Annotated in this window: 62 protein-coding genes and 1 tRNA gene (1 of these 63 running past the window's edge); 12 read left to right on the top strand and 51 right to left on the bottom strand. The window is 66.0% G+C overall.

What is annotated here, in order from left to right:
• Positions 1–37: 37 nt before the first annotated feature.
• Complete coding sequence (locus FFS09_RS02750) at positions 38–742, top strand: glutathione binding-like protein (protein ID WP_137917331.1); 705 nt, start codon at positions 38–40, stop codon at positions 740–742.
• 2 nt (positions 743–744) lie between these two features.
• Here FFS09_RS02750 and FFS09_RS02745 read toward each other — a convergent pair whose 3' ends face one another.
• The 8 genes from FFS09_RS02745 to FFS09_RS02710 form a co-directional block, all read right to left on the bottom strand.
• Positions 745–2205, bottom strand: a complete 1461-nt coding sequence (locus FFS09_RS02745; protein WP_171019842.1) for a TrkH family potassium uptake protein — start codon at positions 2203–2205, stop codon at positions 745–747.
• A 4-nt stretch (positions 2206–2209) separates the two neighbouring features.
• Positions 2210–3601, bottom strand: coding sequence for a Trk system potassium transporter TrkA (trkA, locus tag FFS09_RS02740; RefSeq protein ID WP_137917329.1), 1392 nt, complete (start codon positions 3599–3601; stop codon positions 2210–2212).
• Positions 3602–3737: 136 nt separating this feature from the next.
• Positions 3738–4868 carry an acyl-CoA dehydrogenase family protein gene (locus tag FFS09_RS02735; protein WP_137917328.1) on the bottom strand — a complete coding sequence of 377 codons (1131 nt, stop codon included), beginning with the start codon at positions 4866–4868 and terminating at the stop codon, positions 3738–3740.
• A 30-nt stretch (positions 4869–4898) separates the two neighbouring features.
• A complete protein-coding gene (locus FFS09_RS02730; RefSeq protein WP_137917327.1) occupies positions 4899–5567 on the bottom strand; it encodes an SDR family oxidoreductase in 669 nt (222 codons plus the stop codon).
• 16 nt (positions 5568–5583) lie between these two features.
• Positions 5584–6771, bottom strand: coding sequence for an acetyl-CoA C-acyltransferase (locus FFS09_RS02725; protein ID WP_137917326.1), 1188 nt, complete (start codon positions 6769–6771; stop codon positions 5584–5586).
• A gap of 28 nt (positions 6772–6799) precedes the next feature.
• Entirely contained in the window at positions 6800–7459 is a 660-nt protein-coding gene (gene can, locus FFS09_RS02720) for a carbonate dehydratase (protein ID WP_137917325.1), read from the bottom strand.
• 50 nt (positions 7460–7509) lie between these two features.
• Positions 7510–8691, bottom strand: coding sequence for an isovaleryl-CoA dehydrogenase (locus FFS09_RS02715; protein ID WP_137917324.1), 1182 nt, complete (start codon positions 8689–8691; stop codon positions 7510–7512).
• A 31-nt stretch (positions 8692–8722) separates the two neighbouring features.
• Positions 8723–9106, bottom strand: coding sequence for a PaaI family thioesterase (locus FFS09_RS02710; protein ID WP_502703712.1), 384 nt, complete (start codon positions 9104–9106; stop codon positions 8723–8725).
• Positions 9107–9291: 185 nt separating this feature from the next.
• On the opposite strand from FFS09_RS02710, the gene FFS09_RS02705 reads away from it, so the two are divergent.
• Positions 9292–9906: an IMPACT family protein gene (locus FFS09_RS02705; RefSeq protein ID WP_137917322.1), complete on the top strand. Its 615-nt coding sequence runs from the start codon at positions 9292–9294 to the stop codon at positions 9904–9906.
• Here the strand turns inward: FFS09_RS02705 and FFS09_RS31375 are convergent.
• Positions 9886–10482, bottom strand: a complete 597-nt coding sequence (locus tag FFS09_RS31375; protein WP_137917321.1) for a TetR/AcrR family transcriptional regulator — start codon at positions 10480–10482, stop codon at positions 9886–9888. The two genes, FFS09_RS02705 and FFS09_RS31375, sit on opposite strands and share 21 nt — an antisense overlap.
• Positions 10483–10550: 68 nt before the next feature.
• Between FFS09_RS31375 and FFS09_RS02695 the strand changes: the two genes are divergently transcribed.
• Positions 10551–10976: a VOC family protein gene (locus tag FFS09_RS02695; RefSeq protein WP_137917320.1), complete on the top strand. Its 426-nt coding sequence runs from the start codon at positions 10551–10553 to the stop codon at positions 10974–10976.
• A gap of 3 nt (positions 10977–10979) precedes the next feature.
• Here the strand turns inward: FFS09_RS02695 and FFS09_RS02690 are convergent, their stop codons facing one another.
• Together FFS09_RS02690 and FFS09_RS02685 are read right to left on the bottom strand one after the other, a co-directional pair.
• A complete protein-coding gene (locus FFS09_RS02690) occupies positions 10980–11351 on the bottom strand; it encodes a DUF1304 domain-containing protein (RefSeq protein WP_137917319.1) in 372 nt (123 codons plus the stop codon).
• Between the two features lie 51 nt (positions 11352–11402).
• The gene (locus FFS09_RS02685; protein ID WP_137917318.1) at positions 11403–11822 is read right to left on the bottom strand and encodes a MerR family transcriptional regulator; all 420 of its coding nucleotides are present in this window, start codon (positions 11820–11822) and stop codon (positions 11403–11405) included.
• 168 nt (positions 11823–11990) lie between these two features.
• Between FFS09_RS02685 and FFS09_RS02680 the strand changes: the two genes are divergently transcribed.
• Positions 11991–12929, top strand: coding sequence for a LysR family transcriptional regulator (locus FFS09_RS02680; protein ID WP_137917317.1), 939 nt, complete (start codon positions 11991–11993; stop codon positions 12927–12929).
• 10 nt (positions 12930–12939) lie between these two features.
• Here FFS09_RS02680 and FFS09_RS02675 read toward each other — a convergent pair whose 3' ends face one another.
• The 7 genes from FFS09_RS02675 to FFS09_RS02645 all read right to left on the bottom strand — a co-directional run bounded on the left by FFS09_RS02675 (position 12940) and on the right by FFS09_RS02645 (position 19609).
• Positions 12940–13602 carry an RraA family protein gene (locus FFS09_RS02675; protein ID WP_137917316.1) on the bottom strand — a complete coding sequence of 221 codons (663 nt, stop codon included), beginning with the start codon at positions 13600–13602 and terminating at the stop codon, positions 12940–12942.
• Positions 13603–13620: 18 nt separating this feature from the next.
• On the bottom strand, positions 13621–14457 hold the full coding sequence (locus tag FFS09_RS02670; RefSeq protein ID WP_137917315.1) for a carbon-nitrogen hydrolase family protein: 837 nt from the start codon (positions 14455–14457) through the stop codon (positions 13621–13623).
• Positions 14458–14479: 22 nt separating this feature from the next.
• The gene (locus FFS09_RS02665; protein ID WP_137917314.1) at positions 14480–15217 is read right to left on the bottom strand and encodes an HpcH/HpaI aldolase family protein; all 738 of its coding nucleotides are present in this window, start codon (positions 15215–15217) and stop codon (positions 14480–14482) included.
• Positions 15218–15264: 47 nt separating this feature from the next.
• On the bottom strand, positions 15265–16239 hold the full coding sequence (locus FFS09_RS02660) for a Bug family tripartite tricarboxylate transporter substrate binding protein (protein ID WP_137917313.1): 975 nt from the start codon (positions 16237–16239) through the stop codon (positions 15265–15267).
• A 141-nt stretch (positions 16240–16380) separates the two neighbouring features.
• Complete coding sequence (locus tag FFS09_RS02655; protein WP_137917312.1) at positions 16381–16833, bottom strand: GNAT family N-acetyltransferase; 453 nt, start codon at positions 16831–16833, stop codon at positions 16381–16383.
• Complete coding sequence (locus FFS09_RS02650) at positions 16830–18308, bottom strand: NAD-dependent succinate-semialdehyde dehydrogenase (protein ID WP_137917311.1); 1479 nt, start codon at positions 18306–18308, stop codon at positions 16830–16832. Before FFS09_RS02650 ends, FFS09_RS02655 begins: the two co-directional genes overlap by 4 nt.
• A gap of 11 nt (positions 18309–18319) precedes the next feature.
• The gene (locus tag FFS09_RS02645; RefSeq protein WP_137917310.1) at positions 18320–19609 is read right to left on the bottom strand and encodes a 4-aminobutyrate--2-oxoglutarate transaminase; all 1290 of its coding nucleotides are present in this window, start codon (positions 19607–19609) and stop codon (positions 18320–18322) included.
• A 91-nt stretch (positions 19610–19700) separates the two neighbouring features.
• Here FFS09_RS02645 and pdxR point away from each other — a divergent pair, with 91 nt between their 5' ends.
• Positions 19701–21227 (top strand): MocR-like pyridoxine biosynthesis transcription factor PdxR, encoded by a 1527-nt coding sequence (pdxR, locus tag FFS09_RS02640; protein ID WP_137917309.1) that lies wholly within the window; start codon positions 19701–19703, stop codon positions 21225–21227.
• Here pdxR and FFS09_RS02635 read toward each other — a convergent pair.
• The 9 genes from FFS09_RS02635 to FFS09_RS02595 form a co-directional block, all read right to left on the bottom strand.
• Positions 21224–22138 carry a M48 family metallopeptidase gene (locus FFS09_RS02635; RefSeq protein WP_137917308.1) on the bottom strand — a complete coding sequence of 305 codons (915 nt, stop codon included), beginning with the start codon at positions 22136–22138 and terminating at the stop codon, positions 21224–21226. The two genes, pdxR and FFS09_RS02635, sit on opposite strands and share 4 nt — an antisense overlap.
• Before the next feature lie 8 nt (positions 22139–22146).
• Positions 22147–22896 (bottom strand): lysophospholipid acyltransferase family protein, encoded by a 750-nt coding sequence (locus FFS09_RS02630; RefSeq protein ID WP_502703708.1) that lies wholly within the window; start codon positions 22894–22896, stop codon positions 22147–22149.
• A gap of 19 nt (positions 22897–22915) precedes the next feature.
• Positions 22916–23503: a D-glycero-beta-D-manno-heptose 1,7-bisphosphate 7-phosphatase gene (gmhB, locus tag FFS09_RS02625; RefSeq protein ID WP_137917307.1), complete on the bottom strand. Its 588-nt coding sequence runs from the start codon at positions 23501–23503 to the stop codon at positions 22916–22918.
• Between the two features lie 10 nt (positions 23504–23513).
• Positions 23514–25634 (bottom strand): glycine--tRNA ligase subunit beta, encoded by a 2121-nt coding sequence (gene glyS, locus FFS09_RS02620; protein ID WP_137917306.1) that lies wholly within the window; start codon positions 25632–25634, stop codon positions 23514–23516.
• Between the two features lie 22 nt (positions 25635–25656).
• Positions 25657–26562 carry a glycine--tRNA ligase subunit alpha gene (gene glyQ, locus FFS09_RS02615; protein ID WP_137917305.1) on the bottom strand — a complete coding sequence of 302 codons (906 nt, stop codon included), beginning with the start codon at positions 26560–26562 and terminating at the stop codon, positions 25657–25659.
• 130 nt (positions 26563–26692) lie between these two features.
• Positions 26693–28531 carry an apolipoprotein N-acyltransferase gene (gene lnt, locus FFS09_RS02610; protein ID WP_137917304.1) on the bottom strand — a complete coding sequence of 613 codons (1839 nt, stop codon included), beginning with the start codon at positions 28529–28531 and terminating at the stop codon, positions 26693–26695.
• Between the two features lie 55 nt (positions 28532–28586).
• Positions 28587–29453, bottom strand: a complete 867-nt coding sequence (locus tag FFS09_RS02605; RefSeq protein ID WP_171019841.1) for a CorC family transporter — start codon at positions 29451–29453, stop codon at positions 28587–28589.
• Positions 29454–29534: 81 nt separating this feature from the next.
• Entirely contained in the window at positions 29535–30263 is a 729-nt protein-coding gene (locus FFS09_RS02600; RefSeq protein ID WP_137917303.1) for a GNAT family N-acetyltransferase, read from the bottom strand.
• Between the two features lie 81 nt (positions 30264–30344).
• Entirely contained in the window at positions 30345–30818 is a 474-nt protein-coding gene (locus FFS09_RS02595) for an Lrp/AsnC family transcriptional regulator (protein WP_137917425.1), read from the bottom strand.
• A gap of 117 nt (positions 30819–30935) precedes the next feature.
• Between FFS09_RS02595 and hppD the strand changes: the two genes are divergently transcribed.
• Together hppD and phhA are read left to right on the top strand one after the other, a co-directional pair.
• Complete coding sequence (gene hppD / locus FFS09_RS02590) at positions 30936–32057, top strand: 4-hydroxyphenylpyruvate dioxygenase (protein WP_137917302.1); 1122 nt, start codon at positions 30936–30938, stop codon at positions 32055–32057.
• Between the two features lie 12 nt (positions 32058–32069).
• Positions 32070–32924 (top strand): phenylalanine 4-monooxygenase, encoded by an 855-nt coding sequence (gene phhA / locus FFS09_RS02585; RefSeq protein WP_137917301.1) that lies wholly within the window; start codon positions 32070–32072, stop codon positions 32922–32924.
• On the opposite strand, the gene FFS09_RS02580 is transcribed toward phhA, so the two are convergent.
• Positions 32846–33832, bottom strand: a complete 987-nt coding sequence (locus tag FFS09_RS02580; protein WP_137917300.1) for an alpha/beta hydrolase — start codon at positions 33830–33832, stop codon at positions 32846–32848. The two genes, phhA and FFS09_RS02580, sit on opposite strands and share 79 nt — an antisense overlap.
• A 68-nt stretch (positions 33833–33900) precedes the next feature.
• Here FFS09_RS02580 and FFS09_RS02575 point away from each other — a divergent pair, with 68 nt between their 5' ends.
• The 3 genes from FFS09_RS02575 (at position 33901) to FFS09_RS02565 (ending at position 37408) form a co-directional block, all read left to right on the top strand.
• Positions 33901–34647 carry an FFLEELY motif protein gene (locus FFS09_RS02575; protein ID WP_252374199.1) on the top strand — a complete coding sequence of 249 codons (747 nt, stop codon included), beginning with the start codon at positions 33901–33903 and terminating at the stop codon, positions 34645–34647.
• A gap of 101 nt (positions 34648–34748) precedes the next feature.
• The gene (locus tag FFS09_RS02570) at positions 34749–36446 is read left to right on the top strand and encodes an AMP-binding protein (RefSeq protein ID WP_137917299.1); all 1698 of its coding nucleotides are present in this window, start codon (positions 34749–34751) and stop codon (positions 36444–36446) included.
• Positions 36443–37408 carry an MBL fold metallo-hydrolase gene (locus FFS09_RS02565; RefSeq protein ID WP_137917298.1) on the top strand — a complete coding sequence of 322 codons (966 nt, stop codon included), beginning with the start codon at positions 36443–36445 and terminating at the stop codon, positions 37406–37408. The genes FFS09_RS02570 and FFS09_RS02565 overlap by 4 nt, the downstream gene beginning before the upstream one ends.
• 138 nt (positions 37409–37546) lie before the next feature.
• Here FFS09_RS02565 and FFS09_RS02560 read toward each other — a convergent pair.
• The 20 genes from FFS09_RS02560 to FFS09_RS02465 all read right to left on the bottom strand — a co-directional run bounded on the left by FFS09_RS02560 (position 37547) and on the right by FFS09_RS02465 (position 48353).
• Positions 37547–37623, bottom strand: a tRNA-Met gene (locus FFS09_RS02560).
• Positions 37624–37640: 17 nt separating this feature from the next.
• Positions 37641–38036, bottom strand: coding sequence for a 50S ribosomal protein L17 (rplQ, locus tag FFS09_RS02555; protein WP_137917297.1), 396 nt, complete (start codon positions 38034–38036; stop codon positions 37641–37643).
• An 87-nt stretch (positions 38037–38123) separates the two neighbouring features.
• Positions 38124–39110, bottom strand: a complete 987-nt coding sequence (locus FFS09_RS02550) for a DNA-directed RNA polymerase subunit alpha (protein WP_137917296.1) — start codon at positions 39108–39110, stop codon at positions 38124–38126.
• A 92-nt stretch (positions 39111–39202) separates the two neighbouring features.
• On the bottom strand, positions 39203–39826 hold the full coding sequence (rpsD, locus tag FFS09_RS02545; protein WP_137917295.1) for a 30S ribosomal protein S4: 624 nt from the start codon (positions 39824–39826) through the stop codon (positions 39203–39205).
• A gap of 148 nt (positions 39827–39974) precedes the next feature.
• The gene (gene rpsK / locus FFS09_RS02540; RefSeq protein ID WP_066267872.1) at positions 39975–40379 is read right to left on the bottom strand and encodes a 30S ribosomal protein S11; all 405 of its coding nucleotides are present in this window, start codon (positions 40377–40379) and stop codon (positions 39975–39977) included.
• 18 nt (positions 40380–40397) lie between these two features.
• Positions 40398–40763 carry a 30S ribosomal protein S13 gene (gene rpsM, locus FFS09_RS02535; protein ID WP_137917294.1) on the bottom strand — a complete coding sequence of 122 codons (366 nt, stop codon included), beginning with the start codon at positions 40761–40763 and terminating at the stop codon, positions 40398–40400.
• 23 nt (positions 40764–40786) lie between these two features.
• Entirely contained in the window at positions 40787–40900 is a 114-nt protein-coding gene (gene rpmJ / locus FFS09_RS02530; protein ID WP_137917293.1) for a 50S ribosomal protein L36, read from the bottom strand.
• A gap of 44 nt (positions 40901–40944) precedes the next feature.
• Positions 40945–41163, bottom strand: coding sequence for a translation initiation factor IF-1 (gene infA / locus FFS09_RS02525; protein ID WP_066267877.1), 219 nt, complete (start codon positions 41161–41163; stop codon positions 40945–40947).
• 9 nt (positions 41164–41172) lie between these two features.
• Positions 41173–42486, bottom strand: a complete 1314-nt coding sequence (secY, locus tag FFS09_RS02520; protein WP_137917292.1) for a preprotein translocase subunit SecY — start codon at positions 42484–42486, stop codon at positions 41173–41175.
• Between the two features lie 23 nt (positions 42487–42509).
• Positions 42510–42944: a 50S ribosomal protein L15 gene (gene rplO, locus FFS09_RS02515; RefSeq protein ID WP_137917291.1), complete on the bottom strand. Its 435-nt coding sequence runs from the start codon at positions 42942–42944 to the stop codon at positions 42510–42512.
• 14 nt (positions 42945–42958) lie between these two features.
• Positions 42959–43141, bottom strand: a complete 183-nt coding sequence (rpmD, locus tag FFS09_RS02510; RefSeq protein ID WP_086122376.1) for a 50S ribosomal protein L30 — start codon at positions 43139–43141, stop codon at positions 42959–42961.
• A gap of 11 nt (positions 43142–43152) precedes the next feature.
• Positions 43153–43671, bottom strand: a complete 519-nt coding sequence (gene rpsE, locus FFS09_RS02505) for a 30S ribosomal protein S5 (protein ID WP_137917290.1) — start codon at positions 43669–43671, stop codon at positions 43153–43155.
• An 18-nt stretch (positions 43672–43689) separates the two neighbouring features.
• The gene (gene rplR / locus FFS09_RS02500; protein WP_137917289.1) at positions 43690–44055 is read right to left on the bottom strand and encodes a 50S ribosomal protein L18; all 366 of its coding nucleotides are present in this window, start codon (positions 44053–44055) and stop codon (positions 43690–43692) included.
• Between the two features lie 11 nt (positions 44056–44066).
• Positions 44067–44600 carry a 50S ribosomal protein L6 gene (gene rplF / locus FFS09_RS02495; RefSeq protein WP_137917288.1) on the bottom strand — a complete coding sequence of 178 codons (534 nt, stop codon included), beginning with the start codon at positions 44598–44600 and terminating at the stop codon, positions 44067–44069.
• A gap of 22 nt (positions 44601–44622) precedes the next feature.
• The gene (rpsH, locus tag FFS09_RS02490; protein WP_137917287.1) at positions 44623–45018 is read right to left on the bottom strand and encodes a 30S ribosomal protein S8; all 396 of its coding nucleotides are present in this window, start codon (positions 45016–45018) and stop codon (positions 44623–44625) included.
• Positions 45019–45036: 18 nt separating this feature from the next.
• Positions 45037–45342 carry a 30S ribosomal protein S14 gene (rpsN, locus tag FFS09_RS02485; protein ID WP_137917286.1) on the bottom strand — a complete coding sequence of 102 codons (306 nt, stop codon included), beginning with the start codon at positions 45340–45342 and terminating at the stop codon, positions 45037–45039.
• Between the two features lie 8 nt (positions 45343–45350).
• Positions 45351–45890, bottom strand: a complete 540-nt coding sequence (rplE, locus tag FFS09_RS02480) for a 50S ribosomal protein L5 (protein ID WP_137917285.1) — start codon at positions 45888–45890, stop codon at positions 45351–45353.
• 2 nt (positions 45891–45892) lie between these two features.
• Positions 45893–46213, bottom strand: a complete 321-nt coding sequence (rplX, locus tag FFS09_RS02475; protein ID WP_137917284.1) for a 50S ribosomal protein L24 — start codon at positions 46211–46213, stop codon at positions 45893–45895.
• Positions 46214–46222: 9 nt separating this feature from the next.
• The gene (gene rplN / locus FFS09_RS02470; RefSeq protein WP_056268999.1) at positions 46223–46591 is read right to left on the bottom strand and encodes a 50S ribosomal protein L14; all 369 of its coding nucleotides are present in this window, start codon (positions 46589–46591) and stop codon (positions 46223–46225) included.
• Between the two features lie 175 nt (positions 46592–46766).
• Positions 46767–48353 (bottom strand): glycerol-3-phosphate dehydrogenase/oxidase, encoded by a 1587-nt coding sequence (locus FFS09_RS02465; RefSeq protein ID WP_252374198.1) that lies wholly within the window; start codon positions 48351–48353, stop codon positions 46767–46769.
• 125 nt (positions 48354–48478) lie between these two features.
• Between FFS09_RS02465 and glpK the strand changes: the two genes are divergently transcribed.
• Both glpK and proC read left to right on the top strand, forming a co-directional pair.
• The gene (gene glpK / locus FFS09_RS02460) at positions 48479–49972 is read left to right on the top strand and encodes a glycerol kinase GlpK (protein WP_137917282.1); all 1494 of its coding nucleotides are present in this window, start codon (positions 48479–48481) and stop codon (positions 49970–49972) included.
• A 22-nt stretch (positions 49973–49994) separates the two neighbouring features.
• The gene (gene proC, locus FFS09_RS02455) at positions 49995–50825 is read left to right on the top strand and encodes a pyrroline-5-carboxylate reductase (protein ID WP_137917281.1); all 831 of its coding nucleotides are present in this window, start codon (positions 49995–49997) and stop codon (positions 50823–50825) included.
• A gap of 13 nt (positions 50826–50838) precedes the next feature.
• Here the strand turns inward: proC and FFS09_RS02450 are convergent, their stop codons facing one another.
• The 3 genes in view from FFS09_RS02450 to FFS09_RS02440 are tightly spaced (at most 23 nt apart) and all read right to left on the bottom strand, a layout consistent with a single transcriptional unit that may run on beyond the window.
• A complete protein-coding gene (locus FFS09_RS02450) occupies positions 50839–52050 on the bottom strand; it encodes an FAD-dependent oxidoreductase (RefSeq protein ID WP_137917280.1) in 1212 nt (403 codons plus the stop codon).
• The gene (locus FFS09_RS02445) at positions 52050–53246 is read right to left on the bottom strand and encodes an amidohydrolase family protein (protein WP_137917279.1); all 1197 of its coding nucleotides are present in this window, start codon (positions 53244–53246) and stop codon (positions 52050–52052) included. Before FFS09_RS02445 ends, FFS09_RS02450 begins: the two co-directional genes overlap by 1 nt.
• A gap of 23 nt (positions 53247–53269) precedes the next feature.
• On the bottom strand, positions 53270–53354 hold the end of the coding sequence (locus FFS09_RS02440; protein ID WP_171019840.1) for an amino acid synthesis family protein. Its footprint extends 497 nt past the window's final position; only the last 85 of its 582 coding nucleotides appear in the window; its start codon lies beyond the right edge, outside the window — the gene reads right to left on this strand; it ends in the stop codon at positions 53270–53272.

The raw sequence follows: 53354 nt of genomic DNA, 5'->3' as shown, positions 1-53354 counted from the left end.
GGGTCCGCCCCGTTGTCCAGGATTTCAAGGAACGCCCATGAGCAAGCTTGCCGACTTCCCCATCACGCAAAAATGGCCCGCATCCCACCCCGATCGCTTGCAGCTGTACTCGCTGCCCACACCGAATGGCGTGAAGGTATCGATCATGCTGGAGGAGACGGGCCTGCCCTACGAGCCGCACCTCGTGAGCTTCGGCACCAACGATCAGTTGTCGCCCGCGTTTCTGTCGCTCAACCCGAACAACAAGATCCCCGCCATCCTCGACCCGAACGGGCCCGACGGCCAGCCGCTGGCGCTGTGGGAATCGGGCGCCATCCTGGTCTACCTGGCCGGCAAGACCGGCAAGTTGCTGCCGAAGGACGTGGCGGCCAAGTACGAAACGCTGCAGTGGCTGATGTTCCAGATGGGGGGCGTGGGCCCGATGTTTGGCCAGGTCGGTTTCTTCCACAAATTCGCCGGCAAGGATTTTGAAGACAAGCGTCCGCGCGACCGTTATGTGGCCGAAAGCAGGCGCCTGCTCAACGTGCTCAACGAGCGCCTGGAAGGCCGCGCCTGGCTGATGGGCGACGAATACACGATTGCCGACATCGCCACCTGGCCCTGGGTGCGCAACCTGGTCGGCTTCTATGGTGCGGGCGAGATCGTGGGCTTTGCGGATTTCCCGAACCTCAAGCGCGTGCTGGAAGCGTTCGAGAAGCGTCCGGCCGTGCAACGTGGCCTGAACATCCCGGCGCGCGGCTGAATCTACTTGCGCCAGAAGTGGCTGGTGAACAGAACCAAAACGGTCAGTAGTTCCAGGCGGCCAAGCAACATGGCGGCGGTCAGCACCCAGATCTGGAAGTCGTTGAGCACGCCGAAGTTGCTCGCCGGCCCCACCTCACCCAGGCCGGGGCCGATGTTGTTCACGGTCGCGACCACGGCGGAGAACGCGGTGACGATGTCCAGCCCCGTGAACAGCAGCACCATGGTCAACCCCATGGTGACGGCGCCGTAGATCAGCATGTAGCCCAGCACCGCGTTCATGACCGATGCGGGCATGATTGCGCCGCCCAGCGTGACCGGGTTGACCACGCGTGGATGCACGATGCGCACCAGCTCGCGCCGTGCCTGCTTGATCAGCAGCACCATGCGCACCAGTTTGATACCGCCGCCAGTGGAGCCCGCGCACGAGACGAAGCAGCCCAGAAAGATGAGCAGCACCGGCGCGAACACTGGCCACTGCGCGTAATCGGTTGACGCATAGCCGGTGGTGGTGGCCGCCGAGACCACGTGGAAGGCGCTGGCGCGCAAGGCCTCGGGAAAGCTCGCGTACTCGCCATGCACCGTCAGCAGCACGGCCACCAGCAGGATGGACACCATCAACACCGCGACATAGGTGCGAATCTCGCGGTCGTTGGTGAGCGGCTTGAGTGTGCGGTGGCGCAGCACCATGAAATAGCGCATGAAGCTCACGCCGGCCAGCGCCATGAAGACCGTGGCCACGGCCTCGATCTTCGCCGAGTCCCAGTGGCCGAAGCTCGCGTCGTGCGACGAGAAACCGCCCAGGCCCATGGTGGTGCACATGTGCATGAAGGCGTCGGCCCAGTCCATACCCGCCCAGCGGTAGGCCAGCATGCAGGCCACCGAGAACAGCACGTACACGCCCCACAGGCCGCGCGCCGTTTCCGAGATGCGCGGCGTGAATTTGGTGTCCTTCATCGGTCCCGGCGTTTCGGCGCGGTAGAGCTGCACACCGCCCAGCCCCAACAGCGGCAGCACCGCGACCACCAGCAGCATGATGCCCAGCCCGCCGACGAGTTGCAGGAAGCAGCGCCAGACGTTGACCGACACCGGCAGCGCGTCCAGGCCCGAGATCGCGGTGGCGCCGGTGGCGGTGAGCGCGCTCATGGCTTCAAAATAGGCCTTGGCCCAGCCGATGTCGGGCACGGTGAAAAGCAGCGGTACTGCGGCGTAGGCCGGCAGCACCACCCAGACCAGATTGACCAGCAGAAAACCGTCGCGCGTCTGCAGCTCGCGGCGGTGTTGCTTGGTGTACTGCCACAACACCAGGCCGCTGAGCACGGTGATCAGGAAACCGACCGCCCAGACCGCCGCATGCCCCTGTGCATCGAGAAACAAGGCCCAGGCCAGCGGCACCAGAAAGGCCGGCGCGAACGCCAGCAGGACGCGTGAGAACACCGCGAGGACGGGCAGCAGGCTGTGCACGGGTTTACCCAAAAAAGGTGGCGCCCACCTGGAACAGCTTCTCGACCTCGCGCACCAGGCGCTTGTTCGGAAGGAACATGACGATGCGGTCATCGGCCTCGATCACCGTGTCATGGTGCGGCATCAGCACCTCGGATTTGCGGCCCTCGCCGCGCACGATGACACCGATGCGCGTGCCGTTGGGCAGTTTGATCTCTTCCACCTTGCGACCCACCAGCTTGCTGGTCTTCACGTCGCCGCGCGCAATGCCTTCGAGTGCCTCGGCAGCACCCCGGCGCAGGCTGTGCACCGCCGCCACGTCACCACGGCGCAGGTGTGTGAGCAGCTCGCCGATGACGGTTTGCGAAGGCGAGATCGCGATGTCGATCGTGCTGCCCTGCATCATGTCCGCATAGGCACGGCGGTTGATCAGCGACAGCACGCGCCCGGCGCCCAGGCGCTTGGCCAGCATGGCGGACATGATGTTGTCCTCGTCGTCGCTGGTGAGCGCGAGGAACATGTCCATCTCACCCACGTTCTCCTCAAGCAGCAGGTCTTCGTCGGCGCCATCGCCATTGAGGATCAACGTACTCGACGGCAACTGGCTGGCCAGGTACTCGCAGCGCGTCTTGTCGTGTTCGATGATCTTCACCTGGCACTGGCCTTCCAGCGTGCGCGCCAGCCGCAGCCCGACCTTGCCGCCGCCGGCGATCATGATGCTGCGCACCGGCTTGTCGATGTTGTGGACTGCGCTCAGCACGGAGCGGATCTTCTGGGTGTCGGCCAGCACGAAGACCTCGTCACCGGCCAGAATGCGCGTTTGCGGCGTGGCCTCCATCTCGGTATCGAGCCGGTAGAGCGCGACCACGCGCATCTCGGCATGGGGAAAGCGCTCGCGGATTTCGCCAATGGTGTGCCCGACCAGTGCGCCGCCGTGGGTGGCGCGCACCGCGATCAGGCTCGCGCGACCGTCGGCGAACTCCAGCACCTGCAGGGCCTCGGGGTAGCTGATGAGCTGGTGGATGTAGCGCGTGACCGACGCTTCGGGACAGATCACATGGTCCACCGCAAAGCCATTCTTGCCGAGCAGGCTGTCGCCCTCGCTGAACTCGGGTGAGCGCAGCCGCGCGATGGTGCTGGGCACATTGAAGATGTCGTGCGCCACCTTGCAGACCACCAGGTTGGTTTCGTCGTTGGCGGCACAGGCGATGACCATGTCGGCGTCCCTCGCGCCCGCGTCCAGCAGCACCGACGGCTGGATGCCATTGCCCACCACGCCGCGCAGGTCGATCCGCTCTTCCAGCTGGCGCAGGCGGGCCGGGTCCATGTCGATCACGGTGATGTCGTTCTGCTCCGAAACCAGGCTTTCGGCAACGCTTTCGCCCACACGGCCAGCGCCCAGGATGATGATGTTCATGGTGGGGGGATCATACGAGCGGCGTGCCCCTCGCGCGCCTTTCCGGCCAAGACCTCGCGGGCTCGCGGGTGCGAGGCGCTCTGCTCCGCGACTGTCCCCACTGCCGTTGACCGGGGCAGCCGGAGAAAACAAGCGTTCAGGCCAACGCGCGCTGGATCAGGATCTTCTGCACGTCCGACGTGCCTTCGTAAATCTGGCACACCCGCACATCCCGGTAGATGCGTTCAACAGGGAAGTCGCTCACATAGCCATACCCGCCGTGCACCTGGATCGCATCCGAGCACACCTTTTCGGCCATTTCGCTGGCGAACAGCTTGGCCATGGCGGCCTCTTTCAGACACGGCTCACCGGCATCGCGCAGCGCGGCGGCGTGGTGCACCATCGCGCGCGCCACCTCGATCTGCGTCGCCATCTCCGCCAGCTTGAAACCCACCGCCTGGTGGTTGAAGATGGGCTGGCCAAAACTCTCGCGCTGCTTCGAATAGGTGAGCGCGCACTCAAACGCGCTGCGTGCCATGCCCACGCTCTGCGCCGCGATGCCGATGCGCCCACCTTCAAGCGCCGACAGCGCGATCTTGTAGCCCTCGCCCTCGGCGCCGATCAGGTTCTCGGCCGGGATGCGGCAGTTTTCGAAGTTGATCTGCGCGGTGTCGCTGCTGTGCTGTCCGAGTTTTTCTTCCAGCCGCGCGACCACGTAACCCCGGGTGTCGGTGGGCACGACGAACGCGCTCATGCCCTTCTTGCCCGCGCCCTTGTCGGTCACCGCGATCACGATCGCCAGATGGCCATGCTTGCCGCTGGTGATGAACTGTTTGACGCCGTTGATGACGTACTCGTCGCCGTGCTTCACGGCAGTGGTGCGCAGGGCCGACGCGTCGCTGCCCACATGCGGCTCGGTCAGGCAGAACACGCCCAGCATCTGGCCCGAAGCCAAGGGGCGCAGCCACTGCTCCTTCTGTTGGGTGTTGCCATAGCGCATCAGGATGGCGTTGACCGGGCAGTTGGTGACCGAGATCGCGGTGCTGGTGCCGCCGTCGCCGGCCGCGATTTCTTCCAGCACCACCGCCAGCGTCACATAGTCCAGCCCCGCGCCACCCAGCGCCTCGGGCACGCAGATGCCGTAGGCGCCCAGCTCGGCCAGGCCCTTGTGCACGTCCTTGGGGAAATGGTGTTCCTTGTCCCACTTCGCTGCGTTCGGCCAGAGCTGGTCCTGGGCAAAGGCGCGCACCGCGTCGCGGATCATGAGTTGGTCTTGATTGAGAGGCATGGCGTTGTCTTCTGCGAAATCGGGATGAGGTCACCAGGTGGCGGCGCGCCGGCCATCACGGTGAATGAAGCGGCCGTTGTCTTCGGGCGTCACGGAGGCCAGTGCGCGGCGCAAGTCGGCCACGCTGTTCTCGGCGGTCAGGGGCGCGGAGGCACCACCCATGTCGGTCTGCACCCAGCCCGGGTCCAGCGCCACGCAGGTGGCGGCCGGGTAGCTGTGCCGGGCGCTGGCCACGGCCATGTTCAGCGCGGTCTTGCTCACGCGGTACAACCAGGCGCCGCTGCCGGACACCTCGCCGATCTGGCTCATGCCGCTGGAGATCACGCCGAACACACCGCGCGCCGCCTCGACCGCGGGCAGCACCTGCGGCATGGCCTGCATCGCACCCAGCACGTTGGTGTGCATCACGCGGTCAAAGGCCTCGCGCGTGGGCGGCGTCTTGGCGTCGCCGCGATCGATCACACCGGCCACGTACAACGCCACATCCAGTTCCTCGCCATCGAGCGACCAGGTCAGGCCGCTCACGCTGGCGGGGTCGGCCACGTCCACGCGCAGGGCTTCGGCCCCAAGTTCGCGCAGACGCGCCAGGCCGGCTTCGTCGCGCGCGGTGGCGATCACACGATCGCCCGCTTCCAGGTACTGGCGCACGAACTCCAGGCCAATGCCGCGAGACGCGCCGATCACGAGCACCGTGGCCATGGTGGCGTGCGCTGTGTCAGACCAGTTCGATGGCCATGGCCGTGGCTTCGCCGCCACCAATGCACAGCGTGGCCACGCCCTTCTTGCCGCCACGCGCCTGCAACGCATGCAACAAGGTCACCAGGATGCGCGCGCCGCTGGCGCCGATCGGGTGGCCCAGCGCGCAGGCGCCGCCGTTCACGTTGACTTTCTCGTGCGGAATCTTCAGTTCGGTCATCAGCGCCATCGGCACGACGGCGAAAGCCTCGTTGATTTCCCACAAGTCAACGTCGCCGACCTTCCAGCCCGTCTTTTCCAGCAGCTTCTGCGTGGCACCGACCGGCGCGGTGGCGAACCAGTTGGGCTCCTGCGCATGGGTGGCGTGGCCCACGATGCGCGCCAGCGGCTTGGCGCCCAGCTTCTTCGCGGTGGACTCGCGCATCAACACCAGCGCCGCCGCGCCGTCGTTGATGGACGAGCTGGAGGCGGCGGTGATGGTGCCGTCCTTCTTGAACGCGGGCTTGAGCGCGGGGATCTTGTCGAGCTTGACCTTGCCCGGACCTTCGTCGGTGGACACCACGCGCTCGCCGCTGCGGTCTTTCACCGTCACGGGCACGATCTCTTTCGCGAACGCGCCGTTCTCGGTAGCGGCCTTGGCACGCGTGACGGAGGCGATGGCGAACGCGTCTTGTTGCTCGCGCGTGAAGCTGTATTTGGCCGCGCAGTCTTCGCCGAAGGTGCCCATGGAGCGGCCGGGCTCGTACGCGTCTTCCAGGCCGTCGAGCATCATGTGGTCGTACACCTTGTCGTGGCCCATGCGGTAGCCGCCTCGGCCTTTCTGCAGCAGGTAGGGCGCGTTGGTCATGCTCTCCATGCCGCCGGCCACCACCACGTTGGCGCTGCCCGCGGCGAGCATGTCGTGCGCCAGCATGGTGGCCTTCATGCCGGAGCCGCACATCTTGGAGAGCGTGACCGCGCCGGCCGACTTCGGCAGGCCACCCTTGAACGCGGCCTGGCGTGCCGGGGCTTGGCCCTGGCCGGCCATCAGGCAGTTGCCGAACAACACCTCATCCACCTGGGCTGGGTCCACCCCCGCGCGCTCCATGGCGGCTTTGATGGCGGCGCCACCGAGGTCGTGCGCGGACAGGCTGGCGAAGTCACTCTGGAATGCGCCCATGGGGGTGCGCGCTGCACCGACGAGGACGATGGGATCTGTTGCGGACATAAGGTTCTCCTGAAAATGGGGGAAGGGATCAGCTCTGGCGCACGGCGCCCACACCGGCCACGGCCGTGCGGTAGACCGCGTCCATGCTTTCGTTGCCATCGACCGTCATGTGCATGTCGTGCAGATGGCCATCGCGCAGGCCATAGACCCAGCCGTGCAGCGTGAGCGACTGCCCACGCGCCCAGGCGTCCTGCACGACCGTGGTTTGCGCCACGTTCATCACTTGTTCGATCGCGTTGAGCTCGCACAGCACGTCGGCGCGGTGAATTTCGGGCGTGGCCTCGAGCCGGTCGGCATGGCGGTCGCGCACGTCCTTGACGTGGCGCAGCCAGTTGTCGGCCAGGCCCACGCGCACGCCGCGCAATGCCGCGGCCACACCACCGCAGCCGTAGTGCCCCACGACCATGATGTGCTCGACCTTGAGCATGTCCACCGCGTACTGAATGGTCGACAGGCAATTGAGGTCGGTGGGCACCACCACGTTGGCCACGTTGCGGTGCACGAACACCTCGCCTGGCTCCAGGCCGGTGATCTGGTTCGCGGGCACACGGCTGTCGGAGCACCCGATCCACATGTACAACGGGCTCTGCTGCTTGAGCAGGTCGGTAAAGAAAGTCGGCCGCGACGCAACCATGGAGGCGGCCCAGGCGCGGTTGTGTTCGAACAGGTCTTTGAGTTGAGAAGTCATGGGGCAATCTTAGGCGGTCAAGCTGACGCCAGCGCACGTCATGGTCAAGCTCAGCAGGTTTCTGCGAAGAGTTCGCGGCCGATGAGCATGCGGCGGATCTCGCTCGTGCCCGCGCCGATTTCATAGAGCTTGGCATCGCGCCACAGGCGGCCCAGCGGGTACTCGTTGATGTAGCCATTGCCACCGTAGATCTGGATGCCCTCGCCAGCCATCCAGGTCGCCTTCTCGGCACACCACAGGATCACCGAGGCGCAGTCCTTGCGCACCTGGCGCACGTGGTCGGTGCCCAGCAGGTCCAGGTTCTTGGCCACCGTGTAGGCGAACGAGCGCCCGGCCTGCAGCACGGTGTACATGTCGGCCACCTTGCCCTGGATCAGCTGGAACTCGCCGATGCTCTGGCCGAACTGCTTGCGGTCGTGGATGTAGGGCACCACGTTGTCCATGACCGCCTGCATGATGCCCAGCGGCCCGCCGGTGAGCACCGCTCGCTCGTAGTCCAGCCCGCTCATGAGCACCTTGGCGCCGTTGTTCAGTCCCCCCATGATGTTCTCGGCCGGCACCTCGACGTTGTTGAACACCATCTCGCCCGTGTGGCTGCCGCGCATGCCCAGCTTGTCAAGCTTCTGCGCCGTGCTGAAGCCCTTCATGCCCTTCTCGACGATGAAGGCGGTGACGCCGCGCGCGCCCATCTCGGGTTCGGTCTTGGCGTAGACCACCATGGTGTCGGCGTCGGGGCCGTTGGTGATCCACATCTTGCTGCCGTTGAGCAGGTAGTAGCCGCCCTTGTCCTCGGCCTTGAGCTTCATGCTGATGACGTCCGAGCCCGCGCCGGGTTCGCTCATGGCGAGCGCCCCCACGTGCTCGCCGCTGATCAGCCTGGGCAGGTACTTCTGGCGCTGCGCGTCGTTGCCGTTGCGCTTGATCTGGTTCACGCACAGGTTGCTGTGCGCGCCATACGACAGGCCCACGCTGGCCGAGGCGCGCGAGATTTCCTCCATCGCGATCATGTGGGCGAGGTAACCCATGTTCGCGCCGCCGTATTCCTCGCCCACGGTGATGCCGAGCACGCCCAGCTCGCCCATCTTGCGCCAGACATCCATGGGGAACTGGTCGGCGCGGTCGATCTCGGCCGCGCGCGGGGCGATCTCGGCTTGCGCGAAGTCGCGCACCGCGTCGCGCAGCGCGTCAATGTCTTCACCGAGTTGGAAGTTCAGGCCGGGCAGGTTCGTCATGGGTGTCTCTCTTTGAAATGGTGAGGGGGCGTCAGCCCTGGATGTTGTCCCGACCGATCACGGCCATCAGCGTGCAACCCATGGTGGCGATCAGCTTTTCGCGCCCGCCGTCAATGGCGTAGGCGTGGCCTTCGCACACCGTCACGGTGCGCCCGGGTTTGACCACCGTGCCCACCATGCGGAAGCGCTCGCCCTGCGCGGGGGCCAACAGGTTGATCTTGAACTCGATCGTCAGCACCGCGGCCTCCAGTGACATCAGCGTGAACCCGGCATAGCCGCAGGCGGAGTCGAGCGCGGTGGCCACCATGCCGGCGTGCAGAAAGTCGTGCTGTTGCGTCAGCGGTTCTGCCCAGGGCAGCGTGATTTCGACCCGGCCCGCCTCGACCACGGCCAGCGAGGCGCCGAGGGTGCGCATGGCGGCCTGGCGCGCGAAACTCTCGCGTGTGCGTTCGGCAAAGCCCGGGTTGCGCGGTTCGAAGGTGGGGAGGGACAAGGGGAAACCTCGGCTGCAAAGTGAACCGCGATTCTACGTTGACGTTTACGTAAACGTCAATTTCGACACGTTAAATCCCGGTGCAGGCAGGACTATGCTCGGCGCCCATGCCCTTCACCCTGTCCGCCCCGGCCCGCAGCGAAAGCGTGATCAAGAAAAGCCGCTTCATCGGTTGCGTGGAGCCGATGGCGGACCGCGCCACGGCGCTGCAACGCGTGGCCGCCTTGCGCACCGAACACCCCACCGCCACCCATGTGTGCTGGGCGCTCATGGCCGGCGGGCATTCCGCCGCGAACGACGATGGCGAGCCCGGCGGCACCGCGGGCCGGCCCATGCTGGAGGTGCTGCGCCACCACGATCTGGAAGGCGTGCTCGCCACCGTGGTGCGCTACTACGGCGGAACGCCGCTGGGCGCGGGCGGCCTGGTGCGCGCCTACACCGACAGCGTGGCCCAGGCGCTGATGCAGGCGGAGAAAGTGCCGGTGGTGCGCTGGCGCGGGTTGCGCTGCGTCCTGCCTTACGCGCTGGAAGGCTGGCTGCGGCGCGAACTCGATGCGCATGGCGCGCGTCTGGTCGACGTGCAGCATGGCGAGGGTGTGATGGTCTCGCTGCGCGTGCCCGAATCGGGCGAAAGCACGCTGATCGCTCGTCTCAACGACGCGGGCCAGGGGCGCGTGGTCTGGCTGAAGGACGAGGAAACCTCAGGCCGGCACGAGACGTGAGATCAGCAGGCGCACGGCCTGCTCATACGGCGCGGCCGGCTCGCCCCGCGCGATCGCCAGCGCCGCGCGGTCGAACGCCGCCGACAGCAATGCGCTGAGTTCGCGCAGCGGCGCCGCGGGCTTGCTGTCGCCCAACGCTGCCTGCAAGCCTTCCTGCAAGGCCTGGAAGCCGGCCAGGTCGCTCAGCTCCATCACCTGCTCGGCCGACAACACCACCGGCGCCTCCAGCAACAGCAGGCGCGCGCGGCCCTCGGCCGCCATCGCCGCGAAGTAGGCCTGCGCGCCCGCGAGCAGCGCGGCCGCCGGCTTCTTGTGGCGCCGCGCGCCTTGCGCGATCTCGTCCGCCACTTCCTGCGCCACCTGCCGAACCACGGCATGGAAGAGCTCGGTCTTGTCCGCGAAATGGTGGTAGAGCGCGCCGCGCGTGACGTTCGCGGCCGCCACGATCTCGGGCGTGCCGGTGGCGGCAAAGCCCCGGGTTTCGAACAACGCGCGCGCGGTGCTCATCAGCGCGGCGCGGGTCGCGTCGGTGCGCTCGCCCTGCGAGCGGCGTTGGGGTGTTCGGGGACTTTGCATACATGCAGCCTGTATGTTAAATTTAACTTGCGTACATATTGTATGCAAATTCAACCAGGAGCCGAACCATGAAATCCACCAGCTACTACCCCGTTCTCATGACCGACCGCGTGGCCGAGACCGCGCGCTTCTATGAACAGCACTTCCGCTTTGCGCGCCTGTTCGACAGCGACTGGTATGTGCACCTGCAATCGACCGAAGACGTCTCGGTCAATCTGGCCATTCTTGACGGCGACCACGCGACGATTCCCATGGCCGGGCGCGGCGCGCGCGCGAGCGGAGTGCTGTTGAACTTCGAGGTGGAGAACGTCGACGCGGAGTACGCGCGCGTGCAGGCGCAGGGTCTGCCCGTGCTGCTGGAATTGCGCGACGAGCCCTTCGGCCAGCGGCATTTCATCGTGCAGGGCCCCGATGGCGTGCTGATCGATGTGATCAAGCCGATCCCGCCGAGCGAGGAGTTCCTGCGGCAGTACGCGCCGGGCGTGGCGGTGTGAGGCTCAGGCCGCCATTGAGCGGCCGAGGAACAGCAGCACCAGGCCGATGGTGGCGGGCAGCACCTGCACGAAGAGGATCTTGCGGCTGGCGGTGGCCGCGCCGTAGAGGCCCGCCACGAACACGCAGAGCAGGAAGAACACCTTCACGCCAAAGCCCTCGGGCCCAAGCCACAAGCCCCAGAACAGGCCGGCAGCGAGGAAGCCGTTGTACAGACCCTGGTTGGCCGCCAGCACCTTGGTGGCCGCGGCCGACGCGGGCGTCTGGCCAAAGGCGCGCAGCCCGGCCGGCTTGTCCCACAGGAACATCTCGAGCACGAGGATGTAGACGTGGATCAGACCCACGAGACCGACGACGACATTGGCAATCAAGGACATGCTTCCTCCAGGGCAATGAACGCTGCGAACGCGGCAGCGGCGCCGTGCAGCTTAACCCGCGCGCTCGGTTTTGGCGCCCTGGTCGATCTTGGCCAGCAGCGCGCGCGCTTCCTTCTCGTGCGTTTTCACTTCGTCGAGGTTGGCCAGCAGGTCGGCCATCTGCTCCTCGAGCTGGCGGCGGTGGTCGGCCAGCACCTTGAGGAACTTGCGCAGTTGCGGCCCGGTGTCGCGCGGACTGTCGTAGGTGTCGATGATGTCCTTGGCCTCGGTCAGCGAGAGGCCCAGGCGCTTGGCGCGCAGCGTGAGTTTGAGGCGTGTGCGGTCGCGCGAGGTGTAGACACGGTTGCGCCCGCCCGGGCCTTCGCGCTGCGGTTGCAGCAGGCCCATGTCTTCGTAGAACCGGATGGCGCGCGTGGTCAGGTCGAACTCGCGCGCCAGGTCGCTGATGGTATAGGTCGGGTTCGTCGCCATGGCTTGCTCAGGGGGTGGCCCTGGTGGTTTGTTGACGTTTACGTCAACGTCAGGCCGCGATCTTAACGGAATCGACATTCGGCCGGGCACGTCTGTTGCTCGTCATCCGGTTGAGCACCTTGAGCCGGCGGGTGCTGCCCCTACAATGAATTTTCAGTTCCTCTCCCTATGAACATACGCTTCCTGGAAACCGTGATCTGGCTCGCTCACGACCGGAATTTCCGGGTCACGAGCGAGCGGCTGCACATGACGCAGCCGGCCATCTCCAGCCGCATCCAGATGATCGAGCAGGAGTTGGGCGTGCGCCTGTTCGAGCGGCAGGCGCGTGAGGTCACGGTGACGCCGGCCGGCGAGGCCTTTGTGGCCGAGGCGCGCGAGATCATCCGGCGCTACGACGCGATGATGAACCGCCATCGCCGATCGGCCGAACTCGGTGGGCAGGTGCGCATCGGTCTGCCATCGAGCATGGCCCACCTGCTGCTGCCGGAGATCACGCGCACGTTGCGCGAGAACCATCCCGGCGTGCGGCTGGAAGTGCTGACCGATGACACCGCCGACAAGCTCACGCGGCTGTTGCCCGAGAAGCGCATCGACATCTGCCTCACCGCGCACCCGCCGGCCAGCCACGCGAACTTCGAGGTTCTGCCGATCTGCACGCTGGCCATGGTGTGGGCCGCGTCGCCCGTGCTGGTGCCGCCCTCGTCCGACCACTACACACCGCGCGAGCTCAGCCGGCTGCCCATCATTTCCTATGCGCCGGGCACGCTCAACGCGAAGCGTGTCGCCGAGTTTTTCGGATCGGGCCACACCGACACGCCGCACCTGATCACGTCGAACTCGCTGGCCACGTCGATGCACATGGCGCAGAACGGCATCGGTGTGGCGATGCTGCCGCTGGCGCTGATCCAGAGCCCGTTGGCCGACGGCAGCCTGCACGTGCTGCACACGCACCCCTCGTTCCCGCCGACCGCCTACTCGGCCGTGTGGATCGCCGACAGCGAGGGCGAGACCCATGCGCGGGCCATCGCGGAATTGACGCGCCAGGCCGCGCGCAAGCTGAGCACGCAGTTCCCGGCCGACGTCGTGTTCATCGCCGACGCCGACTGATACGGCGCGTTCAGGCCTTCGCCAACACCTTGTCCGACGCGCCGGAGAGTTCGCCCAGCTTGGCGCCGCGCGCGATGGCCGCTTCGCGGTCGACGCTGCGCTGCTGAATGCCCAGAGCCTTCTCGGCGATGGCGAGGGCCTCTTCGCGTGGCAGCACCAGCACCCCACTGGCATCGGCCAGCACCACATCGCCGGGCATCACGGCCACACCACCGCAGGACACGGGCACATTCAAACCACCGCCCAGGTCGTGCAGCCGCGTGGTGATGGGCGAGACGCCGCGTGCCCACAGCGCGAACGACGAGGCTTCGATTTCTTCGGTGTCGGTGCAAGGCCCGTCCACCACCGCACCCACCACGCCCGCTGCCTTCGCGGCCACGGTGACGCCGCCGCCCCAGCAGGCGTGGCGATGATCGCCGAGGCGGTCGACCACCAGGAAGTCGCCCGGACGCACCAGGCCGACCGCGTGGTGCAGCAACGTGGAGTCCGAACTCGGGATCGCCACCGTGACGGCCGTGCCGACCACGCGCCGCGCGGGGCGCAGGATGGACTGGATGGTCGGGTCCACAAAGCCCATCAGGCGCCAGTGCCCGACGGTCGCGGTCTCGACCTGGCTGAGCGCCTCGACGATGCGAGGATCCAGCGGCGGCGGCATGTGATTGATCGTGTACATCGCTTGCTCGTCAGCGTTTCAGGCCGCGATGGGCTTGCGGCGCGCCTGCATCGGGATGAGCCCACGCGCGTTGTCGATTTCCGAGCGCTGCACCCGCGCCGACACAAAGCCCACGCCATTGGACGCGCGCCCCACCACCAGGCCCCACGGGTCGCAGACCAGCGAGTTGCCATAGGTCATGCGGGCCTGGCCGTTGGAGGTGTAGGTGCCGACCTGGGCCGGTGCGATCACGTAGGCCTGGGTCTCGATGGCGCGCGCGCGGCACAGCACGTCCCAGTGGTCCTTGCCGGTCTGCAGCGCGAAGGCCGACGGCAGCGAGACGATGTCCACACCGCGGCGCGCGAGCGCCGAGAACAGGTCGGAGAAGCGCATGTCGAAGCAGATCGCGCAACCCACGGTGAAGCCTTCGAGGTCGTAGGTGACCACGTTCTCGCCAGCCTTCACCGTCGACGATTCGTGGTACTTCGTGCCATCGGGTGCGGTGATGTCGAACAGGTGGATCTTGCGGTAGGTCGCGACTTCTTCACCCTGGCGGTTGAACACCACGCTGGTGTTGTAGACGCGCGTGTCGCCTTCGATGCGCTCGATGAGCGAGCCGGCGTGCACCCACACCTTGTGCTCGCGCGCGAAGTTGGCGAGGAAGGTGTACGAGCCGCCGCCGGGCACCGAGCCGGCCGCGGCGTGCTTGCCTTCTTTCTCGCCGCCGTAGAAGTCGAAGTACTCCGGCAGCATGATGAGATCGGGGTGGTCGGAGGCGATGGCGGCCTTCATCAGTGCGGCGGCGTCGGCCAGGTTCTTCTGCTGGTCCGCGCCCGAGTTCATCTGGATCGCGGTGACTTTGAGTTCGGTTTTCATGGTGTCTCGATGTGTGTGTGAATCAGAGGGAATAGCCCTCGTCGGCCAGACCCTTGAGGGCGCCCTGGATGCCGTTGCGGATGGCCGCGTATTGCGTGGAGATGCAGACTTCGGCCGCGCCGTTCTCGACCGCGAAGCGGCGCTCGGCCGCTGTCCAGGCGGGCATGACCCAGATCTTGCCGGCCGCGCGCGCGGCATCGGCGCAGCGTTGCAGGTCGGCGCGGCTCTGGTCGTCGAAGCTGTAGAAGCCCTGGCCCTTGGAGAGGGCGAGGTCGGTCGGGCCGGGGAACAGGCCATCGACCACATCGAGCGCGACGATCTTCTCGACCTCGTCCAGCGCGGTGCCGGCTTCGATCATCGGCAGGCACTTCACGCGACGGTTTTCGTCTTCGAAGTAGGTTGCGGCGGGTTTCATGAAATTGACCGGGCGGCCACCGTAGTAGCTGCGCGTGCCCAGCGGCGGGAACTTGGCGGTGGCGCAGATGTCGGCCGCGTGCTCGGCGCTCATGATGTGCGGCACGATCACGCCGTCGGAGCCGCAGTCGATCGCCTGCTGAATGGCCTCGGCGTGCGGGCCGGCCACTTTGGAGAGCACGTTCATGCCCTTGGCTTTGGCGAAGGCGATGAACTGGTCCAGCGAATGCAAGGGGAAGATGCCGTGCTCGATGTCGAGCACCAGGCGGCGCACACCGCAGGCATGCGCGATCTCGATGTAGGAGAACTGGGGTTCGGAAACCCAGATGGAGAATTGGGTGGTCAAGGGAAATTCCTGAGGGCGAGCGGCGAAGCCGCTCCGGTGGTGTTGCTTCAGTTTTGCGTGAGGTTCAGCGACTCGGCCAGCTTGCCCAGCGACGCGCTCTCGGCCTTCGTGCGGGCGGTGGCTTCGGCCGGTGTGCCGAACACAGGCGTCAGGCCGGCTTGCACCAGCTTGTCCTGCTGCGCCTTGTCCTCAAAGCCCTTGGCGACCATGTTGCGGATCTGCGCGATGACCTGCGGCGGCGTGTTGCGCGGTGCGGCCAGGCCGAACCAGGCCACGGAGTCGAACGGCACGCCCAGCTCGGTCGCGGTCGGCACCTGGGGCAGCGCGGGCGAGCGCGTCTTGCTGGTGACGAACAAGGCGGTGAGCTTGTCGGTGTCGATGTAAGGCTTGATCACGCCCACGTTGTCGATCGTGGCTTCGATGTGGCCGCCCAGCAGGTCGTTGAGCGAGGGCACGCTGCCTTTGTAGGGCACCGAAAGCAGCTGGACACCGGCGGCCTTGTCGAACAGCAACTGCGTGAGGTGGCCGTGGCTGCCCTTGCTCGCATTGCCGATGCGCACCTCGTCGGGCTTCTTCCTGGCATAGGCCACGAAGTCGCGCAGGTTTTGTGCGGCGAACTTCTTGTGCACCGACACCACAAAGGGCACGTCCACCAGCACCGACACCTGGGCCAGGCCTTCGAGCGCGTTGAAGTCCTTGTAGACCACCGGCGTCACCGAGTTGATGCCGCTGGAGGTCATGAGCAGCGTGTAGCCGTCGGGGTTGGCGTTGACCACCATCTTGCCCGCGATGGAGCCGCCCGCGCCGGGCTTGTTGTCGACGATGACGGTCTGGCCACCCTGGGCGCGCAGCACGTCGGCGACGGAGCGCGCCAGCAGATCGGTGGTGCCACCGGCCGTGTACGGCACGATGATGGTGATGGTCTTGTTGGGGAATGCAGCCTGGGCTTGCACACCCGCCGCGAAGCTCAACGCCAGGGCGCCCGCGACGCAGCCAGACAGAAGGCGGAGGACGGAGTTCATTGGAAAGGGCGATCAAAAAAATGCGCTGTCACGACCGTGTCGCGCGAACTGGTTAGGTCGTGAAAGGATTGTTCGGCAGCGAGGGGGTCGCTGTCCAAACACTTATTTTTTTGGCCCGATAAATTTTGCTCCGACGCCCCTTCAGCCTTGCTTCAGCGCGTGGCGGTACTGCAGGAACCCCGACCGCTCGGCGATGCGGTCGTACAGCTTCATCGCGTCGGTGTTGGTCTGGTGCGTGAGCCAGTGCACGCGCGAGCAGCCCGCCGTCTGGGCATCGGCGTACACGTGCTCGATGAGACGGCGCCCATGGCCGCCGCCGCGCACATCGGTGGCGACGAACAGGTCCTGCAGGTAGCAGTAGTGGCCGGTCGTCCAGGTGGAGCGGTGGAAGATCCAGTGCACCAGTCCCACGGGGCGCCCATCGGCGTCCAGGGCCAGTGCGCACTGCATGGGCTCGTTCGCGTCGTGCAGGCGCCGCCAGGTCTCTGCGGTCACGCTGTCGTCGATGTCGACCTTGTAGAACTGCTGGTAGCCCTTCCAGAGCGCCAGCCAGGCGCCGTGGTCGTCGGGGCGCGCAAGGCGGATCGCGCTCATTTGTGGATGTCTCCCAGGCACAGGTATTTCAGTTCGACGTAGTCGTCCATGCCATGGCGCGAGCCTTCGCGGCCCAGGCCCGATTGTTTGACGCCGCCGAAGGGCACGTGTTCGCTGGCGATGATGCCGGCGTTGATGCCGACCATGCCGTACTCCAGCGCCTCGGCGACGCGGTAGATGCGCCCCACGTCGCGGCTGTAGAAGTAGCTCGCGAGGCCGAACTCGGTGTCGTTGGCTGCGTCAATCGCTTCCTGCTCGGTGCTGAACCTGAACACCGGCGCGAAGGGGCCGAAGGTTTCCTCTTTCGCGCACAGCATGTCGGCCGTCGCGTCGGCCACCACCGTGGGTTCGAAGAACTGCCCGTCGAGCCGGTGGCCGCCAGCCACCACGCGGCCGCCCTTGGCGCGCGCGTCGTCCAGGTGGCGCTGCACCTTGTCGAGTGCGGCGGGCTCGATCAGCGGGCCTTGCGCCACGCCGTCGGCAAAGCCATTGCCCACCTTGAGCGCCGAAACGCGCGCGGCGAACTTTTGCACGAAGGCGTCGTACACGCCGCCCTGCACATAGAGGCGGTTGGCGCACACGCAGGTCTGGCCGGCGTTGCGGAACTTGCTGGCGAGCGCGCCTTCGACCGCGCTGTCGATGTCGGCGTCGTCAAACACGATGAAGGGCGCGTTGCCGCCGAGTTCGAGCGCCAGCTTCTTCACCGTCGGCGCGCACTGCGCCATGAGGATGCGGCCGACTTCGGTGGAGCCGGTGAAGCTCAGGTGGCGCACCACGTCGCTCGCGCACAGCGCCTTGCCCACGGCGATGCTGTTGTCGCTGTCGGCGGTGATGACGTTGAACACACCCGCCGGGATACCGGCGCGCACGGCCAGCTCGGCGGCGGCCAGCGCGGTCAACGGCGTGAGCTCGGCCGGCTTGATGATCACCGGGCAACCGGCCGCCAACGCGGGCGCAACCTTGCGCGTGATCATGGCCAACGGGAAGTTCCACGGCGTGATGGCGGCGCACACGCCGATGGGCTGGCGCACCACCATCAGACGGCGCGTCGGGTCGAAGGTGCTCAGGGTTTCGCCGTTCACGCGCTTGGCCTCTTCGGCGTACCACTCGACGAAGCTCGCGCCGTAGGCGACTTCGCCTTTGGCCTCGGCAAACGGCTTGCCCTGCTCGGCGGTCATGAGGCGACCCAGGTCGTCCTGGTTCGCCATCAGCAGGTCGTACCACTTGCGCAGGATGACGCTGCGCTCCTTGGCGGACTTCGCACGCCATGCGGGCCAGGCCGCGTTCGCGGCAGCGATGGCGGCTTCGGCATCGGCCGCGCCGAGGTTCGGCACTTCGGCTAGCAGCGCGCCGGTGGCCGGGTCGTGCACGGCGAAGCGGCTCGCGCCGCCCACCCAGCGGCCATCGATCAGGGCGTCGTTCTTCAGCAGGCTCGGGTCGGCCAGCAAGGCCAGCGGATTGGTTTTCATGTCCATGGTCGGGCTCCTCAGACGGCAGCGGTTTCGGTGGTGGCGGCTTGCAGCGATTCGCGCAGCGTGAGCAACGCGGCGTCGAACTGCGCATCGGGGATGGTCAGCGGGTAAAGGAAACGGATCACGTTGCCGTAGGTGCCGCAGGTCAGCAGCAGCAGGCCACGGGCGAGCGCTTCCTTCTGCACGCGCGCGGCCATGGTGGCGTCGGGCGCGCGGGTGGCGGGGTGGGCAAACTCCACCGCCACCATCGAACCCAGGCCACGGACGTCGGTGATGGCCGGGAAGCCGTCGCGCCATTCGTTGAGCGTGTCCTGCAGCTTCGCGCCCAGGCGAACGGAGCGCTCCAGCAGCTTCTCGGCGGCGATCGTGTCGAGCACGGCGTGCGCGGCGGCCACGGCCAGCGGGTTGGCGGCGTAGGTGCCCCCCAGACCACCGGGCGCTGGCGCGTCCATCACCTCGGCGCGGCCGCAGACGGCGGACAGCGGCATGCCACCGGCCAGGCTCTTGGCCATGGTGATCAGGTCGGGGTTCACGCCGTGGTGCTCCATCGCGAACAGCTTGCCGGTGCGGCCGAAGCCGGTCTGCACTTCGTCGGCGATCAGCAGGATGCCGTGGCGGTCGCACACGGTGCGCAATGCCTGCATGAGCGCAGTGGGCGCGATGTTGAAGCCGCCCTCGCCCTGCACCGGCTCCAGGATGATGGCCGCGACGCGCGCGGCTTCGATGTCGGACTTGAAGAGCTGTTCCAGCGCTTCGATGCTCTCTTCCACCGTGATGCCGCGCACGGCGTTGGGGAACGGCAGGTGGTAGACCTCGCCCGGGAACGGGCCGAAGCCGGTCTTGTAGGGCACGACCTTGCCGGTGAGCGCCAGTCCCATCATGGTGCGGCCGTGGAAGCCACCGCTGAAGGCCACGACGCCTGGACGCCCGGTGTGGTGGCGCGCGATCTTGATGGCGTTTTCCACGGCTTCAGCGCCGGTCGTGAAGAAGGCCGTCTTCGCCGGGCCGGCGATTGGCGCCAGCGCGTTGATGCGTTCGGCCAGGGACACGGCGCTCTCGTACGGCACGATCTGGTAGGCCGTGTGCGTGAAGCGGTCGAGCTGCGCGCGGATCGCGGCCACGATCGCCGGGTGGCGGTGGCCGGTGTTGAGCACCGCGATGCCGGCCGCGAAGTCGGTGAAGGCCCGGCCTTCCACGTCCCACAACGTGGCGTTCTCGGCGCGGTCGGCGTAGAAGTTGCACATCACGCCCACACCGCGCGGGGCGGCGGACTGGCGACGTTGGTCGAGTTGCTGGTTCAGCATGCTGGTGGTTCCCGGGATGAAAGAAAAAACGGATTACAGTCCGAATCGGACCCATACAAAAGAACCACATCCGAAAATCGGATAGAACCAATTGAAATCCCTCATCGGCGACCTTCTGCTGCAGCGCCTCGCGGCGGCGCGCGGTGCGGCATCCACCGCCGCCCCCACCAACCGCTTGCTGTACGACTGCCTGCGCGGCGCGATCCTGGACGGCACCCTGCCCGCGGCCACGCGCCTGCCCCCCTCGCGCGATCTCGCGCGCGAACTGGCCCTGTCGCGCAACACCGTCGTGTTCGCCTACGACCAGTTGCTGGCCGAGGGCTACGTGCGTTCGCGCGTGGGCAGCGGCACCTTCGTGGCCGAGGTGTTCCCGGACGCCTACACCAACGTCGCGCCACGGGCGTCGGCGGCGCGCGCCCCGCGCGCTGGCCAGGCCCCGTCGGCGGTCGCGATGCCTCCGCTGTCGCAGCGCGCCCGCGGCCTGCTCGGGCGCATCTCGGCCGCGTCCGTGCAATGGGGCGCATTCATGCCGGGCGTGCCCGACGTCACCGCGTTCCCGCACCGGCGTTTCGCGCAAATCCTCGCCCAGCACGCGCGCCGCGGTTCGCCGTCGCTGCGCAGCTACGCCACGGCGGGCGGGCACCCCGCCCTGCAACGCAGCCTGGCGAATTACCTGCGGCAGGCGCGCTCGGTGAATGGCGAGGCCGGGCAGATCCTGATCACCGAAGGCATCCACCAGGCGATCGATCTGGTCACGCGCCTGTTGGCCGACCCGGGGGATGCGGCCTGGGTGGAAGACCCGGGCTACTGGGGCACCCGCAGCATCCTGGGCGTGAACGGCATCGATGTGCGCGCGATGCCGGTCGATATCGAGGGCCTGCAGATCCCTGAGAACACGCCCGACGACCCGAAACTGCGCCTGGCCTTCGTGACGCCCTCGCACCAGTACCCGCTGGGTTCGGTGATGAGCCTCACGCGCCGGCTGGCCTTGCTGGAAGCCGCGCGCCGCCGCCGGCTGTGGGTGGTGGAAGACGACTACGACAGCGAGTTCCGCTTCGCCGGTCAACCCATCCCGTCATTGCAAGGCCTGGTCGACGACGCGCCGGTGATCTACGTCGGCACCTTCAGCAAGACGCTCTACCCGGGCCTGCGCACCGCCTACATGGTGTTGCCGCCGGCGTTGGCGGACACCTTCCGCTCGGCGCAGATGGAGCTGTACCGCGGCGGGCACCTGCTGGAGCAGGCCGCGTTGGCCGACTTCATGGACAGCGGCCAGTACGCCGCGCACATCCGCCGCATGCGCATCCTCTATGGGGCGCGCCGCGCGCGGCTGATCGCGCTGGTGGAAGAGCGGCTGGGCCCGGGCTGGATCCACCCGTTCGACAGCAATGCGGGACTGCACCTGGTGCTGTCGCTGCCGGCGGGCGTGTCGGACGTCGACATCACCGCCGAGGCCGGCCGTGCCGGGGTGCTGGTGCGGCCACTGTCGCGCTACTACGCGGCACCCGATGCACCGGCCGGGCTGCTGCTGGGTTTCGCGAGCGTGCCGGAGACGGCGATGGCCGCGCCGCTGGACATCCTGGCGCGCTGCATCGAGCGCGCGGTGAACAGGCCCTAGTCGTCCAGCGGCACTGCCGCCTCGCGCAGCGCGCGGCGGCGCTGTGCATGGTCGGGCAGCACGCGCGCGACCACGTCCCAGAACTGCGGGCTGTGGTCCATGTGGTGCAGGTGGCTGAGCTCGTGCACCACCACGTAGTCGATCATGTCCAGCTTGAGATGGATCAACCGCCAGTTCAGGCGGATCGAACCGTCGGCGCTCGCGCTGCCCCAGCGCGTGCCGGCGCTGGAGAGGCGCAGCTTGCTGTAGCGCACGCCGAGTTGCGGCGCGAAGTGGTCCAGCCGCTCGGTGAACAGGGCTTTGGCGCGCTTCATCAGCCAGGCCTGCGCCGCGTCGCGGATCTGCGTTTCCTGCGCGCTCTGCGACAGCCCGAGGCGCAAGGTCGCGATGCCGCCTGCTTCGGTGGCCGGCTCGACCACCGCACCCACCTGCGTGAAGGCGTGCGTGGGGTCGAGTGCCAGGCGCATGCGTTCGCCCAGGTAGTCGAACTCCACGCCATCGGCCCAGTGGATGCGCGCCTGCGCCATCTCGCCCGCGCGCTGGCGCGCCGACTGCAGCTTCTCCAGCACCCAGGCCGATTTGTCGTGCAGCAGCGCCTCGACCTCGCCCACCGGCGTCCAGCGCGGCGCGCTCACGCTCAAGCCATCGGTGCTGACCGACAGACCGATGGTGCGGCGCTTGCCGCGCTTGAATTCGTAGGCCACGTCGCAGGCGCCCAGGCGCAGGGTGCGGTTGGCGCGCGGGTGGTGCCAGGTGGCGGGCTCGAACACCTGGTTCATCGGCAGCGCGGGTGCTGCGTCCACCACACGCAGCGGCGGCAGTGGAGGCGGCGCTGTCGGCCGCGCAGGCGCGACGGGTTCGGGGGGGGAACCGCCGAGAAAATCAAGCGCCAGTTGCACGAAGCGCTGCATGGTCGGGCTCAAGCTTCGCGGTAGGCCTCGGGGTCGAGCCGGCGCATTTCGGCTTCGATCCACGTCTCGACCTCGCGCATCAACTCATCCGGTTGGCGGCCCGCGCTCGGAATCGGCTTGCCGATGGAGAACTCCACCGTGCCTGGCTTGCGGATGAAGGCCTTGCGTGGCCAGCACTTGGCCGAGGTGACGGCGATCGGGATCACGGGCGCGCCGGTTTCCACCGCCAGCCGCGTGCCGCCGTTCTTGTACTGGCCCTTCTGGCCGCGCGCGATGCGCGTGCCTTCGGGAAACATGATCACCCAGGTGCCCTGGTTGAGCAGGCGTTGGCCTTGCTCGACCACCTTGTTGAAGGCCTGCGCACGCTTGCTGCGGTCGATGTGGATCATGTCCATGCGGCCCATGGCCCAGCCGAAGAAGGGCACGTAGAGCAGTTCCTTCTTGAACACATAGGCCAGCGGATGCGGCATCAGCGCGGGCATGCAGAAGGTTTCCCAGGTCGACTGGTGCTTGAGCAGCAGGATCGCCGGCGCGGTGCTGCCCACGGGCAGGTTCTCGAAGCCGATCACGTGGTTGCGGATGCCCAGGATCAGCTTGCCGCTGTTCACCGCCAGCTTCAGCCAGCCCGCGCACATCCAGTAGATCTGCGTGCTGTTGAGAAAGGGCGCGGCCACCAGCACGGCGAGCGCCCAGGGCACCACGGTCACGGCCATGAACAGGGTGTGCAGGATCGAGCGCAGCAGGTGGATGAGGATCATGTGCGGGGATGGAAGAAATTCAGGTCGTGGGTGGCTGCGCCAGCAGCCAGTCGGCAAACGCGGCGATGTCGTCGTGCGCGCGCGTGCCAGGCGGCAGGTCGGGCGCGAGCGCGGCCAGGTCGGCGTTTGTGCGCTCGCCGAGGCGTCCGCGCAGGTGTTCGGACTGACCGGTCATCAACAGGTGGGTCTGACAACCGGCGACAGCGGCGGCGCGCACGTGGCGCATGGCGTTGCCGGCGGAATGCACCTGGGCCATCGGCACGCCAAAGCGCGCACCGATCTGCGTGAACAGACCCGGCGCGGGCTTGCGGCAGGCGCACGCGTCTTCGGGCGCATGCGGGCAGAAGAACACCGCCTCCAGGCGCCCGCCCACCGCCGCGAGCTGGCGGTGCATCTTGAGGTGGATGGCGTTGAGCGAGGCCATGTCGAACAGGCCGCGCCCGATGCCGGACTGGTTGGTCGCCAGCACCACCCGCCAGCCGCCGTGGTTGAGCCGCGCCACGGCCTCGAGCGCGCCGGGCAACGCCTCCCACTCGTCCGGCGAGGCGACGTAGTCGTCGCGGCCGCGGTTGAGCGTGCCATCGCGGTCGAGGATGAGGAGTTTCATGGCGGTGTTCTCAGGTCGCGAGGCGCGAGAGATCGGCGACGCGGTTCATGGCGTTGTGCAACTCGCGCAGCAGGCCCAGGCGGTTGGCCTTGAGCGCGGGGTCGTCGGCGTTGACCATCACGCCGTCAAAGAAGGCGTCGACCGGGGTGCGCAGCGCGGCAAGGGCTTGCAGCGAAGCGGTGTAATCGCCGGCGTCGAACTTCGCGTTGGCGGCGGGCACCGTCGATCGCATCGCGGCGAAGAGGTCTTTCTCCGCCGCTTCGACCAGCAGCGAATCCTTCACCTCGGCGACCTCGCCTTCGGACTTCTTGAGGATGTTGGCGATGCGCTTGTTGGCGGCGGCGAGGGCGGGGGCTTCGGGCAAGGCGGCGAAAGCGCGCACGGCAGCGAGGCGTTTTGCGACTTCGCCCAGGCGGGAAGGACGCAAGGCCAGCACAGCATCGACTTCCTGCGCGCTGTAGCCCTGCTCGCGCAAACCACCGGCCAGTCGATCGAAGATGAAGTCGGACAAGGCGGCGCTCGGATCGGTAATCAACGCGCCGAATGCCGGCACGGCCGACTTCAACAACGCGACCACGTCGAGCTGCAGATCCTTCTCCACCAGCATCCGCACAACCCCCAACGCGTGCCGGCGCAGCGCGAACGGGTCCTTGTCGCCGGTCGGCAGGTTGCCGATGCCGAACATGCCAACCAGCGTTTCCAGCTTGTCGGCCAGCGCCACGACCACGCCCGTCATGTTGCGCGGCAGCTCATCGCCCGCGAAACGCGGGCGGTAGTGGTCTTCAATGGCGAAGGCAATGTCTTCGCTCAGGCCGTCGTGGCGCGCGTAGTAGCCGCCCATGATGCCCTGCAGCTCGGGGAACTCGCCCACCATGTCGGTCAGCAAGTCGGTCTTGGCGAGTTGCGCGGCGGTGTCGGCCTGCTGCGCGAGCACATCGCCACCGAGTTGTTGGCCGATGGCGCGGGCGATCTTGCGCACGCGCTCCATGCGCTCGCCCTGCGTGCCGAGCTTGTTGTGATAGACCACCTTGCCCAGGCCGTCGACGCGCGACGCCAGCGACTTCTTGCGGTCCTGGTCGAAGAAGAATTTCGCGTCGGCCAGGCGCGGGCGCACCACGCGTTCGTTGCCGCCGACCACGGCGCTCGCGTCCGCCGGGCTGATGTTGCTCACGACCAGGAAACGGTTCGTCAGCTTGCCCTGCGCGTCGAGCAACGGGAAGTACTTCTGGTTGGCCTTCATCGTGAGGATCAGGCATTCCTGCGGCACGTCGAGGAACTGCGTTTCGAATTCACAGATGAGCACGTTGGGGCGCTCGACCAGCGCGGTCACTTCGTCGAGCAGCGCGTCGTCGTCGATCGGTTGGCAACCGCCACCCACTTTCGCGGCAGCCGCCGCGAGCTGGCGCGCGATCTCGGCCTTGCGCTCGGCGAAAGACGCGATCACCGCACCGTCTTTCGCCAAGGTCGCGGCGTAGCTGTCGGCGTCTTTCAGCACCACGGGCGACACAGCCGCTTCGAAGCGATGGCCTTGCGTGGTGTTGCGCGCGGTGAGGCCAAGGGTCTTGACCGGCACGACTTGAGCGCCATGCAAGGCCACCAGGCCGTGCGCCGGGCGCACGAAGTTCACGCTGCTCCAGCCGGGCAACTCGCAATCGGTCTCCAGCTGGTAGCTCATCACCTTCGGAATCGGCAGCTTGGCAATGGCTTCGTCGAGCGCCTTCTGCAGGCCGGCGGCCAACTCGGCCCCGGGCGCCACGCTGTCGTAGAACAGCGCTTCGGCCTTGCCATCGGGTGCGCGCTTGAGGCCCGCCACCGCCGACGCGTCGGCACCCAGCGCACCCAGGCGCTTGAGCAAGGCGGGCGTGGGCTGGCCATTCGCGTCCAGCCCCACGCTCACCGGCATGAGTTTTTGCGACACGGCCTTGTCGGCCGCGCGGGGCAACACGCCCGTGACGTGTGCGGCCAGGCGGCGCGGCGAGGCAAAGGCGGTGACGGCGGCATCGGCCGGCGCAAGGCCTTGGGCCTTGAGCTGATCGGCCAGCACGGTGGCGAAAGCATCGCCCAGCTTCTTCAGCGCCTTGGGCGGCAACTCTTCAACAAACAGCTCAACGAGAAGGTTCTGTGCACTCATTTTTTGTTCTTTCAACCGGCGATCACGCGGCCTTCTTCGCCATCTGTTCGACCCACTCGCGCGGTGCCATGGGAAAGCCCAGGCGTTCGCGGCTGTCGTAATAACTTTGCGCCACGGCGCGCGCGAGGTTGCGGATGCGGCCGATGTAGGCGGCGCGTTCGGTCACGCTGATGGCGCCGCGCGCGTCCAGCAAGTTGAAGCTGTGCGCGCACTTCAGCACCTGTTCGTAGGCCGGCAATGCGAGTTGCTGCTCCATCAGGTTTTTGGCTTGCTTCTCGTGCGCATTGAAGGCGGTGAAGAGGAAGTCGGCGTCGCTGTGTTCGAAGTTGTAGGCCGACTGTTCTTTTTCGTTCTGCAGGTAGACGTCGCCATAGCTCAGTGTGTCGGTCCACTTCAGGTTGTAGACGTTGTCCACGCCCTGCAGGTACATGGCCAGGCGCTCCAGGCCGTAGGTGATCTCGCCGGTGATGGGCTTGCAGTCGATGCCACCCACTTGCTGGAAGTAGGTGAACTGCGTGACTTCCATGCCGTTCAACCAGACCTCCCAGCCCAGGCCCCAGGCGCCGAGCGTGGGGTTTTCCCAGTCGTCCTCGACGAAGCGGATGTCGTTCTTCTTCAGATCGAAGCCCAGCGCTTCGAGGCTGCCCAGGTAGAGCTCCAGGATGTTGCTCGGCGCGGGCTTGAGCACCACCTGGTACTGGTAGTAGTGCTGCAGGCGGTTGGGGTTCTCGCCGTAGCGGCCGTCCTTGGGGCGGCGGCTGGGCTGCACGTAGGCGGCCTTCCAGGGCTCGGGGCCGAGCGCGCGCAGGAAGGTGGCGGTGTGGCTGGTGCCGGCGCCGACCTCCATGTCGTAGGGCTGCAGCAGCGCGCAGCCTTGCGCGTCCCAGTAGGACTGCAGTTTCAGAATGATGTGCTGGAAGGTCAACATGCAAATGGGGCCGGGAACGCTGCGCGGCCAGGAGAAGGGCGGGATGGGGTCGGAGGGCGAACGCGTGTTTGCGCGGCCCGACAAGCGCCTGATTTTACGGGTGCACGCCGCGCGCTACGGCGCGTGGTCTTCAGCGGCGGCGGGTGCGCCCACCGCGCCGCCCCAGGTTGCGGGCCGAGGCGATCAGCAGCGCCAGCGCGAGGCAGCCGACCCACAGGGGCGCGAGGCCCCAGCGCGCCGTCCACCCGGCGTACGGGGTGATGCCGCTGCGGCCTTGGACCGTCGCTTCCAGCCGCCCGCGCGTGAGGCGCTGCAGCTCGTGCGTCACCTTGCCCTGGTGGTCGATCACTGCCGTCGCGCCGGTGTTGGTGGCGCGCAGCATGGGCCGGCCCAGTTCGATCGCGCGCAAGCGCGAGATCTGCAGGTGCTGGTCGATGGCGATGCTGTCGCCGAACCAGGCGATGTTGCTCAGGTTGATCAGCACCGTGGGCGCGGCGGTGGGGTCGCGGAACGAGGCCGCGAGCTCTTCGCCAAACAGGTCTTCGTAGCAGATGTTGGGCGCGATGCGCTGCCCCGCCACCGCCCAGGCCGGCTGGCCGAGCGCACCGCGGTTGAAGTCGCCCAGCGGGATGTTCATGAGGTCGGTGAACCAGCGGAACAGGGGCGGAATGAACTCGCCAAACGGCACCAGGTGGTGCTTGTCGTAGCGGAACAGGCCGTTGTCGGCCGTGTCCAGCCGGGCCAGGCTTTGCAGGCGGTGGGCCGCACCGGGCGTGAGGCCCCAGACCGAGTTGGTGTAGCCCTGCTCCAGGCTGCCCAGGGGCAGGCCCAGCAGCGTGTTCACACCGGCGCCGGTCGGCTCCCGGGCCAGTTCGCCCAACAGGGGTTGCCAGAAGTTGGGGCCGAGTTGTCCAGGCAACAGGGGCACGGCGGTCTCCGGCGCCACCACCAGTTGCGGACCGGTCACCGAACTGCGCGCGGCATGCGCGGCTTCGGCCATCTGTTGCGGGTACCAGGACAGCGCCTGGGCAATGCCGGTGCCGGGTTGGAATTTCTGGTCTTGCGCGATGTTGCCTTGCAGCAGCCAGACCCGCAGGTCGCCCGTGGCCGCGGTCTCGCGCTGGCCCAGCCCGCGCCATGCGGCCCCGCCACCCACAAGGCTCCACAGCAAGGCGGCCACGACCAGCAGGAGCGCGAGGTTGCGCAGCGCGCCGGGCCATCCCTGGGCCAGGTCGGGCACCAGCCGGGCTTGCACCCGCGGCGCGGGGGCGGCGATGCGCACGCCCCCCGTGGTGCGAATCGTCTGGCGGCGGCCGGTGGGCGATGACAGCCAGTCACCCAGACGCCGCACCATGGCCGACACGACCGACGCCAGCGAATAGGCGAGCAGCGCTGCCAGGAATCCCATGCCGTAGACACCCACCAGCGGCGCCCAGGGCGCCATCAGGTCCACCTGCGCATAGCCGACCGCGCCCCAGGGGAATCCGGTGAACCAGTGTGCGCGCGCGAGTTCGGCGAGCGTCCAGAGCGAGGCGAACATCAGCCCCTGGGCGGTGCGCGAGAGCGGCGCCCAGGCGCACAGGAAGCCCATGCCCACCGCGTAGTAGATGGCGAGCAGACCCGCCAGCGCCAGCACGGACAGCACGGCCAGCCACGCGGGCAGGCCGCCATAGGTGTGCAGCGAAATGAACAACCACCAGAAGGTGCCGGCCAGCCACACCGTGGCGAACACCCAGCCGCGCCACACCGCCTGACCCACGCGCGTGGCGTACTGCAGCGCCAGCACGAGCATGGCCAGCGCGACGATCTGCCACCACCCGTTGGGTTGGCCCTGCACGGTGCCCGGCAGGCCCCAGCTCTGGAACGGCCAGGCGATGGATGCGGCCTGCAGCGCGCCACCGGCGAGGCACAGCAGCCACCACACAAAACCACTGCCGCGCGCGGCGCGCCCCGGAGGGCGGCGGCTCATCGGGTTGAAGCTCGATGGTGTGTGCAGTGACCCGAAGAGGCTGCGCATGGGCGTTTTAAGCCTCGCCCTGCACGGGCAGGACCTTGAACCACTTCACCGCGCCACCTTTGGTGTGTAGCGCGGTGAAGCGCAGGCCGTCGAGTTCGTGGACTTCGCCGCGCTTGGGCACGTGGCCCATGGCGTGGGCGATCATGCCGCCGATGGTGTCGAAATCTTCCTTGGGCAGCGCCAGCCCGAAGGACTCGTTGATGCGCTCGATCGGCGTGTCGCCGCTCACGCGCCAGGTGCTGTCGGCCAGGGCGAAGATGTCGCCGTCGTCCTGGACCACGTCGAACTCGTCCTCGATCTCGCCGACGATTTCTTCGAGCACGTCTTCGATGGTGATGAGGCCGGCCACGCGGCCGAACTCGTCGATCACGATGGCCAGGTGGTTGCGGTTGCCGCGGAATTCGCGCAGCAGGTCGTTGAGGCCTTTGCTCTCGGGCACGAAAGTGGCCGGGCGCAACAGGGCGCGGATGTTGAGCTCGGGCGCGCGCTGCAGCTTGAGCAGGTCTTTGGCCAGCAGGATGCCGATGATGTTTTCCCGTTCGTCTTCGAACACGGGAAAGCGCGAGTGGGCGGTGTTGATGACGAGGTGCAGCAGCTCGTCGTAGGGGGCCTCGATGTCCAGCACGTCCATGCGCGGCGCGGCCACCATCACGTCGCCAGCGGTCATGTCGGCGATGCGGATCACGCCTTCGAGCATGACGCGCGATTCGGCGTTGATGATGTCGTTGTCCTCGGCCTCGGCGAGGGTTTCGATCAGCTCGTCCTTGGAATCCGGCCCGGGGTGGATGAATTCCGCGAGCTTTTGCAGGAAACCACGTTTGTCGGCATGCCGCAGGCTGCGCTGCGGCCCGCTACTGGGAGGGGATTCGGCCACTGAAGGAAAGGGGAGGTTGTAACAGGGCGAAAGGATACCCCATGCAGGTGGCAGCGCGCAAAGCCGCCGCCCTGCGCGAACTCAGCCCCGAACGCGGTCGCGCGCGTCGCGCACGCCCTGGCGGATCTCCTGCAGCACGGCGAGGATGCCCCAGAACTGCTTGGCCTGGGACTTGAAGTGGTAGTCGGTGATGGCGACTTGCTGGTTGAGCAGTTCGGTCACGCGCGAATCGAAATCCGCCGGGGGCAGGCGCAGGTGCGCCTCGGACTCGGAGCCGTCGCGCTCGATCACCGCGCCGGCGCGGCGCGCGATCTTGAGCATGGCGGTGTTCTCGGACAGGGCATGGATGAACAGCATGGTCACGCCCTCGTTGCGCGCATGCATGACGGCGCGCTCGAACAGGCGGCTGCCGTAGCCACGCCCACGCGCGCTCTTGGCCACCGACACGCCGAACTCGGCGCAGCTGTTGTATTGCGGGTCGACCGAGAACGCGACGTGGGCCAGGGCAATGAGCTCGAGCCGGCGGTTGAAGATGCCGAAGAGCTCGTCGCGCTCGAAGTTGAGCTGGGCCACGTAGCGGTGAATCTGCTCGTCGTTGGCGGCGTAGCCAAAGCGCAGGTAGCGGTCGTGCTCGTCGAGCGCCAGCAGATGGGCTTCGATGCGGTCGATCTGGCCCGGGCCGATGGAGCGGATGGGCACCACCACCGAAGTCGACGTGTTCGGCTTCCTGTCGCCCGCGGACGACCCGCCGCCCTGCTCGGCCTGGGCCGGCGGCGGCGTCGACTTGATCGAGTGGGTGAAATCAACCATGGGGACGAATGTACGGGTCAACCCTATATCGACAAGGACTACCGCCCCTAAACGAGCGGGAACCCGACGGACGGAACCGCCTCACAGCGGCAGCGCGGTGGTGCTTTTCACCCTGTCCATCACGAAGCTGGTCTTGCAGTCCTGCACGCTGGGGTGTTTGAGCAAGGTGTCCATGATGAAGCGCGAGTAGGCGGCCATGTCGGCCACCACCAGGCGCAGGTGGAAGTCCATGTCGCCCGTGAGCGCGGCACATTCCACCACCTCGGGCCAGGCGAGCACGCTGGCGCGAAACGTGTCCATCGGGTTGCGCTTGGCGCTGTCGCTGTGCTTCTCCAGCCGCACGCTGACATGGGCGGTAAGGCCGAGCCCCACCGCTTCCGGCCGCACCAACGCCACGTAGCGGTCGATCACGTGGGCTTCTTCCAGGCGGCGCACGCGGCGCAGCACCGCGCTGGGCGAGAGACCGACCGCCTCGGCGAGCTGGTCGTAGGTGGCGCGGCCATCGGCCTGCAGGCTGCGCAAAATGTGCCGATCGAGCTTGTCCAGTGCTTCCATGGGCGTCATTTTGCAGGAATCCTGCAACCGGAGCGAACGACCCGCCCCAATACGCCGGAATCGTGACACGCTGCGCCGATACAGTGGCGCATCAGCCTGTCACACACGGAGACCACCATGAACAGCCCCCTGCCCACCGCCGCCCAGACCGCCGCCACCGCGTGGGACAACCCCATGGGCACCGACGGCTTCGAGTTCATCGAATACGCCGCACCCGACCCGGTGGCCATGGGCGCGCTGTTCGAGCGCATGGGTTTCAAGCCGATCGCGAAGCACCGCCACAAGGCCGTCACGCTGTACCGCCAGGGCGAGATCAACTTCATCATCAACGCCGAGCCCGACAGCTTCGCGCAGCGCTTCGCGCGCCTGCACGGCCCGAGCGTGTGCGCGATCGCCTTCCGTGTGCGCGACGCCAAGGCGGCCTACGAGCGCGCGATCTCGCTGGGCGCCTGGGGCTACGCGCAGTCGGCCGGACCGGGTGAGCTGAACATCCCGGCCATCAAGGGCATTGGCGACTCGATCATCTATTTCATCGACAAGTGGCGCGGCAAGAACGGCGCGAAGACGGGCGACATCGGCAACATCGGCTTCTTTGACGTGGACTTCGAGCCCCTGCCCGGCGCCGAACTCAACCCGGTGGGCCATGGCCTGACCTACATCGACCACCTTACGCACAACGTGCACCGGGGCCGCATGGAAGAGTGGGCGGGCTTCTACGAGCGGCTGTTCAACTTCCGCGAGGTGCGCTACTTCGACATCGAAGGCCAGGCCACCGGCGTGAAGAGCAAGGCCATGACCAGCCCCTGCGGCAAGATCCGCATCCCGATCAACGAAGAGGGCAACGAAAAAGCGGGGCAGATCCAGGAGTACCTGGACCGCTACCACGGCGAGGGCATCCAGCACATCGCGATGGGCTCGACCAACCTCTACGATACGGTGGACGCGCTCGAACTCAGCGGCGTGAAGCTGCTCAACACCAGCGAGACCTACTACGAGCTGCTGCCCAAGCGCATTCCGAACCACGGTGAAGACGTGGAAGCGCTGAAGCAGCGCAACATCCTGGTGGACGGCGTGCCCGGCGAGTTGCTGCTGCAGATCTTCAGCGAGAACCAGCTCGGCCCGATCTTCTTCGAGTTCATCCAGCGCAAGGGCAACCAGGGCTTTGGCGAAGGCAACTTCAAGGCGCTGTTCGAGACGATGGAACTCGACCAGATGCGCCGGGGTGTGCTGAAGTCCTGACAAGGAAACACCATGGCCGTCGAACCAGTGGTCTATGGCGCGAGCGAACGCCCGCCACGCGGCGACTACAGCCGCGCACGGGCCGACTACACCTGCGCGCAGAACTGGGCGTCGTACACAGACGCCGACCACGACACGTACCGGCGTCTCTACGAACGCCAGTCCGCCCTGCTGCCGGGACTGGCCTGCGATGCCTTCATCGAGGCCCTGCCCTCGCTCGGCGTGAAGGACCGCATTCCGCGCTTCGAGGAAATCAACGAGCGGTTGAAACCGGCCAGCGGCTGGGAGATCGTGGCGGTGCCGGGCCTGATTCCCGAGCGGCCGTTCTTCGAGTTGCTGGCCAACCGCCGCTTCCCGGTGACGGACTGGCTGCGCACGCCCGCCGAGTTCGATTACATCGTCGAACCCGATGTGTTCCACGACCTCTTCGGCCATGTGCCTCTGCTGTTCAACCCGGTGTTCGCCGACTACGTGCAACGCTATGGGGAAGGCGGTCTGAAGGCGCACGAGCTGGGCGCGGGCGAGCTGCTTTCGCGGCTGTACTGGTACACGATCGAGTTCGGCCTGATCCGCCAGGCCGACGGACTGCGCGCGTACGGCGCGGGCATCCTGAGTTCATCGGGTGAGCTGCAATACAGCGTCACCAGCCCGCAGCCACAACGCATCGCGCTCGACCTGCTGCGCTGCATGCGCACGCGCTACAAGATCGACGATTACCAGGCCACGTACTTCGTGATCGACAGCTTCGAACAGCTGTTCGAGATGACCGCACCCGACTTCGCGCCGCTCTACGCGGCCGTGCGTTCGCTCGGTGAGTTGCCGGCCGACGCCAGGATCGCCAGCGACTCGTCCATCACCCTCGGGTGAAACGCCAGCGCCACGTGCGGCATGCCCGGCACGTGGCGGTTGTCGGCACCGGGCAAGGTGGCGGTGGACGCGGGAAACACGATGCTGTCGCCGTTCGAATACCAGCACACGACGTGCTCGTAGGTCTGCGCGGGCTTGATCTGCGCCTCGCGCGCGAACAGCGCCCCCAGCCAGTCGCCGCCCAGCCGCATCTGCCGCCCATTGGCCACGTGGCTGAAGCGCCCCAGCCAGGTGCCTCGGTGCGGGCTGCCAATGGTCACCATGCCGAGCACCGGCACCTCGGGCTCCATGGCCGCCCAGGCGCGCGCCACCAGGCCACCCATGCTGTGGCAGACCAGCAGCGGCGGCTGTCCCGTGAGCGCGTGGGCGCGGCGCACCGCATCGCTCATGAGCGGCATGTAGTCGTCGATGTCGCCAAACACGGGTTCGAGATTGACCGAGGTGTACGGAATGCCTTGTGCGCGCAGCCGCTGCATCCACGGCAACCAGAAGCCGCGGTTGCAGACGAAGCCATGCACGAACACCACCGCGTGCGGTGCACCGCCCGGCGCAGGCTCGGCGTCGTCCGGCAGGCGGGCCCAGCGAAACGGCTGGCGCCAGGCAAACACCTTCGGCGCCACGCACACCTCCTGCCACCACGCGCGGACCACGCCGGCCCAGGACAAAGGCGGCGCGTCGTCGCCGCGGTTCACCCACGCCGACATCACGCCTTCCAGCGCGAGCACCAGCGTGTACCCGCCCAACGGCAACGCCGCACCCACAACGCCCACCGTGGGCGAGCGCGGCCACCAGTACAGCAACCAGCTCATGGCAAAGACCAGCGCGACCAGCAGCAGGACCTGCTGCAAACTCGCCAGGCTGGAGGAACGGCGCGGGGATGGGGTTTCTCGGGCATCGAGCTTGGACATGCGACGCACTATCTCACGGTCTGCGAACTCCGGAATAGACTGACACGTCGTCCCCTCAAGGCCGTTTCATGACCACCAAGCCCAGCGCCGCCGATCAGATCCGCACCCACCTGGAGCGCGTCAGCGACCTGCGCCAGCAGGCCCGCAGCGCGGGGCTGGACCGCGCGGTGCGCGACGTCAAACAACTGCAGGCCCGGCGTTTTCGCGCCACCTACACAGACTTCCTGCAACACCCGGTCTACGCACCCGCCACCCGCTTCTTTCTGGAGGAGTTGTACGGCGTGCACGATTTCGCGCAGCGCGACGCGCAGTTCGCCCGCATTGCGGGGGCACTGGAGCGCCTGTTTCCGGAGGCGGTGGCGCAGCTCGCGGTCGACCTGGCCGAGACCCATGCGCTGACCGAGGTGCTCGACCATGAAATGGCCACCTACTGGCTGGCGCAGGACGACACACTGCCTCCCGCCCTGCGCTACATCCGCAGCTGGCAACTGACGGGCAACCGCGAAGCCCGTGCGCGCCAACTGGCCGTGGTGCAGCACATGGGGCTGGAGCTGCAGCGCCTCACGCGCATGAAGCCCTTGCGCCTGGCGCTGCGCATGATGCGCAACCCCGCCCGCGCCGCCGGGCTGGAGGCCTTGCAACAGTTCCTGGAGAGTGGCTTCGACGCCTTCGCCTCGTTGGGCGACGCCCGGGTGTTTCTCGACACCGTCAGCGCGCGCGAATCGCAGTGGATCACCACCCTGTTCGACGCGGGCGAGGCGGACGGCAGCGCCGCGCTGGCGGCCGAACTCGCCCGCGCGCCCTCGCCCGCATGACCGTGTGCTTTGCGTGACAGCGCCTAGGGGCGGGCCCGATGTCCCTCGCGAGGCTCCCTTGTCAGAATGGCCGCATCCGATCCTTCACGCGACCGCAACCCATGACCCGACCCTGGTTCTCCCAATACCCCGAAGGTGTGCCGCACGACGTGGCGCCCGAGCAATACCGCTCCTTGTCCGCCCTGCTGGAAGAATCCTTCAAGCGCAACGCCCGCGCACCCGCGTGCGTCTGCATGGAGCGCTGGATGCGCTACGGCGAGCTCGACGAATTGAGCGCCGCCATGGGCGCCTGGCTGCAGGGGCGTGGAATGGTGCCTGGCGCACGCGTGGCCATCATGCTGCCCAACGTGCCGCAGTTCCTGATCACCATGGCGGCCATCGTGCGCGCGGGCTACGCCGTGGTCAACGTCAACCCGCTGTACACCGCCCGTGAGCTGGAACACCAGCTCACGGACTCCGGCGCGCAGGCCATCGTCATCCTCGAAAACTTCGCCCACACGCTCGAAGAAGTGATCGACCGGACCTCGGTGGAACACGTGGTGGTCGCCAGCCTGGGCGATCAACTCGGGTTCTGGTACGGCCGCTGGCTCACGTTTGCCGTGCGCCACCTGGCCAAGATGGTGCCGGCCTACAAACTCCCCCGAACCGGCCCGCTGGGCGCGCGCACCATCGTCGATTTCCGCCACGCGATCGCGGCGGGCAGCAACCTGAGCCTCAAACCGAACCACGACACCCTGGATTCCGTCGCCTTCCTGCAGTACACCGGCGGCACCACCGGCTTGTCGAAGGGCGCGGTGCTGACGCACCGCAACATCATCGCCGCCATCCTGCAGGCCGAGGCCTGGTTCAAGCCCGCGCTGGACCGCGTGGGAGACCCGAGCAAGGTCAATGGCGTCGCCGCCTTGCCGCTGTACCATATCTTCGCGCTCACCCTGAGCCTGCTCTCCATCCGCAACGGCGCTTACATGACGCTGGTGCCCAACCCGCGCGACATCCCGAACCTGGTGGCCACGCTCAAGCGCCGCCCGTTCCACCTGCTGCCCGCGGTCAACACCTTGTTCAATGCGCTGCTGCAGAACCCGCAGTTCCGCCAACTCGACTTTTCCAACCTCGTGATGTCGCAAGCCGGCGGCATGGCCGCGTCCGAAGGCACGGCGCGGCAATGGCGCGCCACCACCGGCTGCACCATGATCGAAGGTTGGGGCATGAGCGAAACCTGCGCGATCGGCACCAACAACCCCGTGACCAGCACGCGGTTCAGCGGCACCATCGGGCTGCCGCTGCCCGGCATCGACATTGCCATCAAGGACGAGGAAGGCCGCAGCCTGGCGCTGGGCGAGACGGGCGAGATCTGCATCAAGGGCCCCAACGTGATGACCGGTTATTACAACCAGCCCGAAGAAACCGCCAACGCCTTCACGCCCGACGGCTTCATGCGCACCGGGGACGTGGGCATCATGGACGCGCAAGGCTTCACCCGCATCGTCGACCGCAAGAAAGACATGATCCTGGTGTCCGGTTTCAACGTGTTCCCGAGCGAGCTGGAGAACGTCATTTCCATGTGCCCCGGTGTGCTCGAATGCGCCGCCATCGGTGTGGCGGACGAGAAGCAGGGCGAGGCGGTCAAGGTGTTCATCGTGCGCGCCGACCCGACACTGCGCGAGGAAGACGTGGCCCGTTATTGCCAGGACAAGCTGACCGGCTACAAGCAACCCCGGCACATCGAGTTCCGCGACGAACTGCCCAAGAGCAACGTCGGCAAAATCCTGCGCCGCTCGTTGCGCTCGGCAACCGCATGACGTCGACGCCATCGCCGCCACCGGAACCGCGCGTGGGTCACGCCGCCCTGGCGCAGGCGGGTGTCACCTGCCTGGAGCGCGGCTGGCTGTCCGCCAACAACATCCTGATCCGAGGCGATGGTCCAACGGCATTGGTCGACTCGGGCTACGGCACCCACGCGGGCCAGACAGTGGCATTGGTTGGCGCATCGCTGGGTCAAACGCCACTGGACCTCCTCCTCAACACCCACCTGCACAGCGACCATTGCGGTGGCAACGCCGCACTGCAACAAGCCTACCCCGCGCTGCGCACGCTGATTCCGCCGGGACACGCCCAAGCGGTTGCCGAGTGGGACCTGGCCGAGCTCACTTTTGAGGCCACCGGCCAGCTCTGCCCGCGCTTTACCCACCAAGGCCTGTTGGTGCCTGGCACGTCCATGCGCCTGGGCTCGTGGGAATGGGAGATTCACGCGGCCAAGGGCCACGACCCGCATTCGATCGTGCTGTTTCAACCCCAACACCGTCTGTTGATCTCGGCCGATGCCCTGTGGGAAAACGGCTTCGGCGTCGTCTTTCCCGAACTCGAAGGCATCTCCGCCTTTGACGAAGTCGCCGACACCCTGAACTTGATCGAACAGCTGAACCCGAAGACCGTCATCCCGGGGCATGGCACGGTGTTCGAGGATGTGGACGCCGCGCTCACACGCGCCCGCACCCGCCTCGACCAATTCGTCGGCCATCCCGAGAAGCACCGCCGGCACGCGCTGAAGGTCTTGATCAAGTTCAAGCTGCTGGAATGGCAAACCGTGTCCATCGACGCCATGCACCAGTGGGTGCGGCAAACCCACTACTTCGTGAACGCCATGCCCGGCGAGTTGCGCTCGGACCCGGCGCAGAGTCGGGAATGGCTCATGGCCTTGTTGTCCGATCTGGAGCGCGGCCAGGCACTGACCATGGACGGTGACACGGTCGTCAATCGGTAGGCTCCTTCCACGAAGGATGGCCACACCAGAATCGAATCGGTTCGGGGCGTTTTGCCCGAGACACAAAACGCGTGACGCCACAAACAAAAAAGCCCACGTTTCCGTGGGCTTCGATGACAAGCAAGTGCTTGATTTAGTTGGTTGCGGAGGCAAGATTTGAACTTGCGACCTTTGGGTTATGAGCCCAACGAGCTACCAGGCTGCTCCACTCCGCGTCAAGCCTTGTATTCTATCACGCTTTGTCAGCGTCAGCCGCTGGCGCCGCGTCTTCTGCACGGTCCACCAGTTCGACCAATGCCATGGGTGCATTGTCCCCCACGCGGAAACCCATCTTCAGAATGCGGGTGTAACCACCTGGACGCGCCTTGAAACGCGGACCCAGTTCGTTGAACAGCTTCACGACCACATCGCGGTCACGCAGTCGGTCAAACGCCAGGCGGCGGTTGGCCACGGTGGCTTCCTTGGCCAGCGTGATCATGGGTTCGACCACGCGGCGCAGCTCTTTGGCCTTGGGCACCGTGGTCTTGATGACTTCGTGCGTAAGCAGCGAGTTCATCATGTTGCGCAGCATGGCGAGGCGGTGCTCGCTGGTGCGGTTGAGTTTGCGAAGTCCGTGTCCGTGACGCATTTGTTCATCCTTTCAGTGTTTTGCCCCCAGCCGTACTAGGTACTGGGAGTTCGTCCGGGTCTGGCCCCCTGGCCAGACGCTGCGGTCTCAGTGCTTGTCCAGGCCGGCAGGCGGCCAGTTTTCAAGCTTCATGCCCAAGGTCAAGCCGCGCGAAGCGAGCACTTCCTTGATTTCGTTGAGCGACTTGCGGCCCAGGTTGGGGGTCTTGAGCAGCTCGTTCTCGGTGCGCTGAATCAGATCACCGATGTAATAGATGTTCTCGGCCTTGAGGCAGTTGGCCGAACGAACAGTGAGTTCAAGCTCGTCCACGGGACGCAGCAGGATCGGATCGAATTGCTGCGAGCTGCGCTGCGCGGGTGCATCGAACGCCGACAGCTCCACGCCTTCGAGTTGCGCGAACACAGCAAGCTGTTCGACGAGGATCTTGGCGGAGGCGCGAACCGCTTCTTCAGGACCGATGGAACCGTTGGTCTCGATCTCGAGCACCAGCTTGTCCAGGTCGGTGCGCTGCTCAACGCGAGCGCTTTCCACCGTGTAGCTCACGCGCTTGACCGGCGAGAACGAGGCATCGAGCACGATGCGACCAATGGAGCGGGTCTGGTCGTCGTTGCGACGCAGGCTGCCCGGCACGTAACCGCGGCCCTTTTCCACCTTGATCTGCATGTCCAGCTTGGCGCCGGCCGACAGCGTGGCGATCACGTGACCCGAATTGACGATCTCGACATCGTGCGGCGTCTGAATGTCGGCTGCCGTCACGACGCCTTCGCCGTCTTTGCGCAAGCTCAGCGTGACTTCATCACGGTTGTGCAGCTTGAACACCACGCCCTTGAGGTTCAAGAGCATGTTGACGACGTCTTCTTGCACGCCATCGATCGATGAGTACTCGTGCACCACACCAGCGATCGTGACTTCGGTCGGCGCATGGCCGGTCATGGACGACAGCAGAACCCGACGCAGAGCGTTGCCCAGCGTATGGCCATAACCCCGCTCGAAAGGCTCGAGTGTGACTTTGGCACGGTTGGTCGAAACTTGCTCGACGTTGATGGTTTTGGGCTTCAGCAGATTGTTCAGCATTCAACTTCCTTCAGTACCCTCGGCTCGTTACACCGATAAGGCAGACGGAGCATGGCCCGACCACACCGCAAGGGTGCAGGCCGGGAACGAAATTAACGGGAATACAGTTCGACGATCAGCGATTCGTTGATGTCGGAGCCGAACTCATCGCGGTCGGGCGATTTCTTGAACACGCCTTCGGCCTTGTCGGTCGACACGTCGACCCAGGCGGGGAAGCCGATTTGCTTGGCCAGCTCGAGGGCTTCGATCACGCGACCTTGCTTCTTCGATTTCTCACGCACGGCGATCACATCGCCAGCCTTCACGGAGTACGAAGGGATGTTGACCGACTTGCCGTTCACGAGGATGGCCTTGTGCGACACGATCTGGCGCGCTTCGGCACGGGTCGAGGCAAAGCCCATGCGGAACACCACGTTGTCCAGACGCGCTTCGAGCAGGAACAACAGGTTGGCGCCGGTGTTGCCACGGCGGCGATCGGCTTCAGCGAAGTAGCGGCGGAACTGGCGCTCCAGCACACCATAGGTGCGCTTGACCTTCTGCTTTTCGCGCAGCTGCACGCCGAAATCGGAGGTGCGCTGGCCCGAGGTGCGGCCATGCTGGCCGGGCTTGGAATCGAATTTGGCCTTGTCGCTGATGGAGCGGCGGGCGCTCTTGAGCAGCAGGTCAGCGCCTTCACGGCGGGAGAGTTTGGCCTTGGGGCCGAGGTAACGTGCCACGTTGGTTTCCTTGTTTCACTGCCGCAACCTGTTGTTGCGGGAGCCACCCTTTAGAAAAGATGGCGGTGGGCTTAGCAAAAATGCCACCGCAGGCGACTGCGGTGGCGCTCAAAAAAGCTTTCGATTGTACCGCGTCAGCGGTAGTGCATCAGATGCGGCGGCGCTTCTGCGGGCGGCAGCCGTTGTGCGGCACCGGCGTCACGTCGGAAATCGAGTTAATGCGGATGCCGAGGGCACCCAGTGCACGCACCGAAGACTCGCGACCAGGACCTGGGCCCTTGATCTCGACGTCCAGGTTCTTGATACCCTGCTCGATGGCAGCGCGACCAGCGACTTCGGATGCCACCTGGGCAGCGAACGGCGTGGATTTGCGCGAGCCCTTGAAGCCCTGGCCACCCGAAGACGCCCACGACAGAGCGTTGCCCTGGCGGTCGGTGATGGTAATGATGGTGTTGTTGAACGAGGCGTGCACGTGTGCAATGCCGTCGGCAACGTTCTTGCGGACTTTCTTGCGAACGCGGGCAGATGCGCTGCTGGAGGGAGACTTGGCCATGAGGGTCCTTCTAACCGTTTATTTTTTCAGCGACTGGGCGGCCTTGCGGGGACCCTTGCGCGTACGGGCGTTGGTCTTGGTGCGCTGACCACGCAGCGGCAGACCACGGCGGTGGCGGAAGCCACGGTAGCAACCAATGTCCATCAAGCGCTTGATGTTCATGGTGGTTTCACGACGCAGGTCACCCTCGATCGTGAACGTACCGACCTGGTCGCGCACTTTTTCGAGTTCCGCGTCGCTCAGATCCTTGATCTTCTTGGCGTAGTCGATGCCGCAGGCTTCGCAGATCTTGCGAGCGCGGGTGCGACCAATGCCAAAGATTGCCGTCAAGCCGATTTCGGCGTGCTTGTGCGGCGGAATGTTGATGCCTGCAATACGAGCCATGATGGATCCTCTTAACTAACCAATCAGCCTTGACGCTGCTTGTGACGCGGGTCGGTGCAGATAACGCGCACGACGCCATGCCGCTTGATGACTTTGCAGTTGCGGCACATTTTTTTGACCGAAGCCGAAACTCTCATACTCTTCTCCTAGATATTCCTAAAAACTGTCAACAACTGTCCGTTCACTTCGAGCGGAACACGATTCGCGCCCGGGTGAGGTCGTAGGGCGTGAGCTCCACTTTGACCTTGTCCCCCGGCAGGATCCGGATGTAATGCATCCTCATCTTGCCGCTGATATGCCCCAACACCACATGACCGTTTTCGAGTTTGACCCTGAAGGTCGCATTGGGGAGGTTTTCAACCACCTCCCCCTGCATCTCGATCACATCGTCCTTGGCCATAAGCGAAGTTCAAGGGGAGGTTTTGAAATTGGCCTTCTTGAGCAGCGATTCGTATTGCTGCGACATCATGTAATTTTGAACCTGAGCCATGAAGTCCATGGTGACCACCACGATGATCAACAAGGAGGTGCCGCCAAAATAGAACGGCACGTTGTACTTCAGGATCAGAAACTCGGGCAACAGACACACGGCGGTGATGTACACAGCGCCTGCCAGCGTCAGCCGCAACAGAATCTTGTCGATGTAGCGGGCGGTCTGGTCACCCGGGCGAATGCCGGGGATGAACGCACCACTCTTCTTCAGGTTGTCTGCGGTCTCGCGGCTGTTGAATACCAGCGCGGTGTAGAAGAAGCAGAAGAAGATGATGGCCGCTGCGTACAAAGCCACGTAAATCGGCTGACCTGGCGACAAGGCAGAAGCGATGTCGCGCAACCAGCGGGTGGAGTCACCGGTGCTCACCCAGCTCACCACCGTGGTGGGCAGCAGGATGATGGAAGAAGCGAAAATCGGCGGGATCACACCGGCCATGTTCAGCTTCAGCGGCAAGTGCGATGACTGGCCACCATAAACCTTGTTGCCCACTTGGCGCCGCGCGTAGTTCACCAGGATCTTGCGTTGGCCGCGTTCGACGAACACCACGAAGTAGGTCACCAGGATGACCAGCGCAATGATGAAGATCGACACCAGGATGTTCATGGCACCGGTACGAACCAGCTCCAGCAAACCGCCAATGGCGCTCGGCAGACCTGCGGCAATGCCGGCGAAGATCAGGATCGAGATACCGTTGCCCAGACCACGTTCCGTGATCTGCTCACCCAGCCACATCAGGAACATGGTGCCTGCCACGAGACTGACCACAGCCGTCAGGCGGAAAGCCATGCCGGGATCGATCACTAGGCCGGCCTGACCTTCCAGCGCGAGAGCGATGCCCATTGCCTGGAAGATCGCCAGCGCAAGCGTCCCATAGCGGGTGTACTGCGTAATCTTGCGGCGACCGGCCTCGCCCTCTTTCTTCAGTTGCTCGAACGTGGGCACCACGTAGGTCATGAGCTGCATGATGATCGAGGCCGAGATGTACGGCATGATCCCCAACGCGAACACGGTGAAGCGTGAGAGCGCGCCGCCCGAGAACATGTTGAACAGACTGAGAATACCGCCCTGCTGCCCCTGGAACAATTGCTCCAGCTGCGCGGGATCGATACCGGGCACAGGGATGTGCGCCCCGATGCGGTAAACCACCAGCGCCAGCAACAGGAACACCAGCCGGCGACGCAGGTCACCGAACTTTCCGGTTTTGGCCAGGGACGTGGATCCAGTTGCCACAGGAAGCTTCCGTTCGGGTCCGATCAGGCCGCCAGCGAGCCGCCAGCTGCCTCAATGGCTTGCTTGGCGCCTGCCGTGGCGGCGATGTCCTTGAGGGTCACGGCACGCGTGATCTCACCGGTCTTGATGACCTTGACACGCTTGGCCAGGTGCGGCACCAAGCCAGCTTGCTTGAGCACGAGCACATCCACTTCGCTCACGTCGAGTGCATTCAGGTCGGCCAGGGTCACTTCGGCATTGAACTGCAGTTGCGCCGACTTGAAGCCGCGCTTGGGCAGACGACGCTGCAGCGGCATTTGACCGCCTTCGAAACCGACCTTGTGGTAGCCGCCCGAACGGGATTTCTGGCCCTTGTGGCCACGACCCGCCGTTTTGCCCAGGCCCGAACCGATGCCGCGGCCGACACGGCGCTTGGCATGCTTGGCGCCTTCGGAAGGCTTGATGGTATTGAGTTGCATGTCAGTGACTCCGATCAGACGATTTTGACCAGGTAGCTGATCTTGTTGATCATGCCGCGCACGGCGGGCGTGTCCTGCAGCTCGCTGATGCTGTTGAGCTTGCGCAGGCCCAGGCCACGGACGGTGTCGCGGTGGGATTGCTTGGTTCCAATGGGGCTGCGCACCAGTTGGACCTTGACGGTGTTTTGAGTGGTCATGATCGCTCCAATCAACCCAGGATCTCTTCAACGGACTTGCCACGCTTGGCAGCCACGTCGGCAGGGGTCGTCGAGTTTTTCAGTGCGTCCAGTGTGGCGCGCACCAGGTTGTAGGGGTTGCTCGAGCCATGGCTCTTGGCCACGACATCGGTGATGCCCAGCACTTCGAACACAGCGCGCATCGGGCCACCGGCGATGATGCCGGTACCTTTGGAAGCCGGCAGCATCATGACGTTGGAAGCGCCGTGCTCGCCGTGCACGCTGTGGTGCAGGGAGCCGTTCTTGAGCGACACCTTGATCATGTTGCGACGGGCCTGCTCCATGGCCTTCTGCACCGCCACCGGCACTTCACGCGCCTTGCCCTTGCCCATGCCCACGCGGCCATCGCCGTCACCGACCACGGTCAGCGCTGCGAAACCGAGAATGCGACCGCCCTTGACCACCTTGGTCACGCGGTTGATCGCGATCATCTTCTCGCGCAGACCGTCTTCGTTCGCTTCGTTCTTGATGTTTGCCGTAAATTTAGCCATTTTGTGTATTCCGTTTGATCAGAACTGCAGACCGGCTTCACGTGCCGCGTCTGCCAGGGCTTTCACCCGGCCGTGGTAAGCAAAACCGGAACGGTCAAACGCCACTTTTTCAATGCCGGCGGCCTTCGCCTTTTCGGCGATGCGCTTGCCCACCAAGGCTGCAGCAGTGGTGTTGCCACCCTTGCCGGCGCCACCGATCTGGGCGCGCACTTCGGCTTCGGCGGTCGATGCAGCAGCCAGCACGCGGCTGCCATCGTCGGAAATGACGCTGGCGTAGATGTGCAGGTTGGTGCGGTTCACGCTCAGGCGCACGGCGCCTTGCTGCGCAATGCGGATGCGCGTCTGGCGGGCGCGGCGGAGACGTTGCTCTTTTTTGGTCAACATGATCCTGATCCTTATTTCTTCTTGGTTTCCTTGATCACGACCTTTTCATCCGCATAACGGATGCCCTTGCCCTTGTAGGGCTCGGGAGGGCGAACAGCTCGCACCTCGGAAGCGATCTGGCCCACACGCTGGCGATCGGAACCCTTGATCAGGATTTCGGTCGGCGTCGGGGTTTCCACCTTGATGCCGGCGGGCATGTCCATCAACACGGGATGGGAGTAGCCGACCGTCAGGTTGAGCTTGGCGCCTTGTGCCTGGGCCTTGTAGCCCACGCCCAACAGCGTCAGCTTCTTCTCGAAGCCCTTGCTCACCCCGTTGACCATGTTGTTGACCAGCTGACGCATGGTGCCCGACATGGCATTGGCTTCGCGCGACTCGTTCACCGGAACGAAGGTCAGCGTGCCCGCCTTGTTTTCAACCTTGACCAGCGCGTTCAGCGTCAGAGCCAAAGCACCCAAGGTGCCTTTGACATGGATCTGGTTGTCCTTGACCGAGACCTCCACCCCAGCAGGGACGGTGACCGGCAGTTTTCCAATACGTGACATTAATTTCTCCTCAATGCCCGCATCAGGCGACGTAACACAGGACTTCGCCACCGACACCGGTAGCGCGCGCCTTGCGGTCGGTCATCACGCCTTGCGGCGTGGTGACGATGGCCACACCCAGACCGTTCTGGACCTGGGGGATGGCGTTGCGACCGCGGTAGACGCGCAGGCCGGGGCGGCTCACGCGCTCGATGCGCTCGATCACCGGGCGGCCAGCGTAGTACTTGAGAGAAATCTCAAGTTCATTCTTGCCATCGGTGCTCTTGACCTGGAATCCGTCGATGTAACCCTCGTCCTTCAGGACCTGGGCGATCGCGGCCTTGACCTTGGAAGCCGGCATCGTCACGCTGGCCTTTTCGACCATTTGTGCGTTGCGGATGCGGGTCAACATGTCAGCAATAGGATCACTCATGCTCATTTGTGGTTCTCCTAGTGCTTACCAGCTGGCTTTGGTGATGCCGGGAATTTCACCGGCAAACGCCATTTCGCGGACCTTGGCGCGGGCCAGGCCGAAGTGGGCGAAAGTGCCGCGCGGACGACCGGTGATCTCGCAGCGGTTGCGCTGACGGGTCGGGTTCGAATTGCGGGGCAGCTTCTGCAAACCCAGGCGGGCCGCATCGCGTTCTTCGTCGCTCTTCTTGGCGTCGTTGGCGACGGCCTTGAACTCGTTGTATTTCTTGGCGAACTTGGCGGCGAGCTTCTCGCGCTTGAGTTCACGTTGGAGTAGTGCTTGTTTAGCCACGCGCCACCTCAGTTCTTGAACGGGAAACGGAAACCAGCCAGAAGAGCCTTGCACTCTTCGTCGTTCTTGGCGGTCGTCGTGATGCTGATGTTGAGACCGCGCAAGGCATCCACCTTGTCGTACTCGATCTCAGGAAAAATGATCTGTTCCTTGACGCCAACGTTGTAGTTGCCGCGGCCGTCGAAAGAGCGGCCGGAGATACCACGGAAGTCGCGCACGCGGGGCAATGCCACGGTAACGAAACGGTCCAGGAATTCGTACATGCGAGCGCCGCGCAGGGTCACCATGCAGCCGATGGCTTGCTGCTCGCGGATCTTGAAACCCGCGATGGCCTTGCGGGCCTTGGTCACCACTGGCTTCTGGCCAGCAATCTTGGTCAGGTCGCCCACGGCGTTGTCCATGACCTTCTTGTCAGCAACAGCTTCGCTCACACCCATGTTCAGCGTGATCTTGGTGATGCGGGGCACCTCCATGATCGACTTGTAGCCGAACTTCTCAACCAGGCTGGGCGCGATGGTGTCGCGGAAAATGTCTTGCAAACGTGCCATGGTCATGCCACCTTGATTTCTTCGCCGCTGGACTTGAAGACGCGCACTTTCTTGCCGTCGGCCAGGAGCTTGATACCCACGCGATCCGCCTTGCCGGTGGCGCCATTGAAGATGGCGACGTTGGACTGGTGGATAGGCATGGTCTTTTCGATGATGCCGCCGGTGATGCCCTTCATGGGGTTCGGCTTGGCATGCTTCTTGACGAGGTTCACGCCTTCGACAACCAGACGGCTGTCGTCGCTGCGCAGCACAACCTTGCCGCGCTTGCCCTTGTCGCGACCGGCAATCACGATGACTTCATCGCCACTACGAATCTTGTTCATGATGATTCCTCAGAGAACCTCGGGTGCCAGCGACACGATCTTCATGAACTTCTCGGTGCGCAGTTCGCGCGTGACCGGTCCGAAGATGCGGGTGCCGATAGGCTCCAGCTTGGCGTTAAGCAACACTGCTGCGTTGCCGTCGAATTTGATCAGGGCGCCGTCTTGACGGCGGATGCCCTTGGCGGTGCGAACCACCACAGCGTTGTAAACCTCGCCTTTTTTGACGCGGCCACGGGGCGCTGCTTCTTTGATGGTGACTTTGATGACGTCGCCCACACTGGCGTAACGACGCTTGGAGCCGCCGAGCACCTTGATGCACATCACGGACTTCGCGCCCGTGTTGTCAGCAACATCGAGTCGAGATTGCGTTTGAATCATTTGATTTAAGTCCCAACTTGAATCCCCCCAGCCACCACGGCCGGGAGTGATCAGTCTTGGGCCCGTCGTTGAAGGTTTGCCAGACATTGCGCCTGGCTCACCCGCTTCGGTGGGCAGATAGCTCTCCGCCTTTTCAAGCGAAGCCGCGAATTATGGCATGAATCCAAACTTCGCGTCAACCAGCCAATGCGGCCGCTGGCAGGTACCGCTTGCAGAGCGCTTGAAAAGACGCCAGTTCCGGGTCGGCACCGAGCTCTTCGGCCAGGATCGCCTCCACGGCGGGCGCAAGGCGGTGGGCCTCGGCGGCGTCCAGGAACAGGACACGCCAGCGCCGCGCCAGCACATCTTCGACCGTCTGGGCGTATTCGAAGCGGACCGCGTAACGCACCATGGCCTCGGTCAGACCGGCCCCGAGGACATTGGCTTGTCCCGGGCATGCCGCTACCTGCGGCCCTTGCGAACCGTACAGGTGCAGCCCGGGCGCCGCGTGCAGCGGTGTGGTCGGGCTGGCGGTGGCCGCTCCCAGCAACACGTGGGACGCGCTCTGGCCGCTGGCGCGGTAGGGCAGCAATCGGCTGGCGAAGCAGCGTGCGAGCACGTCCTCGGCCATGGCGCGGTAGGTGGTCCATTTGCCGCCGGTGACCGTGACCAGGCCGTTGGCGTCGACCACGATGGTGTGTTCGCGCGACAACACTTTGGTGCCACCCTCGGCGGCTTCGGGCGCCGCCACCAGCGGGCGCAGGCCCACCCAGAGGCTGCGGACATCTTCGCGGCGCACCGGCCGACTCAGCGCCTGGCTGGCTTCACCGAGGATGAATTCGAGCTCTTCGGCAAAGGCATCGGGCTCGCGCGGCAGGTCGCGGCGCGGGGTGTCGGTGGTGCCGAGCACAAGCTTGCCCAGCCAGGGCACGGCAAACAGCACCCGGCCGTCGCGGGTTTTGGGCACCAGCAGGGCGTGGCCGCCCGGGAGGAAATCGCGGTCCACCACGACGTGCACACCCTGGCTGGGACTGACCATGCGGGAGGCTGCGCCCTGGTTCGCCGCCGGCTGGGTGTGGTCGCGCAAGGCGTCCACCCAGACGCCAGTGGCGTTGACCACGCACCGGGCCTGCAATTGGAGCAACACGCCGCCGCGCCGGTCGGTCACGTCCAGCAACGAAAGCGGGGCGTCGCCGCTGGAGAGCTGCCGAACGGCGGTGACCTCGGCGTAGTTCAGCACTTGGGCGCCCGCAGCCTCGGCGCTGCGGGCAAGCGCGAGCGCCAGACGCGCGTCGTCGAACTGGCCGTCCCAATACTTGACGCCACCGCGCAGACCCTTTGGCTGGACGCCGGGCAATGCCTGCAGGGTTTGTTCGCGGTTCAGGAACTCGGTCCGCCCCAGGCCCGCGCCACCGGCCAGCAGGTCGTACAGCTTGAGGCCGAGGCCGTAAAACGGCGTCTGCCACCAGCGGTAGGACGGCATGACGAAGGGCAGCGGTTGCGCCAGGTGCGGTGCGATGCGCAGCACCGTGGCGCGCTCGGCCAAGGCTTCGCGCACCAGCGCCAGGTTGCCCTGCGCGAGGTAACGCACACCGCCGTGCAACAGCTTGGTGGACCGGGACGAGGTTCCGCCCGCGAAGTCGTGTGATTCCAGCAACACCACCGAAAAGCCGCGCAGCGCCGCATCGAGCGCCACGCCGAGGCCGGTCGCGCCCCCTCCGACCACCGCCAGGTCGAACACGCCGTGGCGGGGCAACGATTCAAGCAGTTCTGCACGTTTCATAAGGAGAGAGGGCATGGTCACATCGGTTCGGCGGGCCATTCTTCCATGTGACGGCCGAGTGACCATGCGGTTTTTCGATTATGTTGCCCGTTGATCGTCCTCAGAGCCCGTACACAGGAGACACCATGACCTACCTGCTCGCCCTGGACCAGGGCACCTCCAGTTCGCGCAGCATCGTGTTCGACCGCCGGGGCCGCGTGGTCACCATGGCGCAGTGCGAGTTCCGCCAGATCTACCCGCAGCCGGGCTGGGTGGAGCACGACCCGCGCGACCTGTGGCAGACGCAACTGGAGACCGCGCGCGAAGCGCTGAAGCAGGCGAAGCTGCGCGCCGACCAGATTCAGGCCGTGGGCATCACCAACCAGCGCGAAACCACGCTGGTGTGGAACCGCCAGACCGGCGAGCCGGTCCACAACGCCATCGTCTGGCAGGACCGCCGCGCCGAAAGCACCTGTGCCGAGTTGCGCGAGCGCGGCATGAGCGACACCGTGCTGCAGAAAACCGGGCTGCGCATCGATGCCTATTTCTCCGGCACCAAACTCAAGTGGATTCTGGACAACGTGCCCGGCGCGCGCGCGCAGGCCGAGCGCGGCGAACTCGCCTTCGGCACGGTGGACAGCTGGTTGATCTGGCAACTCACGGGCGGCGATCGCCACGTGACCGACGTGAGCAACGCCTCGCGCACCATGTTGTTCAACGTGCACACGCGCGAATGGGACGACGACCTGCTGGCCCTGCTCGACGTGCCGAAAAGCCTGATGCCCGAAGCCCTGCCGTCGAGCGCGCACTTCGGCCAGATGAAGGCCGAGTGGCTGGGCGCGCCGCTGGAGATCGGCGGCGTGGCCGGCGACCAGCAAAGCGCGCTCTTCGGCCAGGCCTGCTTCACCGCCGGCATGGCCAAGAACACCTATGGCACGGGCTGCTTCCTGCTCATGCACACCGGCGAGCGTTTCCAGGTCAGCCAGAACGGCCTCATCACCACCGCCACCGCGCAACCGGCCGGCACGCCGCAGTACGCACTGGAAGGCAGCGTGTTCATTGGCGGCGCGGTGGTGCAGTGGCTGCGCGACGGCCTGCACGCGATCAAGTCCAGCGGCGAGGTGCAGCTGCTCGCCGAGAGCGTGCCCGACGCGGGCGGCGTGATGCTCGTGCCGGCCTTCACCGGCCTGGGCGCGCCCTACTGGCAACCGGATGCGCGCGGCAGCATCACCGGTCTCACGCGCGGCAGCACCATCGCCCACATTGCGCGCGCCGCGCTGGAGAGCATCGCCTTTCAAAGCGCGGCCTTGCTCGACGCCATGGCGCGCGACGCCGTTGCGGCCGGCGGCGTGCCGGTGAGCGAGTTGCGGGTGGACGGCGGCGCCTGCTCGAACAACCTCCTGATGCAGATCCAGGCCGACCTGCTCGGTATTCCGGTGGTGCGCCCCGAGGTGATCGAAACCACGGCCCTCGGCGCAGCGTATCTGGCGGGCCTGCACAGCGGCGTGTACGGTGGGCTGGACGAACTCACCCGGCAATGGCGTGCCGAACGCACCTTCCACCCCACGCTGTCGCGCGAGCGCGCGGCGGAAAAAATGGCGCAATGGGAGCACGCGGTGCGCCAGACCGTGGCGCCGTGAGCCGACGCGCGACAATGGAGCGATGAACACCGCATCCACCCACCCCACCATCACTTTCATCGGCGGCGGCAACATGGCCAGCGCCATCGTTGGCGGCCTGATCCGCCAGGGCCATCCCGCGAGCGCATTGCAGATCGTTGAACCCTGGGACGAGCAACGCACGAAGCTGGAACAACAGTTCCCCGGCATGGCATTGCTGCCCGCTGCCAGCGCGGCGCTCAAGCCTTCGAACCTCGTGGTGTGGGCCGTGAAACCGCAAACCTTCAAGGAAGCCGCGCTCGCCAGCCAGCCGCACCTGGCCAACGCGCTGCACCTGAGCGTGGCCGCCGGCATCACCAGCGAGAGCATGGCCGGCTGGTTGCAGACCCAGCGCATCGTGCGCGCCATGCCGAACACACCGGCGCTCGTCGGCCTGGGCATGACGGGTCTGTATGCCCGCGCGGGTGCCGGCGATGGCGACCGCGCGCTGGTCGAAGCCGTTGTGAAGACCACCGGGGACCTGGTGTGGGTAGCCGAGGAAGCGCAGCTCGACGCCGTCACCGCGCTCTCGGGCTCGGGTCCGGCCTACGTGTTCTATTTCCTCGAAGCCATGCGGGACGCGGGCAGCCGCATGGGCCTGCCGCCCGAGGTGGCCTACCAGCTCGCCGTGGGCACCTTCGTCGGCGCGGCCACGCTGGCACAGCGCTCGGAAGACCCGCCGCAGACGCTGCGCGAGCGCGTCACCTCCAAGGGTGGCACGACCTACGCGGCGCTCAGGTCGATGGACGCGGCGGGCCTGAAGGCGAAGTTCGAAGAGGCGCTGTTCGCGGCGCAGCACCGCGCGGAAGAACTCGGCAAGGAGTTCGGGCGCTGAGGTCGGCGCGGGTTCAGGCGATGTCGTTCGCCTGCCGCGCGCTGGCCAGCAGCGACGAGCGCATGAGGAACTGCTTCTGGCGCACCGGGTCGGCTTCGATCGCCCGCAGTTCGTCCAGGCGCTGCGCCCGCGCCGCCGGGTCGCGCTCCTCCAGCCGCTTCTTGTTCGAGATGGTTTGCTCCTGGATGAAGTCGACGTTGAGCTTGCGGCGGCGTCGGTCGTAACGATCGAGCTCGTCTTCGGAGGCACCGTTGCGCGCCGCCTCCAGTGTGGTCGCCAGTTCCATCGCATCGTGCACGCCGCAGTTCAGGCCGAGGCCACCGATGGGGTTGTTGAGGTGGGACGCATCGCCCGCCAGGTAGATGCGCCCCACGCGAAAGCGCGCCGCCACCCGCTGGTGCACGTTGTAGATGTTGCGGTGGACGACGTCGTCGAGCGAGCAGCTCTCGTCAATGCCTTGCAAGCGCGCGCGGACCGCACCGTCGCTCAAGGCCTGCTCGTCGCTCTCCTGCTCCTGCGTAGGGAACACGGCGCGCCAGCGGCCGGCCATGTCGTCCCCGGCCACCTTGAACAGGTTGGCCCACTCCTGCGAACCCGCCAGGTAGTTGCGGTAGCAGCAGCCCAGGGACTTCTCGAAATCGTGCAGCGTGGTCAACACGGTGAAGCGCTCGGGCCAGGTGTAGCCCTCGAACGGGATCTCCAATGCCTTGCGGATCACGCTGCGCCCGCCGTCCGAGGCCACCAGGTAGTCCGCGCTGAGGCGTTCGGTGCCGCCAACGGATTCCACCGTCACCGTCACGGCGTTCGCGTCTTGCTCGACCGCGGTGACGCGTGTGCCGGAGCGGAACGCGGTGTCGGGAAAGGTCGCGAGCCGGTCCAGCCCGATGCGCACCAGCTTGTGCTGCTCGGTCTGCACGACGAAGGGGAACGCGGTTTCGTCCTTCAGCAGATCGTGGTCGAACTGCGCCACGCGGCTGCGCGTGTCGCGGTCCCAGAACTGGAAGTAGCGCGCCACCAACCCGCGGTCGATGAAGGTGTCGATGATGCCGACCTGGTGCAGGTACTCCAGCGTGGACGGGTGGGTGGTGGCCGCGCGCGGGTTGTCGTCGATGCGGTCCGCCGCCTCCAGCAGGGTGACGCGAAAGCCGCGCTGCGCGCACGCGATGGCGGCGACCACGCCCACCGGCCCCGCGCCAGCCACGATCACATGTTGGGATTTGCTCATCAGTGGCCTCCACCGGAAAAGTCGTGCGGGATCTGATTGCGCGCGACGCGCACGGTTTTCATCGACGCCGGCGTGTTGCGGCTGCGGCCGACGAAGCGGGGAATGCCGTTGGTCACCACCGCGGCCACGGCGGCGATGTCGCCGTTCTTCAGCGCGTCCAGCGCGTTGTGCTTCGATCCACCGACACAGGCATCGAGGATGACCACGTCGGCGTCCTTGCCGGCCCGCAGGAAGCCGTTGTTCAGGCCATAGACGCGCGCGTTGTTGCCGGTGGCCGCCGCGATCGCCCATTCGACCGGCATGTTGCCCAGGCTGGCGAGGTGGGTGATGGTGTACATCATGCCCAGCGGCATGATGCCGCTGCCGGTCGGTGTGTCGGTGGCGATGAGAAAGCGGTCGAACTTGTCCGCCTGCATCGTCATCTCGCCCAGCAGCAGCGTGGTGCGCAGGTTGCCCGCCGTGCACACCTGCAGTGCGATCTCGCTCTCGTGCACCATGCGCGGGAACCCCTCGTCGGGCATGGCCACCGGTCCGCCGTTGACGTGGAAGGACACGTGCGGGTTCATCGCGATGAGGTGCTCGGCCCAGATGCCGGCCGAACCCGGAATGGACGAGCCGCCCGTGTGCACCGTGGTGATCATGCCGTGCTTGCGCGCCCAGGCGATCATGGGCACGTAGTCGTACGGTGTCAGCACGCCGCCAAACCCGGCCTTGGCCAGCCACACGCCTTGCGACGCCACGTCCGCGAAATCGGCCTCGGTCAGGCCCGGCTCCAGGATGATGGAGCCGGCGTGCACCTTCATGCCACCGGGGCGGAAGTCGTCAAAACATTTCTTCGCTGCCACCGCCAGCGCCTTTACGCCCGCCGGGTCCTTGGGCCGGCCCGGCACGTGCACCTCGGACGCGCTGATGCAGGTGGTGGTGCCCCCGTGCACATAGCTCTCGAGGAAGCCGACCGTCTTCTGGCGCGGCGTGTAATCGCCGAAGGTGTTGTGGATCTGCGAGTCGATCAGGCCAGGGATGGCGGTGGCGCCCCCCGCGTCGATCACGACGTCGCAAGCGTTCACCGCGTCGCAGGACGCCGTGCCCACCGACACGATCCGTCCACCCTCCATGAGGAGGGTGTCGCCGGCGCAGAACGGGTCGCGCCAGTCTCCCGAGACGATGGTCCCGAGGTTCACGATGGCAGTCTTCATGGCGGCTTTCCTTTGTTCAGGTTTCAGACAAGACCGTCGACGCCTTTGACGTCGGCGTGGGCGATGCCACCCACGCGGGCGTTCAGGCGCCCACGGCTGGCAAGACAG

The organism is Hydrogenophaga sp. 2FB (assembly GCF_005503365.1).
Lineage (GTDB): Bacteria > Pseudomonadota > Gammaproteobacteria > Burkholderiales > Burkholderiaceae_C > Hydrogenophaga.
This window is presented reverse-complemented; position numbering and strand designations above follow the sequence as displayed.

What these genes read in the sequence shown, in the direction of transcription:
- rpsE (WP_137917290.1), bottom strand. Translation starts at nt 43,671, where the DNA reads ATGGCTAAATTTACGGCAAACATCAAGAACGAAGCGAACGAAGACGGT.
- FFS09_RS02715 (WP_137917324.1), bottom strand. Translation starts at nt 8,691, where the DNA reads ATGACGAACCTGCCCGGCCTGAACTTCCAACTCGGTGAAGACATTGAC.
- FFS09_RS02600 (WP_137917303.1), bottom strand. Translation starts at nt 30,263, where the DNA reads ATGGTTGATTTCACCCACTCGATCAAGTCGACGCCGCCGCCGGCCCAG.
- FFS09_RS02655 (WP_137917312.1), bottom strand. Translation starts at nt 16,833, where the DNA reads ATGAGCGCGATCCGCCTTGCGCGCCCCGACGACCACGGCGCCTGGCTG.
- glpK (WP_137917282.1), top strand. Translation starts at nt 48,479, where the DNA reads ATGACCTACCTGCTCGCCCTGGACCAGGGCACCTCCAGTTCGCGCAGC.
- lnt (WP_137917304.1), bottom strand. Translation starts at nt 28,531, where the DNA reads ATGAGCCGCCGCCCTCCGGGGCGCGCCGCGCGCGGCAGTGGTTTTGTG.
- FFS09_RS02570 (WP_137917299.1), top strand. Translation starts at nt 34,749, where the DNA reads ATGACCCGACCCTGGTTCTCCCAATACCCCGAAGGTGTGCCGCACGAC.
- phhA (WP_137917301.1), top strand. Translation starts at nt 32,070, where the DNA reads ATGGCCGTCGAACCAGTGGTCTATGGCGCGAGCGAACGCCCGCCACGC.
- glyS (WP_137917306.1), bottom strand. Translation starts at nt 25,634, where the DNA reads ATGAGTGCACAGAACCTTCTCGTTGAGCTGTTTGTTGAAGAGTTGCCG.
- rplX (WP_137917284.1), bottom strand. Translation starts at nt 46,213, where the DNA reads ATGAACAAGATTCGTAGTGGCGATGAAGTCATCGTGATTGCCGGTCGC.
- rpsH (WP_137917287.1), bottom strand. Translation starts at nt 45,018, where the DNA reads ATGAGCATGAGTGATCCTATTGCTGACATGTTGACCCGCATCCGCAAC.
- FFS09_RS02730 (WP_137917327.1), bottom strand. Translation starts at nt 5,567, where the DNA reads ATGGCCACGGTGCTCGTGATCGGCGCGTCTCGCGGCATTGGCCTGGAG.
- FFS09_RS02685 (WP_137917318.1), bottom strand. Translation starts at nt 11,822, where the DNA reads ATGGCGACGAACCCGACCTATACCATCAGCGACCTGGCGCGCGAGTTC.
- rplF (WP_137917288.1), bottom strand. Translation starts at nt 44,600, where the DNA reads ATGTCACGTATTGGAAAACTGCCGGTCACCGTCCCTGCTGGGGTGGAG.
- gmhB (WP_137917307.1), bottom strand. Translation starts at nt 23,503, where the DNA reads ATGAAACTCCTCATCCTCGACCGCGATGGCACGCTCAACCGCGGCCGC.
- can (WP_137917325.1), bottom strand. Translation starts at nt 7,459, where the DNA reads ATGACTTCTCAACTCAAAGACCTGTTCGAACACAACCGCGCCTGGGCC.
- FFS09_RS02670 (WP_137917315.1), bottom strand. Translation starts at nt 14,457, where the DNA reads ATGAAAACCGAACTCAAAGTCACCGCGATCCAGATGAACTCGGGCGCG.
- rplR (WP_137917289.1), bottom strand. Translation starts at nt 44,055, where the DNA reads ATGTTGACCAAAAAAGAGCAACGTCTCCGCCGCGCCCGCCAGACGCGC.
- rplE (WP_137917285.1), bottom strand. Translation starts at nt 45,890, where the DNA reads ATGGCACGTTTGCAAGACATTTTCCGCGACACCATCGCGCCCAGCCTG.
- FFS09_RS02735 (WP_137917328.1), bottom strand. Translation starts at nt 4,868, where the DNA reads ATGCCTCTCAATCAAGACCAACTCATGATCCGCGACGCGGTGCGCGCC.
- FFS09_RS02445 (WP_137917279.1), bottom strand. Translation starts at nt 53,246, where the DNA reads ATGAAGACTGCCATCGTGAACCTCGGGACCATCGTCTCGGGAGACTGG.
- infA (WP_066267877.1), bottom strand. Translation starts at nt 41,163, where the DNA reads ATGGCCAAGGACGATGTGATCGAGATGCAGGGGGAGGTGGTTGAAAAC.
- FFS09_RS02750 (WP_137917331.1), top strand. Translation starts at nt 38, where the DNA reads ATGAGCAAGCTTGCCGACTTCCCCATCACGCAAAAATGGCCCGCATCC.
- trkA (WP_137917329.1), bottom strand. Translation starts at nt 3,601, where the DNA reads ATGAACATCATCATCCTGGGCGCTGGCCGTGTGGGCGAAAGCGTTGCC.
- rpsK (WP_066267872.1), bottom strand. Translation starts at nt 40,379, where the DNA reads ATGGCCAAGTCTCCCTCCAGCAGCGCATCTGCCCGCGTTCGCAAGAAA.
- FFS09_RS02675 (WP_137917316.1), bottom strand. Translation starts at nt 13,602, where the DNA reads ATGTACACGATCAATCACATGCCGCCGCCGCTGGATCCTCGCATCGTC.
- FFS09_RS02575 (WP_252374199.1), top strand. Translation starts at nt 33,901, where the DNA reads ATGACCACCAAGCCCAGCGCCGCCGATCAGATCCGCACCCACCTGGAG.
- rplO (WP_137917291.1), bottom strand. Translation starts at nt 42,944, where the DNA reads ATGCAACTCAATACCATCAAGCCTTCCGAAGGCGCCAAGCATGCCAAG.
- FFS09_RS02650 (WP_137917311.1), bottom strand. Translation starts at nt 18,308, where the DNA reads ATGGACATGAAAACCAATCCGCTGGCCTTGCTGGCCGACCCGAGCCTG.
- FFS09_RS02660 (WP_137917313.1), bottom strand. Translation starts at nt 16,239, where the DNA reads ATGAACTCCGTCCTCCGCCTTCTGTCTGGCTGCGTCGCGGGCGCCCTG.
- rpmD (WP_086122376.1), bottom strand. Translation starts at nt 43,141, where the DNA reads ATGACCACTCAAAACACCGTCAAGGTCCAACTGGTGCGCAGCCCCATT.
- FFS09_RS02690 (WP_137917319.1), bottom strand. Translation starts at nt 11,351, where the DNA reads ATGTCCTTGATTGCCAATGTCGTCGTCGGTCTCGTGGGTCTGATCCAC.
- FFS09_RS02680 (WP_137917317.1), top strand. Translation starts at nt 11,991, where the DNA reads ATGAACATACGCTTCCTGGAAACCGTGATCTGGCTCGCTCACGACCGG.
- proC (WP_137917281.1), top strand. Translation starts at nt 49,995, where the DNA reads ATGAACACCGCATCCACCCACCCCACCATCACTTTCATCGGCGGCGGC.
- FFS09_RS31375 (WP_137917321.1), bottom strand. Translation starts at nt 10,482, where the DNA reads ATGCAAAGTCCCCGAACACCCCAACGCCGCTCGCAGGGCGAGCGCACC.
- FFS09_RS02635 (WP_137917308.1), bottom strand. Translation starts at nt 22,138, where the DNA reads ATGCAGCGCTTCGTGCAACTGGCGCTTGATTTTCTCGGCGGTTCCCCC.
- rpmJ (WP_137917293.1), bottom strand. Translation starts at nt 40,900, where the DNA reads ATGAGAGTTTCGGCTTCGGTCAAAAAAATGTGCCGCAACTGCAAAGTC.
- FFS09_RS02695 (WP_137917320.1), top strand. Translation starts at nt 10,551, where the DNA reads ATGAAATCCACCAGCTACTACCCCGTTCTCATGACCGACCGCGTGGCC.
- FFS09_RS02725 (WP_137917326.1), bottom strand. Translation starts at nt 6,771, where the DNA reads ATGTCCGCAACAGATCCCATCGTCCTCGTCGGTGCAGCGCGCACCCCC.
- FFS09_RS02595 (WP_137917425.1), bottom strand. Translation starts at nt 30,818, where the DNA reads ATGGAAGCACTGGACAAGCTCGATCGGCACATTTTGCGCAGCCTGCAG.
- rpsM (WP_137917294.1), bottom strand. Translation starts at nt 40,763, where the DNA reads ATGGCTCGTATTGCAGGCATCAACATTCCGCCGCACAAGCACGCCGAA.
- FFS09_RS02710 (WP_502703712.1), bottom strand. Translation starts at nt 9,106, where the DNA reads ATGCGCACCCTCGGCGCCTCGCTGGCCGTGGTCGAGGCGGGCCGGGTC.
- FFS09_RS02705 (WP_137917322.1), top strand. Translation starts at nt 9,292, where the DNA reads ATGCCCTTCACCCTGTCCGCCCCGGCCCGCAGCGAAAGCGTGATCAAG.
- FFS09_RS02565 (WP_137917298.1), top strand. Translation starts at nt 36,443, where the DNA reads ATGACGTCGACGCCATCGCCGCCACCGGAACCGCGCGTGGGTCACGCC.
- rplQ (WP_137917297.1), bottom strand. Translation starts at nt 38,036, where the DNA reads ATGCGTCACGGACACGGACTTCGCAAACTCAACCGCACCAGCGAGCAC.
- hppD (WP_137917302.1), top strand. Translation starts at nt 30,936, where the DNA reads ATGAACAGCCCCCTGCCCACCGCCGCCCAGACCGCCGCCACCGCGTGG.
- FFS09_RS02580 (WP_137917300.1), bottom strand. Translation starts at nt 33,832, where the DNA reads ATGTCCAAGCTCGATGCCCGAGAAACCCCATCCCCGCGCCGTTCCTCC.
- glyQ (WP_137917305.1), bottom strand. Translation starts at nt 26,562, where the DNA reads ATGTTGACCTTCCAGCACATCATTCTGAAACTGCAGTCCTACTGGGAC.
- FFS09_RS02450 (WP_137917280.1), bottom strand. Translation starts at nt 52,050, where the DNA reads ATGAGCAAATCCCAACATGTGATCGTGGCTGGCGCGGGGCCGGTGGGC.
- FFS09_RS02645 (WP_137917310.1), bottom strand. Translation starts at nt 19,609, where the DNA reads ATGCTGAACCAGCAACTCGACCAACGTCGCCAGTCCGCCGCCCCGCGC.
- FFS09_RS02465 (WP_252374198.1), bottom strand. Translation starts at nt 48,353, where the DNA reads ATGAAACGTGCAGAACTGCTTGAATCGTTGCCCCGCCACGGCGTGTTC.
- rplN (WP_056268999.1), bottom strand. Translation starts at nt 46,591, where the DNA reads ATGATTCAAACGCAATCTCGACTCGATGTTGCTGACAACACGGGCGCG.
- FFS09_RS02630 (WP_502703708.1), bottom strand. Translation starts at nt 22,896, where the DNA reads ATGATCCTCATCCACCTGCTGCGCTCGATCCTGCACACCCTGTTCATG.
- FFS09_RS02550 (WP_137917296.1), bottom strand. Translation starts at nt 39,110, where the DNA reads ATGCTGAACAATCTGCTGAAGCCCAAAACCATCAACGTCGAGCAAGTT.